Here is a 57671-nt window from a genome sequence, read left to right on the forward strand (position 1 = left end):
GCGGCGATGATGTCGGCGGTGTCGTCCACCGACAGCGTGGTCTGCGACACGTAGGCCAGATGATCGGGGTTGTTGACCGCTAGCCGCGCCACGTCATCGACGGTCTCGACCAGATGCATGCCTTCCTCGGCCTGGCCCATGGTGCCCTCGACTTCGGGGTGGCCGTCGTGGCCGATCATGATGATCTCGCAGCCCTGCTTGCGCATCTTGGCCACTTCGACATGGACCTTGGTTACCAGCGGGCAGGTGGCGTCGAAAATGGTCAGGCCGCGCGCCTCGGCCTCAAGGCGCACGGCCTTCGAGACACCGTGGGCCGAGAACACCAGGGTATTGCCCGGCGGGACGTCTTCGAGTTCCTCGATGAAGATCGCGCCTTTGGTGCGCAGGTCTTCGACCACGTAGGCGTTGTGCACGATCTCGTGGCGCACGTAGATCGGGGCGCCGAACTGGTTCAGGGCGCGCTCGACGATCTCGATGGCGCGGTCCACGCCGGCGCAGAAGCCGCGCGGCTGCGCAAGCAGAATTTCGTTTTCCATGAAGGTTTCCTGTTTACAGAACCGAAATCAGTTTCACTTCGAATTGCAGGGCCTGGCCGGCCAGCGGGTGGTTGAAATCGAACAGCGCGGTGGTCTCGCGCATCTCCAGCAGCACGCCGGCAAAGCGGCCGCCCTTCGGTGCGTTGAACTCGATCAGCTCGCCCACCTTGTAGTCGGCATCGGGCACCGAGTTTTCTTCCAGCGTGGCCTTCGACACCGGCTGGATCAGGTCGGGGTTGCGCTCGCCGAATGCTTCCGCCGCGCTCAACTGGAAGGTTTCGTGCGCGCCTTCCGGCAGGCCGATCAGGCGCGACTCGAGGAAAGGTGCGAGCTGGCCTTGCCCCAGCAGCAAGGTGGCCGGCGTGCCCTTGAAGGTAGTGACGAGATCAGTACCGTCGGCGGTGGCAAGCCGATAATGCAGGGTCAGGTAGGACGATTCGTTGACGACTGGAGCGTTGGACATGTTCTTTGTGGTGGCAGGCAGGCCTGTTGCAGGCAAACCGCTATTGTAAGCCACGCCCGCCTCTTGCGCCTTGGAGCCCCCCCCTTTTTATGGCAAGGATCAGACAATGAGAATCACCGAATGGCCGGAAGAGCAACGCCCGCGCGAACGGCTGCTGCGTGGCGGCCCGCAGGTGCTGTCGGACACCGAACTGCTGGCCATCTTCCTGCGCGTGGGTGTAGCGGGAAAAAGCGCGGTGGCGCTGGCGCGCGACATGCTCGATCACTTCGGCTCGCTGCACCGCCTGCTGCACGCCAGCTCGAGCGAGTTCGGCGCCTTGCACGGGCTTGGTCCGGCCAAGTATGCCCAATTGCAGGCAGCCGTGGAACTGACACGGCGCGCCGTGGCGGAGGAATTCGAACGCGAAGGCATGTGCTCGCCGGACGCCGTGCGCGCCTACCTGCGACACCAGTTCGCGTTGCAGCCGCATGAATCCTTCGTCGTGCTCTTCCTCGACGTCAAGAACCGCCTGATCAACTACGAAGAGATGTTTCGCGGGACGCTGACGCACACCAGCGTCTATCCGCGCGAAGTGGTGAAAGCGGCGCTGCGCCGCAATGCCGCCGCCGTGATCCTGGCGCACAACCACCCGTCCGGTGTCCCGGAACCGAGCGAGGCCGACCTGCGCCTGACATCCAACTTGGTGCAGGCGCTGGGCCTGGTCGACATCCGGGTGCTCGACCATTTTGTCGTGGCCGGCACACAGGTGTATTCCTTCGCGGAGCACGGACAGATGTAATCGCGCAGGCAGGGAAAGCTGGTAAACCGGTGCCGAAACAAGGATCTAGCGAACTCATCACCAATTGTTAAAGAATCCCAATGGACTATGACACAATTGTTTTTCGCAAGTGATTGATTTACTTTCAGTTTTCACGCTATACTCTCGTTTTTCCAATCCTGGATATTCTTAAGGAGTGCACTATGGCACGTGTCTGCCAAGTTACCGGCAAGGGAGTGATGGTTGGCAACAACGTCTCCCACGCTAACAACAAAACCAAGCGTCGTTTCCTGCCGAACCTGCAGAACCGCCGCATCTTCGTGGAATCGGAAAACCGCTGGGTCTCCCTGCGTCTGTCCAACGCCGGTCTGCGCGTGATCGACAAGCTCGGCATCGATGCCGTGCTGGCCGACATGCGTGCCCGTGGCGAAAAAGTTTAATTAGGGAGCTATCATGGCAAAAACTGGCCGCGACAAAATCAAGCTGGAATCGACCGCAGGTACCGGTCACTTCTACACCACCACCAAGAACAAGCGCACCATGCCGGCGAAGATGGAAATCACCAAATTCGACCCGAAGGCACGCAAGCACGTGATCTACAAGGAAACCAAGATCAAGTAATCGATCTTGTTTCGGTAGAAATAGAAAGCCGCCCGTTTCGACGGGCGGCTTTTTTTATTGTTGCGTTGTGCAGACAGTGCGCTAAGCTTGCGCCATGACAGAAGCGCAAGCCTCCCATCCTTCCGCCCGCTCTTCCTTCGCCGGCGACCGTATCGACGCCCTCGACGTGCTGCGCGGCTTCGCGCTGGTCGGCATCTGCATCGTCAACGTGGAATTCTTCAACCGTCCCGTGGCCGAGTCCGGCATGGGCATGGCACCCCGGCTGCAAGGGCTGGACTGGCTCGCCGCGTGGGTGGTCGCTTACTTCTTCACCGGAAAATTCTGGACCATCTTCAGCCTGTTGTTCGGCATGGGCTTCGCACTGATGCTGGAACGCGCCCGCGCCGCCGGGCGTCCCTTCCTGCCCGCCTACCTGCGCCGCATCGGCGCCCTGCTGGCCTTCGGGCTGCTGCACCATTGCCTGCTGTGGAGCGGCGACATCCTGATCAGCTATGCGTTCGGCGCCCTGCTCCTGCTGGTGACCCTGTTCGTGCCGGGCCGCCACCTCCTGGGGGCCATCATGGCCTGCGTGGCGCTGTCGCTGCTGCCGGCGCCCTGGAGCACCTTGGCCGGCCTGGCCCTGCCGCTGGCGTTCGCGGGAATCGTGGCCCTCTACCTGCGCGGCAAGCCAGGCGCGATGGGCTTTGCGCTGACGATGGTCGTGCCGGGCGGCCTGATCCTGCTGGCCGCGCTGGTGCAGGCAGTGGCGGGCGCGGACGATGGGCGCACCCTGGCCGTGGCCGGCATCGTGCTGGTCGGTGCCGGCCTGCTGGCGCGGCGCCATGGCGGCGAAGGATTGGCGCGCCTGTGGCGCGCCGGTATCGCGATCTTCGTGCTGGCCTTCGGGCTGCTGGCCGCGGAAGGCGGCCTGCGTTACTTCTTGCCGGATGCGGGCGCCCTCGGCACAGCGGCCTCGACCAGCACCGAGGGGCGCGAGGTCGACGAGGATACTGCACGCGGCCTGCGCCACGGTGAACTCCTGCAGCGCAGCCTGGAAGAGCGCCGGGTGCTCACGGCAGGCAGCTACGCGGACGCGGTCGCCATGCGCGTCGACCACCTCGGCACGCGCCTGCGCGACGAACCCGGCTTCAGTATCGTGCTGGTCGGCGTGTTCCTGCTCGGCGCCTGGTGCGTGCAGGGCGGCATGGCGGCCAAGGTCCAGGCCCACCGCCCCTTGTTGCGGCGCCTGGCCTGGGTTGGCCTGCCGCTGGGTGTGGGACTCGGCCTGGCGAGCAGCCTGGTCGCCACCAGCCGGCCGCCAGGCATCGACGACCAGGGCTTCGATTTTGCCTACGGCTTGCTGATGCTGGGCAGCCTGCCGGCCTCGCTCGGCTACATGGCGGCCCTGCTCCTGCTGCTGCCGCGCTGGCCCTTGCTCGGCCGAGCGTTGGCGCCGCTCGGCCGCATGGCGCTGAGCAATTACCTGATGCAGTCGCTGGTGCTGTCCCTGCTGTTCTACGCCTACGGCGCCGGCCTGTGGGGCATGGGCCGTGCCGCCCAGACCGGGGTGGCGCTCGCCTTGTGCGCCTTGCAGGCTGTCGTCAGCGCCTGGTGGCTGGAGCGCCACCGCTACGGGCCGGCCGAGTGGGTGTGGCGCATGTTCACTTACCTGCGTGTGCCGCCGTGGCGCACGCCGGCACGAAATACAACAGTGCCTTGAGTCGGCTCAGCGGGATGGAGTGCGAAGATTGCAATATCCGCTCGACCGTGAAAGCATAAGGCGTCGCCGACTTCACCACGAGCCAGCATGCTCCCGCTGCTCAAATTTCCTGTGTTGTCCACCCTGGCCGCCTGCGTGCTGTGCGCCGTTCCGGCGCACGCCCAGTCGCCGGCTCCCGAGGGCTTGCCCACGGTCGAAGTCAAGGCCGCCGCGCGCACGCGCCTGCTGCCCTACAAGCCATTGTTTTATCCGATGGCCAAGGCGGTCCAGAAGAGCCTCGCGGGTCGCGCCGCGCTGGCCGTCCAGTTGCGCCCGTCCCGGGTCGGCGTGCGCACCGACGACCTGTCGCTCTGGCTCGAAGGCGGCGGCGAATCGCTGCCGATGCGCGCCGACGAGCATGGGCTGTACATCGTGCCGGTCGCGGACCGGATCGCGCAACAGGATGGAGCACTCTCGATCAACAAGCATCCCTCCGACCTGCGCGCCAATCTGGTGCTCGTCCCTACCCTGGCGCCGGATGCCTGGACCATCGGCGAAATGCGGCGCCTGCTGCGCGACGTGCACGCCACCATCGACCCGCTCGTGCCCTGGCACCACCGCCTCCTCAACTGGGCCGTAACGCGCAAGCTGGGCCTGTCGGTGTGCAGCCTGTCGCCGCGCGCCCATGTCGAGGTCGTCGACGGCAACCGCCTGCTGGCGCGCTACCCCACCAGCGAGCCGGCGCGCAACCACGCGAATTCGCCCGTGTATTGCCACCGCTTTACCGGCAACGAAGACTTCGATCCGCGGGCGCGCCTGGTGCTGCCGGAGGATGCGCAGGTGCTCTTGATCTGACAAAGGCTATCCAGAGACATGCGGTTCGTAGGGTGGCCGGGTCCTCCCGGCCGCGCGCGGTCGGCAAAGCGTGATCTGGTCCACTGGACCGTGATCTAGTCCACCGGACTAGATCACCCCCTACAAAAAAAAGCGGCTCCCGAAGGAGCCGCTCGTTCTTCCCGATAGGACCGCTTATGCGTAGCTGCGCAGGCGCAGCGAAAAGTCCTGCAGCGACTTGATGCCCGAGGCCTCGGCGCGTGCGCACCAATCCTGCAGTTGCTGCAGGAGCTGATCGCGGGTTGCGTGCGAACGTTCCCAGATCGCGCCGAGTTCCACGCGCATCTGGTGCATGGTTTCCAGCGCCTTGCTGTGCTGGAACAGTTCGACCAGTTGCTGCTTCTGCGACAGTTCCAGCTTGGCCGGCTCGCGCTGCATCAGCTTGCGCGAGCTCTTCAGGAAGCGTGCTTCCAGCTCGGCCTTGTGCTTCAGGTGCTCGAATTCCTCACGGAACGCGTGACGCACCGACTTGGCGTACTTGGCCATCACATCGTAGCGGTTGGCGATCACCGACTGCAGGGTATCGAGGTCGGCCACCAGCTTGTCCTTGGCGAACTTCGGCGCCGGCGCGACCTTCTTCACCTTGGCCAGGCGCAGGGTTTCCAGGATGCGGATATAGCCCCAGCCCAGGTCGAACTCGTACCACTTGCTCGACAGCTTGGCCGAGGTGGCGAAGGTGTGGTGGTTGTTGTGCAGTTCCTCGCCGCCGATCAGGATACCCAACGGGAAAATGTTGGTCGCCGCATCGCTGCAATCGTAGTTGCGGTAGCCCCAGTAGTGGCCGATGCCGTTGATGATGCCGGCCGCGGTAATCGGGATCCACATCATCTGCACCGCCCAGACCGAGATACCGACGATGCCGAACAGCGCAATGTCGATGAGCGCCATCAGCACCACGCCCATGGCGCTGTGCTTGGTGTACAGGTTGCGCTCGATCCAGTCGTCCGGCGTGCCATGGCCGTACTTCTCCATGGTCTCTTTATTCTTGCTCTCGGCGCGGTACAGCTCGGCACCTTCGAAGAACACCTTGCGGATGCCGCGGGTCTGCGGGCTGTGCGGGTCTTCTTCAGTATCGCACTTGGCGTGGTGCTTGCGGTGGATCGATGCCCATTCCTTGGTCACCTGGCCGGTGGTCAGCCACAGCCAAAAGCGGAAGAAATGGCTCGGAATCGGGTGCAGGTCGAGGGCACGGTGCGCTTGGTGACGGTGCAGGTAGATCGTCACGGCGGCGATCGTGATGTGCGTCAACACCAGCGTGGCGATGACGATCTGCCAGGCGGTGAAGTCGAGCAGGCCGGTCGACAGGAAAGTCAGCACGGCTTGCACGGGTTCGCTACTAATGAAATTCATTCAGTCTCCATGGATATCGCGTTTGCCATGCCAATACATAGCGCGGCTCGCAACCCGATATTTTACGCGGTTCCAATGATACACGGCACGATTAAAAATCGTAACGCACACCTTATTTCATGGAGCGCTTGGGGTTCGTGCCACAACTGACGTTATATGGGCATCGAGCAGGCGCGTATCAATAGACGGATGACCAAGTTTTATCTCACCTGTCTGTACAAGCGCATAAATCTTTTTATTCACTTCGGAAATCGGCCCGCCCTGCCCGTTCTCCGGATCGCCTAGCCAGAAACCGACCTCCAGCTCGTATCCATCGTGCGTGAAGGCATTGAGCAGCACGTTCGGCGCAGGCGCTTCCAGTACGCGCGGTACGCCGCGCGGCAGCGATTCCAGCAGCGGCATGATCTTCGACAGGTCGCTGTCGTAGGACACGGTCAGCTTGGTCATGGCGCGTACGTTGCGGTTGGTCGAGGACTGGTTCAGCACGACGCCGGTGATCAGCATCTCGTTCGGCAACAGCGTCTGGGTACCGTCCGAGCCGCGCAGGACGGTATAGCGCGTATTGATGCGCGCCACCCTGCCCGAATATTTATCGAGCGTGATCGGGTCGCCGATCGTCAAACTGCGTTCCAGCAGGATGATGAAACCAGACACATAGTTACTCGCGATACGCTGCATGCCGAGACCAAGACCGACACCCAGGGCGCCACCGAACACCGACAATACCGTCAGGTCCAGACCCGCCAGATCCAGGCTGAACAGCACAGCGACGAGGATCAGCACCGCGCGGCTCATGCGCGCCAGCACGACCCGGATCGACGTATGCATGCGCTCGACATGCATCAGGCGCTCTTCCAGCGCCGCGCCGGCCCACAGTGCCAGCATCATCAGGACCACGATCGACACGACGCCCCCGACCAGGTCCGCCAGGTTCAGTCGATACTTGCCGACAGGGAGTGTAATTCCCTCAAAGTAGCGGATGACATCGGGAAGTACCCCCATGATGTGCAGCGCCACGCCGACCCAGACTACCAGCGCGAATATCTTCTCGAAGGTCTGCAGCGCTTCGCCAAGCGGCCCGCGGCGTGCGAACACGCGCCGCAGCAGGTAGAAGGCCGTGCGGATCACCGCGAACGAAGATGCCAATGGCACCGCGATGTTGAGCAGGTGCACGCTCTGGTAATTCGCCATGACGGCGCGCGTCGTCACCAGCAGGCCGAGGATCAGCAGGGGCGGCAGCACGCGGCTGAAGCTGGCCACGCCCAGGGCGATGAGTCCCTGGTGTTGGTCCTGGTGGCTTGCCAGCCAGGAACGGTGCATCAACCGCGCCAGGCCCCAGCCGGCCGCGATGCACAGGACGATGGCAAGCGCCTGCCACAGGATGGCAGGCTGTCGGATGTCGCCGAGCAGGTCGGCCAGCAGTTGCTGGAGCGGCATGTCCCGGGATTACTCTGCTTCGTCGTCGGCGCTGGCTTCATCGGCCGGCGCAGCCTTGGCTTTGACCTTGCGTTCCATGACGGCAGCAAAGAAGCCATCGGTCTGGTGCTTGTGCGGCAGCATCTTGAGGTACTGGTCCATCTCGAGCGGAATCTTCTGCTCGGCCAGCACCTTGTTCATCGGCACCAGTTCGAAATCCGGATGGGTCGACAGGAACTGTTCGACGATGACGTCGTTCTCTTCGTTCAGCAGGCTGCAGGTGGCGTACACCAGGCGGCCGCCGTTCTTGACCAGGCGCGCGGCGCCGTCCAGGATCGAGGCCTGCTTTTCCTGCATCTCGGCCACGGCTTCCGGTTTCTGGCGCCACTTGACGTCCGGATTGCGGCGCAGCGTACCCAGGCCGCTGCACGGCGCATCGACCAGCACCCGGTCAATCTTGCCGGCCAGGCGCTTGATCTTGGCATCGCGCTCGTGGGCGATCAACTGGGGATGCACATTCGACAGGCCGCTGCGCGCCATGCGCGGTTTCAGTTTTGCCAGGCGCTTCTCCGAGACGTCGAAGGCGTACAGGCGGCCGGTGTTGCGCATGATCGCGCCCAGGGCCAGGGTCTTGCCGCCGGCGCCGGCGCAGAAGTCCACCACCATCTCGCCCCGGCGCGCGCCGAGCAGCTGGGCCAGCACCTGGCTGCCCTCGTCCTGCACCTCGATCGCACCTTCCTTGAACAGCGGCAGGTTCTGTAGAGCAGGCTTCTTCTGGATGCGCAAGCCCAATGGTGCATAGGGCATCGGCTCGGCCACGATCGGCGCCTTGGCCAGCTCCGCGATCACGTCATCGCGGTTGGCCTTGATGGAATTGACGCGCAGGTCGAGCGGCGCCGGGGTGTTCAGCACGGCGGCCAGCTCGAGCGCCTCAGGCTCGCCAAACTGCGCCACCAGTTTGTCGTACAGCCAGCCCGGCAGGTTGGCCTGCATCTGCGGCGGCAGCAGCTTGCGGTCGACTTCCTTGACGCGGGTAAGCAAATGGGTCTCGTCCTCGCTCAGGCCGCCCAGGGCGTCGATGCCGGCCGTCTCGGCCAGGCCCAGCAGGGCCAGCTTGCGCATCGAGGGCGTATTGCCGGAGCCGGCGAAGTCGGTGTAGAAGGACTTGTTGCGCAGGACGGCATACACCGCCTCGGCGATGACGCCGCGCTCGCGGCCGCCGAAACGCGGGTGGTCCTTGAAGTAGCGCGACAGGGTGACGTCGGCGGGCGACGTGAAGCGCAGGATCTCGCGCAATACTTCTTCGGTATTGCCGATGATCGCTGGAGGCAATCTCATGGTATTCCTTAAATTAAATGCTTGTAGGTTCGGCCGGCGCCAGGATGCGCACGTCGCCGTTGTCGATCTCGAGCCTGTCTTCGACGAAGAGGCGCACCGCATACGGGTACAGCTTGTGTTCTTCGACGAGCAACCGGGCGGACAGCGTGTCCTCGGTGTCGCCAGGGAGCACCGGCACGCGCGCCTGCGCCACGATCGGGCCATGGTCCAGCTCGGCCGTCACGAAATGGACGGTCGCGCCGTGTTCCCTGTCACCGGCGTCGATTGCCTGCTGGTGCGTGCCCAGGCCCGGATACAGCGGCAGCAGCGACGGGTGGATGTTCAGCATGCGGCCGGCATAGTGCTCGACGAAAGGCGCCGTCAGGATGCGCATGAAGCCGGCGAGCACGACCAGGTCGGGTTCGAAACGGTCGATCGTTTCCTGCAGTGCCGCGTCAAACTCGGCGCGAGTGGCGTATTCCTTGTTGGCCACGACCGCGGTCGGGATGCCGCGGGCACGGGCGAATTCCAGGCCCTTGGCTTCCGGCTTGTTGCTGATGACGGCCGCGATTCGGGCCGGCCAGCCTTCCGCGTCAAGCGCGCGCACGACCGCTTCCATATTGCTGCCGCGGCCGGAAATGAGGATCACGATATTTTTCATACCCCGCATTGTACCGTATCGCCGGCGGGCAACCGCGGCGGGCGGGGGGATGGCAGACCTTACAGCGTACCCTGGGGCGGGATGGCAAACGAGTAGAATACCCGGAACGGGACCTTCTTTTCGGCCCAGAACTCGGCTGCATCGCGGAAGACGTCGAGGAGGTTTTCGCGCGCTTCCTTGTCGAATTTTTGAGCACTCGGCAATTGCTCGAGCACGACGAGGAAGCCCGGCTGCGGACCGGCCTCAGCTACAGTTTCGGTGAGGCACTTACGCAGCGCGTCGAAGTTCTTGCTGCAGGGCTTAGGAAAATAAAAGTTCTCGCCGATGCGGGCGCATACCTGCTGCTTGGTCAGGGTATTGGCGCAATGCGCATACAGGAAGTGATGACCCATGCGCGCAGCCTCCTGCTGCAGCTCGGCGACGCGGAAGGCGCGGATCGACTGCACAAGATTGGGCGGCACTCTCATCAACGAACTCATTTTTTCCTCAAGTTGACCAGGTCGGTGTGATGTGGCCGCTCGCGCGCCACGCTGCGCGACGGTTGGCATCCGCCGCCTCCTTCTCTCCCGATGTTGTTTCGATGCGCCAATAAAAAGACCCTTAGTGTGTAAGGGTAACGTTTTGTGGTATTGGAAGCAACCCAAATGTGATTACAGGAATTGCATTTGTAAGAATTGGTATGCGCACATCTGTATGAATAACGCTTTTCATGACAGCCCCGCCATTCTTGCGCGAGGCGAAAAATGCTTGCGCTGCTGTTACATTTTGTTGCCACGTGGATCGGGTTGAGTCCGGCGGATCGGATTACCATAGGAGGCATGAAAGTCCGGTCGGTTCCTTCTCCCCCACCAGACTCGTCGATTGCCCACTACGAGGTAGAACATGAACTTTCAAGCCAAACTGATCATTGCCGCCATGGGCCTTGCCGCGCTGCCGCTGGCCCAGGCCCAGGATTTCGAAGATTTCGGCCGCGTGGTGCGCGTCCAGCCGCGCATGGAAGAGATTCGCATGCCGCGCCAGGAATGCCGCACTGAATACGTACAGGTGCCGGTCCAGCAACAACGTGGCGTCGGCGGCGGCATCGTCGGCGGTGTCGTTGGCGGCCTGCTCGGCAACCAGATCGGCAGCGGCAGCGGCCGGGTCGCCGCGACGGCAGCCGGTGCCATTGCCGGGGCCATGGTCGGCGACCGCGCGGAAAACAACCGCCCGCAAGGCCCGGCCGTGCAGGAACAGGCGGTGCGCCAGTGCCGCACCGTCGATGCCATCGAAACGCGTACCAACGGCTACGACGTTACCTACGAGTTCCGCGGCCAGACCTATACCACGCTGATGAACCGCGATCCGGGCAACCGCGTGCGCCTGCGCGTGTCGGTCCAGCCGATCGATTACTGATCCCATGCCGGCCTTGCGCCGGCAACCCGCAGCGCCTGGCTGAAGCGTGCTTGCGCTGCGGGAACCCCTCCCCCGATAATAGGGCGATTCAACCAGGTTGCCCTATGCTCATCAAACGCAAATCCATCGAACAGGCCGAATCTTCGCGCCGTCCCACGCGCAAGCCCAAGTTCGCCCCCGTTACCCTGTCCGAACAGGACGGCGTCCGCTACCTCCATTTCGGCACCGAATGGGTGCAGGGCGCGATGCGCATCCGCAAGCCGGATTGGCCGGAGCTGGAATACGCGCAGCAGATGATGGCGTGGATGCTGTTCATCGAAGCACCGCGCGCCATCGCCCAGCTGGGCCTGGGTGCTGCCACCTTGACCAAGTTCTGCTACCGCCAGTTCCCGGAGGCCAGCGTCACCGCCGTCGAGCTCAATGAGTCGGTGATGAATATCTGCGCCTCGATGTTCAAGCTGCCGCCCAACGACGAGCGCTTGAACGTGGTGGAAATGGATGCGATGGATTTCGTGCTTGACTCCGCCAACCATGGCGCCTTCGACGTGCTGCAGTGCGACTTGTACGATGCCACCGCGCGCGGTCCCGTGCTGGATACGCCCGAGTTCTACCAGGCCTGCAACGATTGCCTGGCCGAGGGTGGCATCATGACCGTGAACCTGTTCGGCGACCATCCGAGCTTTGCCAAGAACCTGAAGGCCATGAAATTCGCCTTCGAGCACGTGATCTGCCTGCCGGAAGTTCATGATGGCAATGTGGTGGCGCTGTGCTTCAGGAACCGTCCGCAACTGGACAAGGATGCGCTGGCCGCGCGTGCGGCGCAGATCGTGGCGAGTACGAAGCTGCCGGCGAAGTCCTGGGTCAAGGGCATCCTCGCCGCCGCCTGAACTACTCCACCGGGAGCCGAACGTGACTACGCATGCCGCCCCCTCTTCCTCTGCCAGGACGCGCTTGCGGGCGCTCGACCTGCAGTCCATCTTCTCCTGGCTGCTGGCGGACGGTATCGTCTCCAAGGAGAACGTCAAGGCGCAATTCGCGCAGGCGCAGGGCATCCTGAAAAACGCGGCCGGGTCGATGCATCCGCTCACGGCCGTAGCCCAATGCAAGCTGGTCTCGAGCCTGCCCCCGCACCGCCTGCTGACGCTCGATGCGCTGACCGAATGGTGCGCGACCAAGGTCGGCCTGCCCTTCATCCGCATTGACCCGCTCAAGATCGACTTCACCAAGGTGGCGGACGTGATGTCGGCCAGCTATGCGGCGCGCTTCAATATCCTGCCGGTGGAAATGAGCGGCTCGACGCTGGTGGTGGCGACGGCCGACCCTGCCAATGTGGAATGGGAAGCGGAGATCGCCAAGGTCTCGCGCCGCAAGATCGAGCTGGTACTGGCCAATCCCCTCGACATCGCGCAGTACATCTCGCAGTTCTTCAGCCTGGCCAAAACGATCCGCGACGCCAACCGCCAGACCGGACAAGACCTGGCGATGCGGAATAATTTCGAGCAACTGGTCGAACTGGGCAGATCGAACAAGCAGTTCGACGCGAACGACCAGCACATCGTCAACATCGTCGACTGGCTGTGGAGTTATGCCTTCGAGCAGCGTGCGTCGGACATCCACCTGGAGCCGAAGCGCGATGTTGCCGTGATTCGCTTCCGCATCGATGGCGTGCTGCACCAGGTGTACCAGGTGCCGGCCGTCGTGATGATCGCAATGACGGCGCGAATCAAGCTGCTGGGGCGGATGGACGTGATCGAGAAGCGGCGACCGCAGGATGGGCGGATCAAGACGCGCACGGCCGGCGGGCAGGAAGTCGAACTGCGTCTGTCGACACTGCCGACGGCCTTTGGCGAGAAGCTGGTGATGCGTATTTTCGACCCGGAAGTGGTGGTGAAGACGCTGCCGGAGCTGGGTTTTCCGCCGGACGATGCGGCGCGTTGGGATGCGCTGACCAACCGGCCGCACGGGATTATCCTTGTGACCGGGCCGACGGGGTCGGGCAAGACCACGACCTTGTACACGACCTTGAAAGCGCTGGCGACCAGTGAAGTCAACGTGTGCACGGTGGAGGATCCGATCGAGATGGTCGAGGCCTCGTTCAACCAGATGCAGGTGCAGCCGGGGATCGATTTGTCGTTCGCAGACGGCGTACGCGCGCTGATGCGGCAGGATCCGGACATCATCATGGTCGGCGAGATTCGCGACCTGCAGACGGCAGAGATGGCGATTCAGGCGGCGCTGACGGGGCATCTGGTGTTCTCTACCCTGCATACGAATGACGCGCCGGCGGCGGTGGTGCGTTTGCTGGAGTTGGGGGTGCCGGATTATTTGCTCGAGGCGACGCTGATTGGTGTGATGGCGCAAAGGCTGGTAAGGACGCTTTGCCCGGATTGCAAGGCGCCTGGGGGCGAGCTCAGTGACGAGCTGTGGCAGGGCATCGGGGGAGCTTGGAATATTCCGAAGCCTGCCGTGGTGTATCGGCCGATCGGGTGTCCGGAGTGCCGGCAGACGGGGTATCGGGGGCGGACGGGCATCTATGAACTGCTGACGGTGAGTGAAGGGTTTGCGCGTGTGGTGCGCGAGTCCGGCGAGATCCAGAAGCTTCGCCAGCAGAGCGTGGCGGATGGAATGAAGCCCTTGCGCATTGCGGGGGCGATGAAGGTGGTCGAGGGCGTGACCACGGCGGACGAGGTGCTGAAGGTGACCGCGGCGCTGGTGTGAGGCCGTCTTGTTCAGGTAGCACTAGCGCAAACCGAAATGCCCGGCTATAATGCTGCCTCTTTCGGGTCGTTAGCTCAGTTGGTAGAGCAGCGGACTTTTAATCCGTTGGTCGCTGGTTCGAGCCCAGCACGGCCTACCAGAATTAGTTGTAGCAAAGAAGGCGTTACGAGTGATCGTAGCGCCTTTTTTGTTTTCACAATCTACCTGGATTTTGACCTAAGCATAGCTTTTTTCGTTCTCGAGACTATTGACAATGTGGGCAATCTGAAGCTTCTGATCCCCGCCCGCAAATACAACCCGAGGATCTGATGGCAAGGTCGCATCTCGGCCAAAACCGGTCAAGGAGTCATGGATATATTGATCGAAGAATTCGATAATCTTCTGATCCTTCAAGCCACTCTTTTTCTCAAACTCGTCCTCATAAGCCTCGACCAGTCCTCGGTAGTGAGGGCGGAGATTCGTACGTCGCGCTATTGATGCATGATCGTCAAAAGCGTCGCGCATCGCGCGACGAATGGAATCCACATCAATCATCAACTGCTTTTCATACATTTCTAGGTTTACAGCAAAGTTATCCATATTCGGGATCGCATCTCTACGAGCTTTCATTCTATATTTCTCACCCCTCAATGCCTCATGGCGACTCCTAGCTGCGTGAAGCTCATTGCTATCTTTGATTGGTCTCACCCCGTAATCCTTTTGCCAACGATTCGTGCCGGATAATACATTCACAGTTGACTCCGCTGCAGCCTCCTGTTTCGAAAGTCGATCGAGCTCAAGATTTGCACGAGTTCTTTGCTCACGAAAGTCTTGACTAGCTGACTCGATCAAAGTTCCGTCTCCCCTATCGCCTTGCTGCTTTCTGCGTATCACATGAAAACGCCACGCATAATAAAGCCTCATATGAGAACGAATATCCCGACCGATACTTCCAGAAGACCCGACCGCGGCAAGATAGTGGTTATAGCGATCCCGTAACCGGTCATCCATCTTGAAGTCATCAATATTGATGCGAGCGATTATTGGCAAAAACGGCACTTTCTGTCGCAGCGCATATTCGTACATATGTCGCAGCGGTATCAGACAAAAATTTTCGGTGGGAAGAGCCGCCCGCCCGCCTTCGGACGGAGCATACCCCCCTCCAACATCAGAATGTGAGCCGGGATAGACTGTCTCGTAAAAATGTTTGGGTTTATAAACTTTCCCGCCCACCATTCTGCTAATGCTATCCACCGGGAAGGAATTACGCAACTCGTGTGCAGCGACGAAATGCCTTACTTCCATCACCGTTTCGTGAATTGCCATACGCTTACCCCAATGGTCATGACCTGCGTGCGTACCTGGAGCAGGATCAGCGCCCGCAGTACCATTTGGTGAAAAAGCCAAAGAACGCGGGCTTGTCTGCGGATATTCGTCAATACGCTCTGAAATCATCGCTACGGCATCAGAAAATGCCGGATTGTAGTAATCGGTATTGTTTCTACTCAGAGGGTTACCAACAGAAGCAACTGTATCAAACAACCCCATAAAACGAAAATATACCGGCCACTTTCCTTGATTTAATTGCCACGAATTCTCAAGCAATGTACACCGGGATTCCATCATCATACTAACAAAGGCTCGAGCTAGTGCAGCGCCGCGACTGAACCCAAAGACAGCAATATTAATCTCTTCGATGGCGTTAGCCGAAGAATTAGCTCGAGCAAGATGAGGTGCAATCGCTTTGTCAAATTTCTCCAACGCATTACGCAACCTTGCTTCTCCCAGCGCACCAAATCCAGAACCTGCAATACTTGCGCCCATATCTCCCACTTCCGGAAAATATGTAGAAATGCCAGGTATATAGAAACGATAGATTCCTTCTTCTGCATTTGAAGACTTATGGATCCGATACAACCTTGCAATATTGCTGTGCTTGAGCAAATTTAGGTCAGCATCAAGATTGTTACCAGTCCCATCAAAGAAATAAGTGAGCCAGATTCGCTGAGTGCATTTTACTGGAGAACTCCGGCGACTCTCAGACGCGACTAATGCGTTGACGACGTTCTCGGCAGCATTCTGCTTTACAGCGACTCTTGCGGGAAATGTCACAATATTGCTTCCCAATTCTGCAGATCGCTGCAATTGACATGACTCCGGCCGAAGGGGAGGCATCTTAGATTCACCAGAACTGTTACTGAGGCGGCCTTTTACCATTTTTGCACCTTGGGAAGGAGGATCTATCTGTACGTGTTGCATCAAGACGCAATATCGGGGAACTCATCTCTGCCGTCAAAAACACCTTAACTGAACCGTTTGGAAATATATGAGTTTCTACAAACTCCGGCACGCCCTTGGTTTTTCGCTCAACCTCTACCATTTTTTCTTGGTAATACAGATGCCGTACATCCGCTGTAGCGTTGGTTACCGGATTTCTTAGAACATAAGTGCACCCGTCCACTTGCCATCTGACCTTGACCAGCAGTTTCTCGCCTAAATCCGGGTAGTACTCAAAACAGCACGAGACCCCTCCCCCTCCACTCGTTACCGAACTCAACTTAATGTCGCCCCCACTAACATAATCAACGGTATAACTTTCAATAACCCGATTTGTATAGTTATACCCCACAAGACTCAATGTTTTGGTATCGCCCCCCCTTTGGAGTCGACCTCGCCGGACCGTGCAACCCCTATAACCAGATTCGAAATTAACAAGTTAATAACAAAAATATTCAGAAAACTAAGAATCAGAGCAAGCGCGACAGTCTGGCGATCAGTTACAAAAAGATTATCTAGCGTTAAATAAAGTGTAGTATCTTCAAAATTTTTCCTTCTTCGGACTCTTATCATTCGATATTCTCCGGAAACGCACTCAATGAACAATCATCACCTATAAAAACAAGCAAGGGGCATATCGCCACATCCAAACACCCTTGAAAATCGAAGGTTAAGCCTGCTTTATTTTCTAAGTTCGCAATGGCATAAGACCACTGTCATCGTTGGAACTGATAACCCCTGAAAAATCGAATTCATCCCTTTTTAGCTTATCCAAGAAATCGAGCCGCAGCGCACTTCCCTGGAATTTTTCACCTTCGAGCAATTGCAGCATAATGTAAAGTGAAAATTTAAGAACAGAGTTCAGCCCCAAACTCCGCGCTTCATCAACTTGTCGTCTCACGAAATCATATTGTAGAGAAAAAGAATGACTGTTCTCCAAGTAAGAAAAATTCGATCTGATTACGTCCAGTACTTGATCTGCCTCCGACAGATCAACTAAACGAAATTCTTGCTCCTGAGTTAGCTCTAAGGGAATAAAACGGCCATCTTCAACAGAGAAATTAGAATCAATCTTCACCATGTTCCCATTCCGATCAGGAAACTGCCATGATTCAGCGACACTCAAAAACGATCTCAATTTCTCAGCCGGTAGAACTTTTATCAACCCTTCTAGTATTCTAGGATCAAAGAAGCGGAGCATCGCATCCAAATCATTCGAAAGTTTTACATCTAGGCGGATGGCAAGTCGTCTCGCCATCACTTCCAAACGCAGCGGCGAGGAAAGCATGATGACGGAAGAGGTATAAGTCCCTTCTTTCCCGATCCAATCAAACAGGTTTCGGGGCATCCGCAATTTCCCATTACTACCCGCCAGGACTAGGAGCGGTGCGACTTCCAGCGCCTGGGACTCTCGCCCACAATCGAACAGACTTACCCATGCTAAAGAACTTCTTGAGAGTTTCGAAACCAGGCCCGGGAGTCCGCCATGATCAATTAAGAAATAAAGATTTGAGGCCGGAAGGTCTGAAAGTGACTCTTCGGCAATAGCACGAAAATCGATTGAAGTGCTCATGCAGACCTCAAGACAAAAGGTGATCCGGCATTGCGAGCTTTAATTAGACATTCAACGCAGATGCTTGTAGGTAGAGCGGGAGCTGGGTAAGAGATTCTTGCTGGTTGAAGGAAAGTCTTTTTCCCAGCATGGATAATGGTCTTGCCAGGGCACTGGACGGTGATGTTTCCGCCATCGACTTTTATTGACGCGCCACCTGCGGTCATCAGCGTGATTGACTTATTGCTGGCGCAGTCAATGTAAGCGCTAATACTATTAAGCGCGACCGTGTCGCGCGCTTGCATAAGAAATTGATTGCCCTGAGCAGAAAGATCGATCATCTTCTTTGCAGCAATCAACTCCAAACCTTTGCCAGTATCTCCGGGCTTAATGGTCCCGCCAAGAAAGCCAATAGCTTGTCTTGTGTGCATTCGCATCTGCCCGCCAGTACTATATTGGCTATCCATCCTGCTTGCCGAAATGAAATTTTCGCCGTTTGACAGCTGCAGGCTTTGCCCGGCATTCATTGCGTAGTCATTCTTCGCTGAGATCGCGATAAGCGGATCGCATGGATGTGGAACCTTGGCTTCGCTGGCCAGGGTATTCTTAGCGTGAACATCGGCCAGAGCACTGTCATGGCTGTTCCTATCCACCATGCCAGATGCTGACGTCAGCATTGCACTCAGCGGGGCTGCCTTATTGTTGAGCACACTTCCGTTCGATTTGATTGTCCCGAGAAGCGTTGCGAAGTTCACTGTTTGATGAGTAGTCGCTGCGAAGCTAAATAGTTTCATAAGCGCTTCTAACTGCTTCAGCAACGCAATACCAGCAGCGTTATCGCCAACTGTGTCACGTATCGATGTGATATTGGCGGTGTTATAGCTCGATAGGAATAAGCCGGACGCGGCCCGTACTGTGCCATAGGCATCAGTCCGCAACTCTCCACCCGTACCCCTGAAACTGCCACGATAGTTATCGGTGGAGTGGATGATGTGTCCGAGATTTAGTTCACTGCCTACATGCCCGCTCTTGAATTGCACCCTGCATTGACTGTCTACATCATCAAACAACAGCTGCGAATAGCCGTGGGTGCCGAATCCCTTGCTGCGAATACCCCATTGAGATGCTGGATTCCGATGTCCAACACTGGCGCTCGAGGCGCCATGCCAAGCCGGGCTATTCCCACAACTAAGGTTTGTCTGTGCCGACGAAGCATGGTCATTTGCAGTTTCAAAACAGGAAAGATCAGCTTCCTTATCGCGCTGACCGCCAGGTGTAGCAACAACTCCCCCTTCACCTCGCCCGTTGTAGAGCGCCCCAACGACTATCGGCCGGTCGATATCGTTCTCCAGGAACTGCACCAACACTTCCTGTCCAATACGCGGCAGAAATTGCTGCCCCATCCCGCCGCCAGCCGAGCGCTGCGCAACACGCACCCAGCAGGTCGCCTGCCCACTATCCTGCCAATGGAAGCGAATACGAATCCGTCCTATCCTGTCGCAGTACAACTCATCCGCACCGCTCGGCTCATCATTGCCATCCGCTCCCACGACAATGGCACTTTGCGCGCCAAAGGCGACCGGCTTTAGATAGGAACCTCCACCCTCCCCCGCCAGACGCGGACGCCAGATGATGTCGCTAGCAACCGCGCTGAAGCAATTGCCATAACCAGTCTCCCGCGCCTGCGCAATCGCCAGCTCCAGGTCTTCAGGCATACCCTCCCGCGTCAGCTCTTCCAGCAACTCCGGAATCGGCCCGAACAACTCCGCCAGCGCATGCTGCGTCGCCGGCGGCATATTGTTGACGCCAATACTGAACACCCGCAGCACAGTGAACGCCGCCGACTCACCCAACTGCTGCAGCGGCGCGCCAAGCACCTGCAATCGCGTCCCGGCCCGCAAGGTCCTTACACTCGAGCGCCCCCGCCAGATCTGCCCCCGCGCCTCCTGCTCCTGCATGCGCAGGTCCGCGTGATGCTGCGCCTGGCGCCAGTCCGCACAGGCATACTGCCCCGGCACCTCGAAGCTCTCCAGCTCCGGCAACTTGCCGTACGTGTAATGCGACGGTGAACTCGCCCCGACCACCTGCTTGGACTTGTAGTCATAGCTGAGCAAAGTCGTCAGGGAAGCATGCAAGCGCCGCTCCGCCGACAAGGCTTGGACACTGTCCGACTCCTCCACCGAACGGGCACCGTGGAAGCGCACGCCGCCCAGCGCAGCGCTGCCGGCATCCTCCGGCACTGCGCACCGTTGGCTGCTATCGGCAAACAGCACAAGCCCCGGGCCCTTCCCAGTCTGCTCGATCCGCCAGCACAGCCCCTCCTCGGCCAGCAGCCGCCGCACGAAGTCGAGATCGGATTCCCGGTACTGGCAGCAGTAACTGCGCGGCGACACCTCCGCCAGGAATGGCCCGGTATCCTCGCTCCAGCGCCAGCGCGCCAGCGGCAGGTAGGCTTCGAACACCGCATCGACGATCTCGGCGACACGCTTGTCCTGCCACACCCGGCTATTACGCACATGTTCGAGACGCCACAGCCAGGACGCAATCCGAATGCGGTAACGCGCCAGCCCGCCATCACTGCCGAGCATGGCTGCCTCGCAAATCTCGCCGGAAAAACGCTCCCGCGTTCCACCTGCGAGACAGATTTCGAACACTGCCGGCTGCCCCAGCAAGGCATCGAGCTCCAGGCAAGCATCGGTCGACAGCGCGATCACATCCCGCGCCCCCACCTCCTGCACGGCGTCGTCCGCAACAAACGCTTCAACCAGTAGCCCGGTTTCCTCGCGATGGCCAATCTTGAGCTCATACAGCCTGCTTGTGCTGCTGAATTCAGCCAGGGCGGCGAAGATATGGTCCGTCAGCGTCGTGCTCATACCGTAAGGATTCCTTGTGGACTCGGCAGCCGAAGCCACCACGATATAGGCAGTCCAACAGGAAATTCTTGCGCAGCATCATCACTTGCAGGGCCGCGCCAAGCAAACGCGTCCATGCCGTACAAAACCTTAAGCTAGTGACAAGCCTTCTCGGTACGTGCTGCTCCGAAACGAAACGCCGACAGTCATCGGCCGAACAGTCCGCGCGTCAGCACGTCGACCACCCCTTTGGTCACGGCTTCCGTCACGCCCGCTTTGGCCGGCGCTTGGGTCTTCTTTTCTTCCGGCGCCCCCTCCTGCTCCACCATGGCGGCTTGCATTGCTGCCCCCATGCCCGGCATCAGCGACGCGACCGACTTCAGCCGCACCTTGACGTTCCATTGCGGTTCCCAGGTGACTTTTGGATCCTTCGGCCGCGGCGGATACGCCATGTTCAGCTCTTCGCCATAGGCAATGACACGCGACATCGCCATCGGGCCGACGGCTTCCTTCGGCGCCATGCATTCGGTTGCCCCGGCAGGCAGCAGCACCTTTTCTTTTTGCCACTTGCTGATGGAGCCGTTCGGCTGGTAGTTCACCAGACCCATGCCCATGTCCGGCAGCTCGCTCGAGGTCCAGTACACCATCTCCATTTCGCCCGCCTCGCCCTTGCCGGCGTCGCGCATGCCCATCGACTGCACGAACCAGCCACTGGCCTGCCGCATCGGCTTCCACTTGAACAGCACAGCCTTGTCGTCCTCATCGCGGCTTGCCTCGACGGCAGGCATCAGGTCGTGCTGGGCGTCGATATTGAACTTGAAGCCGTCCACCACGCCAGCACCGGCAAAGCCGTGCTCCCCCACCAGCGACGCGCCGTCCGGCAGGCGACGGGTGTCGTTCTTGTTCGGCCAGCCCGGGCGTCCGGGCGCTGGTTGCGGCACCCGGGAAGTGGCGCTGCGGTTCTGGAAGAATTTGCCGAACTGTTTAGGATCCATCTTGGCGAGATCGAGCACCAGCGGCTGTCCCTTGCGTACCTCCGCCCCGCAACCCCAGTAGAGATACATTTTCCCTTTCGGCATCTCGAACTTCGTCGGTTCCGGGTCCGTGTCGTCATATGCGGGCACGTCTGCCGGCCCCTGGTCCGGCGCCAGCAGGTTCAGCACGGGCCCCAGCTTCGCGCCGGCCGGCACGCTCTGCGTTGCCGTCGTCAGCTTGCTGTTGTTGCGGGTGAGGAGCGTGACATCCATCCAGCGCCCTGGGCTCTGGGCCTGGGTCATGCCGAAGGTATTGTCACTGGCTTTGGCCCCAAACATGGCCCCCATCAAGCCGCCCGCACCGCCGGGCATCTGCATGCCGCCGGAGAAAGTGGCGAGGTCGATGTAAGCCTGGCTGACAGGCGGCTTGACCTTCTGCACCGGCTGCGCGGCAAGGACGGAAGGCAGGGCAAACAGGCCCGAAACAGCAAGCGCTAGGTGTTTTGGCAAGAACATGGGGCTTCCTATGAAGTGGTATCCGGTAGCGAGCAATTTTGCTGGCATGCCTGTATCCAGCCCATCCCCCCGGGAGGGGGAACTTGGCGCATCGGGCTTGCCGCCCTGTCGCGCCAACAAATTGAAACGAAGCACTTGGATATTCGCGCAAACGCCGCTATAATCTTGGCTTCTTCGGGTCGTTAGCTCAGTTGGTAGAGCAGCGGACTTTTAATCCGTTGGTCGCTGGTTCGAGCCCAGCACGGCCTACCAAAGATTCAGCAAGGAAGGCGTCATGAGAAATCGTGACGCCTTTTTTGTTTTTCGCGCTTGTTTTTCTCGTCATATTGCTGTCATCCCTGCCTCCTATGCTGTCGGTTTTTCAACTCAGGAAATCCGACAATGCCGTTTCTCGACCTCGCCGCTCCTCCGACCACCCTGCGCGTCCTCGGCGCCGCCATGCTTGCCGCCGGCCTCCTTGCCGGTTGCGGTGGCAGCGATGACGACGAAGAACTGACGCCCAGGACGCTGACGATGGAGAAGATCGGCAGCTACAACGGCGGCAAGGCCGGCGCGGCCGAGATCACCGCCTTCGATGCCGCCAGCAAGCGCCTGTTCGTGGTCAACGGCGCCAACGGCACCGTCGACGTCCTGGACCTTTCCACGCCGTCCGCGCCCAGGTTGCTCAGCACCATCAGCGTCGCCGGCCTCGGTGCGGGCGTGAACAGCGTCGCCATCCATGACGGCCTGGTCGCGCTCGCCATCGAATCCTCGCCCAAGACCAATCCCGGCACGGTCGCCTTCTACAATGCCGCCGACCTGAAACTGCTTAACAGCGTGCGCGTCGGCGCCCAACCCGACATGCTCACCTTTACCCCGGACGGCCGCACCGTGCTGGTTGCCAATGAAGGCGAACCGAACAGCTATGGCCAGGCGGACTCCGTCGATCCGGAAGGCTCGATCAGCGTGATCACCGTCAACCGCGGGGGCACGCCGACCGTCGCCACCGCCGACTTCCGCGCCTTCAACGGCCAGGAAGCCGCGCTGCGCAGCCAGGGCATCCGCATCTACGGCCCGGGGGCCAGCGCGGCCCAGGACTTCGAACCGGAATACATCGCCACCAGCGAAGACGGCCGCACCGCATATGTCACCCTGCAGGAAAACAATGCGGTCGCCATCGTCGACGTCGCCACCGCCAAGGTCACCGCGATCAAGCCGCTCGGCACCAAGAACCACAACCTGGCCGGCATGGGCATGGATGTCTCGGACGAAGACGGCGGCACCAATACCAACAGCGGCAGCCCGTCGGTGAAAATCGCTCCGCAGCCGGTGAAAGGCATGTACCTGCCCGACGCGATCGCCCGCTTTACGGTGGACGGCACCTCCTATCTGGTCACCGCCAATGAAGGCGATGCGCGCGCCGACTGGCCAGGCTTCAACGAAGAGACGCGGGTACGTGCTCACTGCACGGCCGGCCTCGACCCGGCCGTGTTCGGCAATGCCGCCAACCAGATCTTCGATTCGAACCTGGGCCGCCTGCGCATCACCACCACGCCGAACGGCGGCAGCACCGGCAAGAACGCGGCCGGCCAATGCACCGAGCTGTACAGCTTCGGCGCCCGCTCCTTCTCGATCTGGGACACCAACCTGAACCGCGTGTACGACTCGGGCGACGAGTTCGAACAGAAGACCGTGTCGCTGCCGAACGCCCGCTTCAATGCCAGCAACGACAACAACGAGCTCGACGGCCGCAGCGCGTCCAAGGGTCCGGAACCGGAAGGCGTGGTGGTCGGCCGTTTCGGCAACAAGACCTATGCCTTCATCGGCCTGGAACGAATCGGCGGCGTGATGGTGTACGACGTGAGCAAGCCTGCGGCAGCGAGCTTCGTCACTTACCTCAACTCTCGTACCAACGACACCGGGGATCGCGGTCCGGAAGGCCTGACTTTGATTCCGGCGAAGCAGTCACCGAACAACAAGCCGCTGCTGGTGGTCGGTAACGAGACGAGCGGCACGACCGCCATCCTGCAAATCAACCTCAGCTACTGATCCCGCAACAGGGTTGAAAGTGGAAATGCCAGCCATGACGGTTGGCATTTCCTCCGGCGCCGCCGATAATCGGCGCCATGCCACACACCATCGCTTCCCCCGTCCACGTCGAACTCGTCATCAAGAAGAGCCGCTTCCTCGCCTGCGTCCAGCCAATGCCAGATAGGGCCGGCGCCCAGCAGGTCGTCGCCAGCCTGCGCGCCGGGCATCCCGGCGCCGCCCACGTCTGCTGGGCCCTGCTGGCCGGTGGCCAGTCGGCCGCGGTCGACGACGGCGAGCCGAGCGGTACCGCCGGCCGTCCGATGCTCGACGTGCTGCGCCACCAGGACCTGGAAGGCGTGCTGGCCACCGTGGTACGCTACTTCGGCGGGGTCAAGCTGGGTGCGGGCGGACTGGTGCGCGCCTACACCGACAGCGTGGCGCAGGCCCTGCTGCAGGCCCAAAAGGTGCCGATCATCAAGCTGCAGGGGCTGCGCTGCACCGCGCCCTATGCGCTCGAAGGGATGGTGCGGCGCGAACTCGATGCCGCCGGCGCCCGCCTGGACGCGGTGGCGCATGGCGACGAGGTGCTGTTCGACTTCAGCCTGCCCGCGCAGCACGCCGCCGCGCTGCGTACCCGGCTCGACAATGCCGGTCACGGCCGTATCGCTTGGCCGAAAGTCGATTAGGAGTAGTCGGTATCTTGCTTGTATTACATATCCGGTCGCTATACCTGACATCACGACACAAAAGCGGACCAAGCGGATATCGCGCGCTATAGTGGCCGGTCCACTTCGCCACTTCCAGCGCATTTTGATCAAGAAAAGTCTTCTTCCCCTCGCCCTGGGCGGCTTCGGCATTGGCATGACCGAATTCGTCATCATGGGCATCCTGCCCGATATCGCCGGCGGCCTGCAGATCAGCATCCCGCAAGCCGGCTACCTCATCACGGCCTATGCGCTCGGCGTCGTGGTCGGTGCGCCGACCCTGGTGAGCCTGATGGCGCACCGCCCGCCGCGCAACGTGCTGATCTGGTTCATGGCGATATTCACACTGTTCAATGCGATGTCGGCCTTCTCCCCGAACTTCGAGGTAATGATGCTGTCGCGCTTCATGGCCGGCCTGCCGCACGGCGCCTTCTTCGGTGTCGGTTCCGTTGTCGCCAGCCGCCTGGCCGACGAGGGCAAGGTAGCCGCGGCCCTGGCGACCATGTTCACCGGCCTGACGCTCGCCAACGTGGTGGGTGTGCCGGCAGGCACCTGGCTCGGCCATAACATGAGTTGGCGCGCCGTGTTCCTGGTGGTGGCGGCGATCGGCCTGGCCACGGTGCTGGCCCTGCGCCAGCTGGTGCCCTATATCGAAGCCAAGGGGCGGACCAGCCTGAAGCAGGACTTGCGCATCTTCCGCAATCCGGCCCTGTGGCTGGCGCTGGCCATCACCTCGATCGGCACCGGCGGCTTCTTCGCCTTCTTCAGCTATATTGCGCCGCTGTTGACCGAAGTCAGCGGTTTCAAGCCGGCGACCATCCCGATCGTGATGACCGTGGTCGGCGTCGGCATGACGGTCGGCGTGAACCTGGGCGGGCGCCTGGCCGACCGCGTGCCGCCGCTGCAAGCCATCCTGATCCTGCTGGGCACCATGACTGCCCTGCTGCTGTGCAATGGCCTGTTCGCGGGCTCGCAGGCTGCCATGCTGGTGCTGGCCTTTGCCACCGGCGCCAATGCGCTGGCGCTGGGTCCGCCGATCCAGATGCTGCTGATGGCGCACTCGCGCCAAGCGGAAATGCTGGGCTCCTCGCTGGGGCAATCGGGCTTCAATATCGGCAATGCCCTAGGTGCCTTCCTCGGCGGCATCCCGCTGACCCTGGGCTATTCCTACGCCTCGCCGCAGTGGGTCGCAGCCGGGCTGGCCCTGTCGGGCGTCCTGCTGGCCATGGCGATGCTGGCACAGGGCCGTGCCCAGGCGCGTCTCGCCGCCTCAGGCAGCTAAGCCTGGCTGCGGCGCAGGTTCCAGCGCCGCAAGCATCTCCAGCACCTGAGCCGACCACACGACGGTCGCGAATTCGCCATGCAGGCTGGCCAGGGCCGTGTCGTGCATCTCCTCGGCCGTGAAGTGGCGGCCGTCCGGCCCCGTACGCTCGAAGGTGGCGGTGGCGTCCGCCACGAAATACGTCTCGAAACCGAAGTTGCCGGCCATGCGCGTCGTCGTCGAAACGCAATGGTCGGTCGTCAAGCCCATGATCACCAGCACCTCGATGCCGGCCGCGCGCAGGCGCGCCTCCAGGTCGGTGCCGATGAAGGAACTGTTGACGCTCTTGAATATCACCGGCTCGCCCGCCAGCGGTTGCCCTTCCGGCTTGTGCAGGTAGCCAGGTGTGCCGGGGCGGAACGATCCCGTCGGCGAGGCCGAGCGGTGCTGGATGTGGAAGATGGGTCGTCCGGTCGCGCGCCAGGCCGCCAGCAGCGCGGCGATCTTTTCCTCGGCGTCGGGATTGTTGCGCCGGCCCCAGCTCGGGTCGTTGAAAGCCTGCTGCACGTCGATGCTGATCAGGGCTGCGTTCAGGGGTAATGCTTTCATGTGCTTCTTCCATGAAGTGGATCGAAGCGCCATCCTGCGCCGCCACCCGCGATGCCACAACCGAAATGGGGGATAATGGCTGGCTTCACATGAAGGATTTCGATGGCATGAAGCTGAGCCAACTGAAGATGCTGGTTGCCGTGGCCGAGCACGGCAGTTTCAGCGCCGCCGCCGCGGAGCTGGGCTGCACGCAGTCGCGCATCAGCCATGCGCTCGCCGAACTCGAGGGCGAGCTGGGTGTCAGCCTGCTGGCGCGCGGCCGCGCCGGCTCGGCGCCCACCGAGGCCGGGCAGCGGGTACTGGAGAAGGCGCGCCAGATGCTGCGCCTGGAGGACAGCCTGCGCGAGGTGGCGCTGCTTGACGATGGCCTGTCCGGCACCGTGCGCATCGCCTGCTTTCGCAGCATCGGCACCCATCTGCTGCCCCATGTGCTCGAAGCGCTGGCGCAGCGCCATCCGCAGCTGCGCGTCGAGATCGACGACAGCTGCGAGCAGCGCGCCGACGTGACGGCCGCGCTGCAGGGCGGCCTGGCCGAGGTCGGCATCGCCCAGCTGCCGCTGGCCGGCACGCTGGCCTCTACCCCCTACCTGCACGACGACTATGTGCTGGTTGTCCCTGCCGCGCTGGCGCCGCCAAGCGGTCCTTCGCCCTGTTGGCCCGAGCTCGGCGCCCTGCCCTTCATCGGCCTGGCCTGTACGGGTGCTGCGGAAATCCTGGCGCGCTGCCGTGCGGCCGGGTTCGGATCCGATCCTGCGCGCACCTTGAGCAATGACACCAGCATTGCCGCCATGGTCGGCCGCGGCATGGGCTATTCGATCCTGCCGCGCCTGGCCAGCTTTCCGGAACCGCCCGACGTGCGCATCCTGCCGCTGCCGATTCCTGCGCGGCGCCAGTTTGCAATCGCGGCGCTGCCGGACGTGATGCGCCTTCCTCGGGTGCGCGCGGTGGTCCGGGCGCTGCGCGAGCGCAAGCTGGCGGCGGCCACGCAGGCCGGCCGTGCGGGCATCATCGGGTGGGATTAGGAATCGAAAGAAACTAGGCCAGCGTGGCGTCGCCGAGCGCCTGCGCCGTCTCGGCCGCTTCGCTGCGCAGCACCTGCAGCGTGGCCGCATCGAGCGGGCCGGGTTCGTGGTCGTCCGCCGCTCCGCCGAGCGGCGAATCGACCAGCACATAATGGTTCGCCAGCAGCAGCGTATCGAGCAGCGTGTGCGGCACCGGGTTCGGCACGCCGTCGCGCAGGCCGCCGACAGCCTCCGCCACGTCTGCGGGAATCGCCAGCTTGCGCATGATTTCCAGGCTGGCCACGTCCTCGACCAGCGCGCTCCAGTTCTCGGTATCGTCCTCGAGCAGGCCGGGGAACTCATCGGCGCGCGACAGCAGGTAGAAACCGCCGACCTCGTGCACGATGCCGGCGAACAGCGCGGTATCCGGATCGATCCTGGTCACATGGCGCGCAATGGCATGGGCCAGCGCCGCCACCTGGGCGCTGTGGGTCCATAGCTGCGCGGCCTTGGCGCGCAGCACGGGGTCGGCAATGCGGTGGCCGAACTGGCGCACCATCAGGGCCGCGACCAGGCCGCGCAGGCGGCGGTAGCCGATGCGCAACACGGCCGCACGCACATTGCTCACCTGGGTGCCGTTGGCAGCGCCGTAGGCGGCAGTATTGGCCAGCGCCACGGTGCGCGCGGCCAGCTGCGGTTCGGACAGCACGAGGCGGATCGCCTCATCCACATGGCAATCCGGATCATCCAGGGCCAGCTGCAGGCGCAGCACGGCATTCACGCTGGTGGGAAAGGTGATGTCCCCACGCGCGGCCTGGGCGGCAATGTATCCGAAGGCTTCGAGTTTGTTCACGAGGGAATTATACCGTTGGTGCGCGCCGGGCCCGGCAGCGCGTGCGGCTGGACAAGAAAAAGCCCGCACGGCGCACGTGCGGGCTTCCTTCGCGATCGACGATTACTTCACCTTGATCGCGCTCTTGACCCTGGTAACGCCTTCGACGCCCTTGGCCACCTTCTCGGCGCGCTCGGCTTCAGCCTTCGAATCGACGAAGCCGCTCAGCATGACGACGCCCTTCTCGGTCTCGACCTTGACGGCCAGCGCACTGGTGTCCTTCTCGGCGGCCAGGCCGGCCTTGACCTTGGCAGTGATTGCCGCATCCGACATGTTGGACGCGGTGCGCGAGCCGGCGCGCTCGGTCGCCTTCTCGGTCTTGTCGGCCGCGTTCGAAGCGGTGTCGCGGGTCTTGTCGCCGACGTTCTCGGCAGCCCGCTCGGTCGTTGCAGCGGCACCGGCGGTCAGTTCCTTGGTCTTGTCGGCAACGTTACGGCCGGCTTCCTTGGTCTTGTCGACTGCGCCGGCGAGGGCGTTGCGGGTTTTTTCACCTGCGCGCTCGAGGGCCGTGTCCGGCTTATCCTTGTTCTCGACCAGGCAGGCGGTCTTGTTGCCCTTTTCATCGCACTTCTCGACGGCCGCCGACTTGACCGGATCCTTGGTGTCGGTGGAGGCAATCAGGCCGGCGCTGCCTGCTGCGCCGGCGGTCGCGGCGGTGCTGCCGCTGCCGCCGGTGGCGCTGGCACCCGTGCCGGCGCCGTTGCCGGTATCACTGCCGCCGGCCTTGGCCAGCGCGGCGGTGCGCACCGACTTGGCATTGTTCATGCAGCTGTCCTTCGCGTTGCCTTGCATGGCATCGCACTTCTCTTCGGCCAGCTCGTACTCGGCCTCGGCCAGCTTGCGGCGGGCTGCATCGCGGTTGGCCTGGGTGTTGTCGTGTTTCTGCACGGCGGCCAGCTCGGCCTTGGCGCGGGCGACGTCGGCCTGCTCTTCGCAGATGTCCTCATTCTTCAGGGCGTCGCACTTCTGCTTGGCGGCCTTGTGGTCGGCCTCGATCTTGTCCATGGCCTTGCGGTAGGCGGCATTATCGGACTGGGCGAAGGCCGGAGCGGCGGCGATGGTGGCGCCGGCAACGGAGGCCAGCAGGGCGGTGAGGAGTCGGTTCATGATGGTGTCCCTTGTAGTCGGTTGTTGTGATGACATCATTAGACGCCCCACACCCGACAACATCTGTGCGACAACGAACACTCATCGCCACGGCAATCATTTGGCAGCCCCGGCTGTTGCTGGGAGGCCGCCGGTACCACGGTTCATTCGGTCGCCAGCAGGCCTTCGCGCCACAGCCCGTCGACGTTATCGAAAGGGGCCTCGGCCTTGCCGAATGCGGCGCCGTCGCTTGCCAGCTTCACCCAGGCACGGGTGTCGTGGCTGCTGCGCGGAACCGCCACCTTGGCGCGCACACCGGACAGCCAGCGGTAGACGCGTGCGTACTCGTCCGGATTGTTGCGCCGGGTCCAGGCCAGCGCGGCCAGGTCGGCGAAGCCTTCCTCGCGCCGGGTCTCGCGCATGGCCTTCGATGCGGCCAGCAGCGAGGCGTCAAGGGCGCGCTCTTCGCCCACCTCGACGAAGCCGGCCGGCAACGCATGCCAGACGCCCTGCACATAGCGCCAGCAGTGCGCGATCTCGTGCGCCGCCATTGCTTCGATCAAGGCGCCCTGCTGCGCTTCCGGAATGTCGGCCAGCACGGCCTCCGCATCGGGATTGTTACGCAGGGACATCACCAGCTTGCAGCGGCCCTTGTCGAAGCCCATGGCCAGCGGCACGTCGCCGGGACGCGGCTGTGGCTGGACGGTGATGTCGAGGGGAAGCTTGAGCTGCTGGGAGTAGGCCAGCACCGGTCCGGCGGCGCTGAGCCAGCGTTTTTCCAGTGCGGTCAGCTCGGCGGCGTGGAGCGTCGGCGCCACCGTGGTGGCGAGGAGCGCGGCGAGGAGCAGGGGCTTGAACACGAAAATTCTCCCAAGGACGATGAAATGCCTATCGGCAATTCTAGCCCGTAGACAAGCACCACTTTTGGGAAAATTTTTCTCTGTGTTTAGAACACTAAACTTGTCAGCTTTGCCTCTCGGGCAGCACCGGGGCGACCATGGCCGTGAGGCGCTGTGCCTCGGCTTCCATCGCGGCTGCGGCAGTGGATGCCTGCAGCAGGGCCGTGGTGCGGCGCGCGCTTTCGGTCTGGCCCCGCGCTTGCCCCTCTTCCAGGCTGATCGCAGAGGTCACGGCCGTCACCCTCGCCACCGCATTCGCGATCGCCTGCAGGGCGCCGGCGTCTTCCATATGGGCCACCGGGCTGCCGACCAGGTCGCGGATATCCTTCACCACGGCGGTCGAACGCAGCGCCAGCGCCTGCAGTTCCTGCACGACGGCGGTCTGCTCTTCGTCGTGCTCGCCGGTACGTAGCGCCTGCACTGCCGCGTCGAGCGCCAGGATATTGGCGCGGAAGGCCAGGCCGTCGATGGCGCCGACGATGTCGTCCACGCGCTTCGGCGCGGTCACGGTGTCGATGGGGGCCGCCGGGACCTCTCCCTCGGCCGCCGTCGCAGCTTCACGCTCATGCGGCAGCCCGCGCACGACATACCAGGTACCCACCACGGCCGCCGCCACCGCGCCGGCGCACAGCAGCACGATCCACCGCGCGAATCCGGATGCCAGCTGGCGGGCCGACGTCATGTCATTGGCCGCGAGTTTCTGCTCGAGTTCGATAAAACGGTTGAGGCTGGCGAGCCAATCCACGAAAGCCGGCGCCACCTGCTGCGACAGCAAGGCCGACGCTTCCCGCGTCTCCCCGAGCGCATGCAGGGCGACCATGCGGTCGACCAGCGGACGGGTGCGGCGCTCCTGTTCCTTGATCGCAGCCAGCGCCTTGCGCTCTTCTGGGAGGATGCCCGGCAATTCGTGGAACAGCGCGTCCAGCGGCGAAGCGGCGCGCGCATAGGCGTCCGCCAGGGTCTTGAGGCGGCCGATCGGGGCCGCGGCGGAGACGGAATCGGGAGCAAGGGCAACGTCGCGCACGGCGATCGCACGGTCGCGCACGCTGCTGCGCAGTTCGACGGCGTAGCGCTGCTTGATGCCGCTGACCTCGTCGATGCGGAACAGCAGCTGCTCGATCTGCCCCGCGCGCCCTGCGGCCAGCACGGAGAGCGCGATCATCAGGAGGATCACGGCGCCGTAGCCGATGGCCAGCCGCGCGCCAGTGGTAAGGGGCTTCGTCGTCATGTCCTTGTCTTTGCCAGCCCGGGACGGCGCCAGTGTGGCGCCAATAATTTCCCCCAAGCAATGCAGTGACTATAACATGGTCCCTGTATGGATTGACGACGCTTTCAGTTTAAGTTAAGCAAAACCGGCGGCAGTGTTGCGTCCATGCCAATCCCGCCGCCGGTTCCGGCGCTGTTGATTACTTGGTCAGTGCCGCCGCGGTCACGAAGCTCGGGCGGATGTCGTTCGGCACCGTCTGCTTGAGGCGGTCGAGCGCCTTCTGCACTTCCGGACGAATCACGACGTACTTCTTCATCAGCTCCTTGGCAGCCTCGTAGTCGCCGGTGGCTTCAATCGTCAGGAAATCACGGTCGAGGTCGGTGACGGCCCCCTTGATCTTCTTGAAGTCGACCGAGAAGGTGCCGTCGCTGTTCGCCACGAAAGCGCCCTTGTCGAGCAGGTAGTTCATCTGGATCGCCATGCCGCGCGCGTGCGAGGAGGTCAGGCCGAAGTGCAGGGTGCGGAACGCGGAGGCCAGGAAGGTGTTGTACAGCTTGCGCTCGGCTTGCGCGCCCTGCCCCAGCGTGTCCTTCAGCAGGCCCTTGTCCATCATGTAGCCCAGCGCCCACAGGCCGGTGATGTCGGCCTTGGCTTCCTCGATGGTCGAGTAGGTCTCCTTCAGGTCCTGGCGCGGGGTCGATTCCTTGCCGTTCTTCCGGGTGGTGTGCGGGCCGAGGCCGTGCATGATCTCGTGCGCCAGGATGTGGGTGAAGAAGGAGTCGAAGTCGAGGTCCTTCTGGTCCTGCGGGCGCAATACCAGCTTGGAGATCGGCTTCAGGGTCGATTCGAACTTCGCTTCCTGCACGTTCTTGAGCATCACACGCTTGGAGCCGCGCTCGCGGATCACGCGCTCGTCGTTCGGCAGGTTGTAGGCGGCGGTCTGCACGCCCATGTTGCCGTCACCCGCGCCGAACACCTGGTTGACCACCACCATCGGGGCGATCGCGCCCACCTTCGGGTTGCGGTACTGCTTGGCGAGCGGCAGGTTGTCTTCCAGCTCCTGCAGGTGCTTGCCGAAGAAGGCCAGCTTCTGGGTTTCCTTCTGGTCGCGGATGCTGACGTAGGCTTCGAAGGCGGCCTTGTAGCCGAACAGCTCGTCGTTATAGGTTTCGTACGGGCCAATGGTGATGTCGACCGGCGAATCGAGGTCCATCCAGGCGAAATCGGAGGCCAGGTAGTCGTTGGACAGGAAAGCGTCGGCGCGCAAAGTCAGGAATTTCTTCAGCGAGGCGTTGTCGGTCAGGCTTGCCGCTTCGCGCAGCAGCTTGGCCAGCCTCTCCAGGTCCGGACGGTACTCGTCCGAGTACTTCACGGTACGGAACTTGCCGTCGGGCCCAGTGCGGACCACGGTGAAGAACCATTGGGCGTCGGCCTTCTGCGCGCCTGGTAAACCGTTCATCCAGCTTTCCAGCGCTTCCTTGCTGGCGTTCTCCGGATAGAAGTTGGCGCCCAGCGGCTTCTTGGCCGGGATCTTGATGCCGGCATACTCGGCGGGCATGAAGGACTTGTTGTCGTCGAGGCTGGACCATGGGCCCTTGTTCAGCCAGAAGGCGTTCTGGCGCGCGCGGCCGAGTTCGGAGTTGTCCTTCTGGAGGGCGGCCCACAGGGCTTCGTTGCCGGACCAGCGCTGGCGCAGCTGCAGGATGTCGATGATGTTGGCGGCTTCGATCAGCTTGGCCATCGCGGCGCGGTCGCCTTTCGAGAGCTTCGAGATATCGGCCTTCAGCTCGGCCGGCGCGAAGCGCTTGGCCATCGTGGTGAGCTGGGCAACGGTGGCGGCTTCGGCGGCATGCGCCACATTGGCAAATGCGGCGCCGATGGCCGCGGCCAGCACGAGAGGAGCGAGGAGTTTCTTCATGGTGTCTCTGGTCAAAATAGTTATAGTCCGGCGATTGTAATCCGTTCCGCGCACTGGTCCATCATTGCCGCGCTTGGTCCAGCGCAGGGCCGGTGTACTTCATCAACAGGCCTTTCGGCCCCACTGCCCAGCCTTGCGCCGGGCCGGCAAAGCCGACCGTGTTCAGCGGCGTCCTGTCGAGTTCGGTCCAGCTACGGCCGGCGTTCAGCGAGTAGCCCGATCCCGCCAGGCCGGCGGCCACGAATGCGCGCGAAGCGCCAGGGACCGACACCACCACCGACATGTAGCCTGCTGGCGCGACCTCGACCGGCGTCCAGCTCGCGCCGCCGTCGCTGGTATAGGCGCCGTTGATGCCGGCCATGCGGGTTTCCTTGTAGTCGCCGCCGGCGGCGAAGCCTTCTTTGGTGTTGAGGAAAGCGACCGAGAACACGCCGCGCGCCGCGGCACCGGCCGGGATCGGCGTCGGGGACGGGCGCCAGGTCTTGCCGCGGTCAACAGAGTGGAAGACGCGCGAGGCGGCGCTGCCGCCGGTGGCGATCCAGGCGTCCTTGGCGCCGGCCACGGTGAGGCAGGTGCCGCTCGCCGCAAAGGCGCCCTCGTTTGGCATGGCTTCGAGCCCCTTGCTTGCGACTTCCTGCCAGGACCTGCCGCCGTCGCCCGTCGTATAGACCTGGAAGCTGCCCTTGACCGGATCGCCGAACAGGATGCCGTTGTCCTTGTCCCAGAAGGCCATCGCGTCCCAGAAGCCCTCGGCCACCCCGTTGGTGACGACCAGGCGCCAGCTGGCGCCGCCGTCATCGGTGCGGTAGATGCGCGAGGCCGCACCGGGCCCTGCCCCCATCACGACGGCCGTGTTCGCGTCAAAGGCCTGGATGTCGCGGAAGTCGATCTTGTCGGCCTCCGGCACCTGCATCGCCTGCCAGTTGCTGCCGTCGACGGTGCGCAGCACGGTGCCCTTGGCGCCGCTGGCCCAGGCGACCTTGTCGCTGACGACGGACAGGCCGCGCAACTCGGCGCTGGTGCCGCTGGGGATGGCTTGCCAGTGCTGGGAAGAGGATGAGGCAGATGCCGCACCGGACACCAGGAGGGCGGCCAGGAAGGTTGCGGTATGCAGGGCACGTGCAGGCAGGAACATGGGTGCGGACCCTCGTATGGTTGAGTGTTCAACCATTGTAGCCTGCTGCCCTTGCCACGCTACCAGTTCATTTCCGGCTCAGGGCTTGGCGATCGTGGCGAGCGCTTCTCCCTGCTGCCACCCGCCGCCCAGCGCACGCGCCACGGCCACGGTGGCCAGCAGGCGCTGGGTACGGATCTGCGCCGCCGCCCGGTCCGCGGCCAGCGCGTTGCGCTGGGCATCGGTGACGTCGAGGTAGGTCGACACGCCGCGCTCGTAGCGCGCCTGCGCCACCTGCAGCGCACGCGCCGCGGCCTGCTGCGACCGGGCCTGCGCCTCGCCCTGCTGCTGGCGCTGTTCGAGGTCCGACAGCGCGTCTTCCACTTCGCGCAGCGCGGCGAGCAGGCGCGTCCGGTGGTTCGCCACCGCTTCGTCGTGACGCGCCTTGGACAAGGCCAGGTTGGCGCGGTTGCGGCCGCCGTCGAAGACCGGCAGCGACAGCGCCAGTGGCCCGATCGAGAACTGGCGCGCGCCGCCGCTGGCAATGTCGCGTAGGTGCTCGGAAGCAAAGCCGAAGTTCGTGGTCAGCGACAAGGACGGGTAAAAGGCACCCTCGGCCACACCCACCTGTGCGTTCGCCGCCTTCAGCTGGGCCACGCTGGCCGCCAGGTCGGGACGCTGCTTCAGCAGGCTGGCCGGCAGGCCGACCGGAATCGCCGGCGGCAGCGGCAGTTGCGCGCTTGCGCCGACCGGCAGCAGCGGCTGGCTCGGCGAGGCGCCCACCAGCGTGGCCAGCGCGTGTTCGACCGTATTGCGCTGGCGCTGCACCTCGTGCAGGTCGGCTTCGGCATTGGCGCGCTCGATGCGGGCGCGCGAGACGTCCAGCTCGTTCGACAGGCCGGCCCTGAAGCGCGCTTCCACCAGCCCCTGGGCTTCGCGGCGTGCGTCCAGCGCACTGCGCAGGATCGCCAGCTCGGCGTCCAGGCCGCGCAGCTGCCAGTAGGACTGGGCCACCTGGCTGGAGAGCATCAGGAGCACGCCATCGCGCTCATCCTGGGCCGCCAGCGCCCCGGCGTCGGCCGCCTCCACCACGCGGCGCACGCGGCCCCACAGGTCGAGCTCGTACGACAGCGCGGCTCCCACGCTGAAGTTGTTGCCCTCGATCGAACGTCCGCCCAGCGCGATGCCCTGCGAAGTCTCGCTCGAAGTACGCGAATTCGACACGCCCGCGCTCACGGCCACGTTCGGCGCCTGGCCCGCGCGCACCACGCCCAGCTGGGCCTGGGCCTGCAGCAGGCGCTGCGCCGCCGCCTGCACGCCCGGATTGTCGCGCAGGGCGCGCTGTTCCAGGCTGTCCAAGGTCGCGTCGCCAAACACTGTCCACCATTGGGCCGGCAGGTGCGCCGCCGCAGTCGTGGCTGCCGCGTGGCGGAATGCCGCATCGGTGGCATTGGCCGGTGCCTTGAAGTCAGGGCCGACGGTGGCGCAGCCACCCAGTGCCGCAGCCAGCGCGGAGACAAGTACAAGCTTCTTTAACATGGTCGTTCTCTTCACTCTCAATCAATGTGCACCCGCGGCTCCGCCCGGCGACTTCACCTTGTCCGCCAGCCAGATCGCGGCGATGCAGCCCACCAGCACCAGGCCGATGATCCAGAAACCGTCGTTGTAGGCCATCACGAAAGACTCGCGCCGCACGATGCGGTCGACCAGGGCCAGCGCCTGGCTGGCGGCGGTTGCAGGGTCCATGCCGTTGGCAATGAAACCCTGGGTCAGCTGCTCCAGGCGCTGCTGGGTGGCCGGCGCATAGCTCGATACCGCCTCGCCCAGCCGCGCCGAATGGAAGTGCTCGCGGTTCGTCAATGCCGTGGCCAGCAGCGCGATGCCGATCGAGCCGCCCAGGTTGCGCGTCATGTTGAACAGGCTCGACGCCGATGGCATGTCCTTCGGCGCCACACCCTGCATGGCGAAATTCGACAGGGTCAGCATCACGAAGGGCTGGCCGATCGCCCGGATCACCTGGGTCACCATCAGCTGGTCGTAGCCGGTGGTGGCATCCATGAAGGCATTCATCAGGCAGGAGCCGCCGAACAGCAATAGGCCGAACGAGCACAGGATGCGGTTGTCCACCTTCGAGGACAACGCCGCCGCGAAGGGCATCACGAGCAGCTGCGGCAGGCCGACCCAGGCGATCACTTCGCCGATCTGCATCGGCGTGTAGCCCGCGATCTGGCCCAGGTAGAGCGGCAGCAGGAACGAAGATCCATATAAACCCATGCCCGTCACTGCCGACAGCACGGTCGCCACCAGGAAGTTGCGCTGCCCGTAGAGGCGCAGGTTCACGAAGGGGTCGGGCTTGGTGAAGCTCACCGCCACCCAGCCGAGGATGCCTACCAGGGACAGCGAAGCGAAGGTGACGATGAAGGTGGACTCGAACCAATCCTTCGAATTGCCCTCTTCCAGGAAGATGGTCAGGCAAGCCAGGCCCATCGCCATCAGGCCGATGCCGAGCCAGTCCGCATTCACCAGGGTGCCGTAGTTCGGCTTTTCGCGGTCCAGGCCGTACGCCAGGCCGGCGATCAGGAGCACGCCCGGCACCCAATTGATGTAGAAGATCGAAGGCCAGCCGTAGATCTCGGACAGGTAGCCGCCCAGGGTCGGACCCATGGCCGGCGCCAGGGTGGCGGTGAGCCCGAAGATCGCCATGCCGACCGCGCGCTTGGATGCCGGCAGGCGCGTCATGACAAGGGTCATCGCCATCGGGATCAGGGCGCCGCCGGTAAAGCCCTGCAGCATGCGGAACACGATCATGCTTTCCAGGTTCCAGGCGGCCCCGCACAGCGTCGAGAACACCAGGAACAGGGCCGTGGTCCCGATCATGTAGGCGCGCGCACCCAGCGCCCGTGTGAACAGCGCGGTCATCGGGATCACGACGATCTCGGCGCACAGGTAGGCGGTCGAGATCCACGAGCCCTCTTCCTGCGTGGCCGAGAGCGAGCCGAGGATGTCGCGCAGCGAGGAATTGGTGATCTGGATGTCGAGCACCGCCATGAAGGCCCCCAGCATGCCGGCGGCCACCGCGATCCAGGTGCGCGCATCGATGCGGGCGCCGTTGGCGGGCGCCCCCGGGACAGCACCGGGGGCAGCGGCCTTGGCGAGGCTAGTCATTGCTGGTCCTTCATAGGCAACGGCGGGGCAAGGGCGGCGGTCTGGCGATCGGAACTGCGCGCCGCTTTCTGGCCGAGCTCCACTTCGGCCACGACCGACATGCCCGGCACCAGGCGGCCGGCATACTTCTTCACGTCCTGCGGGTCGAGCACGATCTTGACCGGCACGCGCTGCACGATCTTGGTGAAGTTGCCGGTCGCGTTATCGGCCGGCAGCAGCGCGAACTGGTTGCCCGAGGCCGGCGAGAAGCTGTGCACGCGGCCCACCAGGTGCTTGCCCGGCAGCGCGTCGACTTCGAGCGAGACCTGCTGGCCCGGCTCCAGGCCGGCCAGCTGGGTTTCCTTGAAGTTGGCGGTGACCCAGACCTCGTCCTCGACCACGGCCAGCAGCTGCTGGCCCGGCTGCACGCGGGCGCCGACTTCGATGCTGCGCTTGCCGACACGCCCCGCCACCGGCGCGACAATCCGGTTATAGGCCAGCTGCTGGCGCGCGTCTTTCAGTTGCGCCTGCAGCACCTTGACCTGGGCCTTCAGGACATCGCGGCCGGCATCGGCGGCGGCCACCTGGGCCTGGGCGGCGGCGGCACTGTCGCGTCGTGCCGCCACGTCGGCGGTAGCGGCAGCACGCGCGGCGGTCGCGGCATCGACCTCCGCCTTCGACACCGCTTTCATGGTCTCGTTGTACAACTGGCTGAAGCGCTCGGCGTCCTGGCGCGCGCGCACCAGCTGGGCCTCGGCCTGCCTGACCTGGGCGGCGGCGGCGGCGGCCTGGGCGCGCACCTGCGCCACCTGGGCGCCGGCCTGGGCGATCTGCTGCTCCACGCTCGCGATCTGCGCCTCGATCTGCTCGACGCGCACATGGTGGTCGGCCGGGTCCAGCTCGGCGATCACGTCGCCGGCCTGGACCAGCTGGTTGTCGTCCACCAGCACGCGCGTGACCACGCCGGCCACGCGGCTGGACACGGGGTGGACGCGGCCGGTGACGTAGGCGTTCTCGGTTTCCACGTAATGATGGCTGCGGTACCACATGCGCCCGCCGGCCCCGATGGCAAGCACGGCAATCAGCGCTACCGCACCCAGCACACGCTTGTTGGGCGGCGCCTTGCCCGGCGCTGCCGGTGGGGTCTGAACGGCCTGTTGCATAGCCGGGGCCGGGGTGTGCGATTCTGCCATGGGTCAAACTCCGAAGAAAAATGAAATGGGTCGTGCGCATTATTTGCCAGTCGCCGCTTGAAGTCAAGAAATGAAACGGTTGCATTTCATTTTTATTGGATTAGAATGGCCGCATGACGAAAGCCCCTGCTACTTCCACTACCGCACCCAAGCCCGCCGGCCGTCCCAAGGCCTCGGAGGTCGAAGCACGTATCCAGGAACTGATCGACGCTGCAGGCTGCCTGTTCCTGAAGCACGGCTATGCCGGCGTGAGCCTGGAAGCCATCGCACGTGAAGCGCGGGTAGCGGTACGGACCATCTACGTGAAGTTCGGCGGCAAGGCCGGCCTGCTCAAGGCCGTGCTGCAGGCGCGGCGCGAGCGTTTCTTCCCGGTGGGGAAGATGGATGTCGACCAGCGCCCGATCCGCGAGGTCATCGACGAGTTCGCCGGCTATTTCTACGACATGCTGTGCGAGCCGGACGCGATGACCCTGCAGCGGGTGGTGATGGCGGAAGCCGGCAGCAGTCCCGAACTGGCGGAAGCGTTTTATGAGGCGGGGCCGCGCATGACGCGCGAGATGCTCGAGCGTTACTTCGCGCGGCCTGACGTTCGGGCCCAACTGCGCTCCGATGTCCCGGTCGCCCTGCTGCCTTCGCACCTGATCGCCTGCGTCAATGGCGACCCGGTGGTGCGCTACCTGTTTCCGGACCGCGAGCCTCCGCGCGAAGAAGCACGCCGCATGCTTGCCGAACGTCTAGAGTTGTTTTATCGCAGCATTTTTTGACCATATGGTCAACGCCGGGTCTGTGCGTCATCGCACCGACCTGTGCGGCAGTTTGTGACAATCTGACATCCTTATTTAGGAGGATGTCATGGACAATAAAACGACAGCGGCCGTTCGCCGCGAGGAGGAAGCATGAGCAAGTCTTCCCGTTACGAATGGCGCGACCAACAGGCGGCGCTGCAGGAGCGCATGAAGCTTTTCTTGCAGAATCCGAACAACGAACAGCTGGAAGCGGTCGTTGCAGAAATGCGTGCCTATGCCGCTGCTGCGCAGTCCGGCAGCATTGATATTCCGCAACGCTTCATCGCGTTTACCTGACCAACCCGACAAGCAACAGCCGCCCCGCGCAAGCCGGGCGGCTTTTTTTCGTCCAGGTGTCCCGCTGTCAGCCGGCCATCGCGGGCGCCGGCGTGCCTTGTGCGTGGGTGTCGAAGTCGAACAGCCGGCTCAGGCAGTACACCTTGCGCGGGGCGCGGTGGCGTTCGTGGATCTCGCGGGTCATTACTTCGACCCGGCGCGGCTGGAGCGCCAGCTGGCGCGGATCGATATGGTCGGGGGCGCCTTCGGCAAAGCGCGCCGCGAGCTGCTGGGAAACCGTGCCGTGGATAAGATGCGGCTCCCCATGGACCGTTGCCCTGAGCTCGAAGCTGCGCGTTTCGGGCAGCACAAATACTGTCCCGATATATTCATTGCCGTATTCGTACATGGCAGTCTCCCTGTAGCTTGACATGCGACCGGCGACAAGCGGCTTGCCGCCACACGTTCCCATCATAGCAAGTCAATACAGCGTGGAGAGGCTGTCACGATTGAAATTCTCAGCGCCCAGGCGAGCTTGTCGCTTTACTCGGACCGGCGTATTCCATCCGACTGGAAGAGTGCCAGTCGTCGCCCAGCAACAGGACCAAGCCGCCATAGGCCAGCACTGCCGCGAGAAGCAGCAGCACGACGCCCAGTAATGGGTAGTAACTGAATTTCCAGCCCTTCTGATGCGCTTCCGCCGGCTGATGGGCTGCTTCTACTGGAGGTACTGCGGTCATACCTGTATTGTTACTAAAAATTAAAGGGAAGCGAGTATCGGCAATAATGTATACGTTGAAAATAATTGTTATAAGTTGCAACCAATGTTGCAACAATAATGCTCGTTCAGTATCTGCGGATGCCAAAAAAAACGGGACCGTCAACGGTCCCGTCATTGCTGCCTGCGCAGGCCGCGCTTACTTCTTGCGTGCCGGCGGCAGGTCGGTGCAGACGCCCTTGTAGGCTTCCGCCGCCATGCCGATCGATTCGCCCAGGGTCGGGTGCGGGTGGATGGTCTTGCCGATGTCCACGCCGTCCGCGCCCATCTCGATGGCCAGCGCCACTTCGCCGATCATGTCGCCGGCATTGGTGCCGACGATGGTGCCGCCGATGATGCGCTTGGTCTCGGCGTCGAACAGCAGCTTGGTGAAGCCCTCTTCGCGGCCGTTGGCGACCGCGCGGCCGCTGGCGTTCCACGGGAAGTGGCCCTTCTCGACCGCGATGCCCTTCTGCTTGGCTTCTTCCTCGGTCAGGCCGACCCATGCGACTTCCGGATCGGTGTAGGCCACCGACGGGATTACCTTGGCGTCGAAGAAGGCCTTCTCGCCGTGCGCCGCCTCGGCTGCCACGTGCGCCTCGTGCACCGCCTTGTGCGCCAGCATCGGCTGGCCCACCAGGTCGCCGATGGCGAAGATGTGCGGCACGTTGGTGCGCATCTGGCCGTCGACGCCGATGAAGCCGCGGTCCGTCACCGCCACGCCGGCCTTCTCGGCGGCGATCTTCTTGCCGTTCGGGCTGCGGCCCACGGCCACCAGCACCATGTCGTAGGTTTGCGGGCTAGGCGCGGCCACGCCGGCCTCGGCCGACTCGAACGTCACCTTGATGCCTTCCGGCAGCGCTTCCACGCCGACGGTCTTGGTCTTCAACATGATGTTGTCGAAGCGGTGGGCGTTGAACTTCTGCCAGACCTTGACGGCCTCGCGGTCCGCGCCCTGCATCAGGCCGTCCATCATCTCGACCACGTCGATGCGCGCACCCAGGGTCGAGTAGACGGTCGCCATCTCCAGGCCGATGATGCCGCCGCCGATCACCAGCATGCGCTTGGGGACCTGGCGCAGTTCCAGCGCGCCGGTCGAGTCGACGATGCGCGGGTCTTCCGGCACGAAGGGCAGCTTCACCACCGAGGAACCGGCGGCGATGATCGCTTTTGCGAACTTCACGACCTTCTTGCTGCCATCGGCGGCGGTGACTTCGATGTGGTTCGGGGAGAGAAAACTGCCCACGCCCTGCACCACATTGACCTTGCGCGCCTTGGCCATGAAGTTCAGGCCCCCGGTCATCTTCTTGATCACGCCGTCCTTATAGGCGCGCAGCTTGTCGATGTCCACGCTCGGCGGTGCAAAGCTCACGCCCAGGTCGGCCATGTGCGCGGTCTCGTCCATGATGTGCGCCACGTGCAGCAGCGCCTTGGACGGGATGCAGCCCACGTTCAGGCAGACGCCGCCGAGGGTCGCATACTTTTCGACCAGCACGGTGTTCATGCCCAGGTCGGCCGCGCGGAAGGCGGCCGAGTAGCCGCCCGGGCCGGCGCCCAGCACCATCATCTCGCATTCGATGTCGACCGGGCCGCCGTAGCTGGCCGCGCTTGGCGCCGGAGCCGGCGCCGCGCCTGCAGCCGGACCTGCTGCCGGCGCCGGGTGGGCCGGTGCGTAGGAGTCGGTCGGGCCGGCGGCCGCGGTCGGGGCAGCAGCCTGCGCGCCGATCTGGGCCGCTGGCTTGTCGCTCGCGCCGCCAGGTGCAGCAGCCGGTGCGGGAGCCGCGCCGGCACCAGATTCCTCGACGGTCAGCAGCAGCGAACCTTCGTTCACCTTGTCGCCGACCTTGACCTTCACTTCCTTGACCACGCCGGCATTCGTCGACGGGATCTCCATGCTCGCCTTGTCCGACTCGACGGTCACCAGTGACTGGTCGACCTTGATGGTGTCGCCCGGCTTCACCAAGAGTTCGATGATCTCGACGTCCTTGAAGTCGCCGATGTTCGGGACCTTCACTTCAACAGTGCTCATTCCCTGGCTCCTTACAGAAGGATCTTGCGCATATCGGCCAGGACGTCGGCCAGGTAGGCGGCGAAGCGCGCGGCGCCGGCGCCGTCGATCACGCGGTGGTCGTAGGACAGCGACAGCGGCAGCATCAGGCGCGGCTGGAAGGTGGAACCGTCCCACACCGGCTTCATCGCCGACTTCGACAGGCCCAGGATCGCGACTTCGGGCGCATTGATGATCGGCGTGAAGGCCGTGCCGCCGATGCCGCCCAGCGAAGAGATGGTGAAGGTCGCGCCCTGCATCGCGGCCGGCGACAGCTTGCCGTCGCGTGCCGCGCTTGAGAGCTCGCCCATTTCCACGGCGATCTGCGAGATCGTCTTCTTGTCGGCATCCTTCACGACCGGGACCACCAGGCCGTTCGGGGTGTCGGCAGCGAAGCCGATGTTGTAGTACTGCTTGACGATCAGGCTGGCGCCGTCTTCCGACAGCGACGAGTTAAATTGCGGGAACTTCTTCAGTGCCGCAACCGAGGCCTTGATCACGAAGGCCAGCATGGTCAGCTTGACGGTCGACTTCTGCTTGGCCAGCGCGGCGTTCGAATCGACGCGGAACTGTTCCAGGTCGGTGACGTCGGCTTCCTCGAAGTGGGTCACGTGCGGGATCATGACCCAGTTGCGGTGCAGGTTCGGGCCCGAGATCTTCTTGATGCGCGGCAGGGCCACGGTTTCGGTCGGACCGAACTTCGAGAAGTCCAGCGACGGCCATGGCAGCACGTCCAGGCCGACGCCCGAACCGCCCGCCTTCGCAGGCGCGCTTGCTGCCGGCGGCGCGGCCATCACGCCCTTGACGAAGTTCTGCACGTCCTGCTGGGTGATGCGGCCTTTCGGGCCGGTGCCCGGCACACGCGCCAGGTCCACGCCCAGTTCGCGGGCGAACTTGCGGATCGACGGCGAGGCGTGGGCCTTGGAGCCGGTGACGCCCTGTGCAGGGGCGGCCGCTGCAGGTGCAGGTGCAGGCGCTGCGGCGGCAGGTGCAGGCGCGGCCGCCGGGGCAGCAGCGGCTGGTGCCGGGGCAGCTGCGGCAGGCGCTGCAGCCGGCGCGCCGCCGGTGGCTTCGACCAGCAGCACCAGCGAGCCCTTGGCGACCTTGTCGCCGACTTTCACTTTGACATCCTTGACGGTGCCGGCGTGGCTGGACGGGATCTCCATGCTCGCCTTGTCCGACTCGACCGTGATCAGCGACTGGTCGACCTTGATCTGGTCGCCCGGCTTGACCATCAGTTCGATGACTGCGACTTCCTTGAAGTCGCCGATGTCCGGCACGGTGACTTCGACGATGCCGCCCGATGCTGCCGGGGCAGCGGCGGGTGCAGCAGCAGGTGCCGGTGCAGTTTCAGCGGCGGGCGCTGTAGCGGCAGCAGCAGCTGGTGCAGGCGCAGGAGCGGCAGCGCCGCCCGCTTCCTCGACCAGCAGCACGAGCGAACCTTCGGCGACCTTGTCGCCGACCTTTACTTTGATTTCTTTTACCACGCCGGCGTGACTGGATGGGATTTCCATGCTCGCCTTGTCCGACTCGACGGTCACCAGCGACTGGTCGACCTTGATCGTGTCGCCCGGCTTGACCAGCAGCTCGATGACCTCGACTTCCTTGAAGTCACCGATGTCCGGGACTTTGACTTCCACAATGCTCATAGTGTCAGCTCCAATTATTCTTTGAGTTCGCGCTTAAGCCCGCCATCCCTCCCCTGAGGATCACGGCGGGCTTCGAGCATTTATACGTCTACCGGGTTCGGCTTGTTCTGGTCGATGCCGTACTTCTGGATCGCCTGGGTCACGATGGCGCGGTCGATCTTGCCTTCGTCGGCCAGGGCGCGCAGCGATGCCACGGTGATGTAGTAGCGGTTCACCTCGAAGAACTCGCGCAGCTTGACGCGCGAATCCGAGCGGCCGAAGCCGTCGGTGCCCAGCACTTTATAGGTGCGGTCCTTTGGCATGAAGCCGCGGATCTGCTCGGCGAACAGGCGCATGTAGTCGGTGGTCGCGACGATCGGGCCGGCGGTGTTTTGCAGCAGCGAGGTCACGTACGGCACGCGCTGCTGGGCATCCGGGTTCACCATGTTCCAGCGCTCGCAATCCTGGCCGTCGCGCGCCAGCAGCGTGAGCGACGGCGCCGACCACACGTCCGCATCGACGCCCCAGTCGTTCTTCAGCAGTTCGCTTGCTGCGATCGACTCGCGCAGGATGGTGCCGCAACCGATCAGCTGGACGCGCTTGGCGCCGGCGGCGTCGCCCTGGAGCGGCGCGCCTTCCTGCAGCAGGTACATGCCCTTCAGGATGCCCTCTTCCTGGCCCGGTTTCAGGCCCGGGTGGGCATAGTTCTCGTTCATGATGGTGATGTAGTAGAACACATCCTCCTGCTCCTGCACCATGCGGCGCAGGCCATCCTGGATGATCACCGCCACCTCGTGGCCGAAGGTCGGGTCGTAAGGAATGCAGTTCGGGACCGTGGCCGCGATGATGTGGCTGTGGCCATCCTCGTGCTGCAGGCCTTCGCCGTTCAGCGTGGTGCGGCCGGCAGTGCCGCCCATCAGGAAGCCGCGCGCACGGATGTCGCCCGCCAGCCAGACCAGGTCGCCCACACGCTGCATGCCGAACATCGAGTAGAAGGTGTAGAACGGGATCATGGTGCGGTTGTTCGACGAGTACGAGGTCGCCGCGGCGATCCACGAGCTCATGCCGCCCGCTTCGTTGATACCTTCCTGCAGGATCTGGCCGGCCTTGTCTTCACGGTAGTACATCACCTGGTCGCGGTCGACCGGCTCGTACAGCTGGCCTTGCTGGTTGAAGATACCGATCTGGCGGAACAGGCCTTCCATGCCGAAGGTACGCGATTCGTCGACCAGGATCGGCACGATGCGCTGGCCGATGCTCTGGTCCTTCAGCAGGCTGGTGATCACGCGCACGTAGGCCTGGGTGGTCGAGATCTCGCGCCCTTCCGCGGTCGGATCGAGCACGGCCTTGAACGATTCCAGCGGCGGCACGGTCAGCTGCTCGTCGGCTTTCGAACGGCGCTGCGGCAGGTAGCCGCCCAGGGCCTTGCGGCGCTCGTGCAGGTACTGCATTTCCGGCGCGTCGTCGGAGGGCTTGAAGAACGGGATCTCGGCCAGCTTGTCGTCCGGGATAGGGATGTTGAAGCGGTCGCGCATCTCGCGGATCGCGGCGTCGTCCAGCTTCTTGGTCTGGTGCGCGGTGTTGCGCGCCTCGCCCGACTTGCCCATGCCGAAGCCCTTGACGGTCTTCACCAGCAGCACGGTCGGCGAGCCCTTGTTCTCCTGGGCGTTCTTGAACGCGGCGTAGATCTTGTGCGGGTCGTGGCCGCCGCGGGTCAGGCGCCAGATGTCGTCGTCGCTCATGTTGGCGACCATCTTGAGCAGCTCGGGATGCTTGCCGAAGAAGTGCTTGCGCACGTAGGCGCCGTCCTTGGCCTTGTAGTTCTGGTATTCGCCGTCGACGGTTTCCATCATCACGCGCTGCAGGATGCCGTCCTTGTCCTTCGACAGCAGCGCATCCCACTGCGAGCCCCAGATGACCTTGACCACGTTCCAGCCGGCGCCGCGGAAGTCGGCTTCGAGTTCCTGGATGATCTTGCCGTTGCCGCGCACCGGGCCGTCCAGGCGCTGCAGGTTGCAGTTGACGACCATGACCAGGTTGTCGAGGCGTTCGCGCGCGGCCATGCCGATCGCGCCCATCGATTCCGGCTCGTCCATCTCGCCGTCGCCGCAGAAGACCCAGACCTTGCGGTTCTCGGTGTTGGCGATGCCGCGCGCGTGCAGGTACTTCAGGAAGCGCGCCTGGTAGATCGCCATCAGCGGGCCCAGGCCCATCGACACGGTCGGGAACTGCCAGAAGTCCGGCATCAGTTTCGGGTGCGGGTAGGAAGACAGGCCCTTGCCGTCGACTTCGCGGCGGAAGTTCAGCATCTGTTCTTCGGTGATGCGGCCTTCCAGGTAGGCGCGGGCGTAGATGCCCGGCGAGGAGTGGCCCTGGATGTACAGCAGGTCGCCGCCGTGCTCTTCGGTCGGGGCGTGCCAGAAGTGGTTGAAACCGATGCCCAGCATGTTCGCCAGCGAGGCGAACGAGGAAATGTGGCCGCCCAGGTCGCCGTCGGCGCGGTTGGCCTTGACCACCATCGCCATCGCGTTCCAGCGCATCCACGAGCGCAGGCGCTCTTCGTATTCCAGGTTGCCCGGGCAGTTCACGTTCAGGTGGGCCGGGATGGTGTTGACGTAGGCCGTGTTGCTGGAGAACGGGATGTGGGCGCCGCGGCGACGCGCCAGGTCCACCATGCGTTCCATCAGGTAGTGCGCGCGCTCGGTGCCTTCATGTTCGATCACCGCCTCCAGCGCATCCAGCCATTCCTGGGTTTCGATGGTGTCGGGGTCGTTGGCAGCTTGTGCCGTCAACTGGTCGAGTTGAGCTGACATTAATGCGTCTCCTAAGATGTGCGCCCCGACCGATCCCTGTGAAATGGCTGGTGGCGTTGGTGAAATTTCAAATACCTGAAAATAAACTCTTCGATTCTACCAGCGGAATTTGGCTTTTTCAAACTATGATATGTCGTTTCACATAGTGAAATCCAATGCTGCGACCGCACATTTTCACGATGGATAGGGGTGTCCTCAGGGTGGCCGGCTTTGCCGGCCGCGCGTCCAACTTCCCCATGAAATGAGGCGACGGCTGTTCTCCGTCTGCTTGAACGCGCGCTTGGCAGGGCCGACCACCCGACGGCCATCGTATAACGAAGCGTTTGGCGCCCTACTCTCACCTTTGGCACAGTCATCAGGTAAATATGACAATGCTTCGGCCGCCGCGGCGCGCGATTCGGAGTGCAATGCGGGCGCCGGCCTTATAATTTCATTTTTGCCTAGCCGTGAGCCTACCCATGCCAGCCCAGAACATCGACGGAGTCCTCCTTTCCCAACAACTGCGCGGCGAAATCGCCCAGCGCGCCGCCAAACTGACAGCAAGCGGCCGCCAGCCCGGCTTGGCGGTGATCCTGGTCGGCGAGGACCCGGCGAGCCACGTCTACGTGCGCAACAAGGTCAAGGCCTGCGGCGACGTGGGCTTCCACTCGGTGCTGGAAAAGTACGACGCCGACCTGAGCGAGCAGGCCCTGCTCGACCGTATCGCCGCCCTGAACGCCGACCCGAGCATCCACGGCATCCTGGTGCAGATGCCGCTGCCCAAGCACATCAACCCGAGCCGGGTCATCGAAGCGATCGCCACCAGCAAGGACGTCGACGGCTACTCGGTGCTGTCGGCCGGCGAACTGGTCGCCAACCTGCCGGGTTTCCGCCCCTGCACGCCGTACGGCTGCATGAAGCTGATCGAGACCACCGGCATCGACCTGCGCGGCAAGCACGCCGTGGTCATCGGCCGCTCGAACACCGTCGGTAAGCCGATGGCCCTGCTGCTCTTGCAAGCCAACGCTACCGTCACCATCTGCCATAGCGCGACGCCGGACCTGGGCGTGTACACCCGCCAGGCCGATGTCGTGGTCGCCGCTGTCGGCCGCCGCAATACCTTGACCGCCGACATGGTCAAGCCGGGTGCGGTCGTGATCGACGTCGGCATGAACCGCGACGACGCCGGCAAGCTGTGCGGCGACGTCGATTACGTCGGCGTGCGCGAAGTCGCTTCGCACATCACCCCGGTGCCGGGCGGCGTCGGTCCGATGACGATTACCATGCTGTTGATGAACACGGTGGAGTCCGCAGAACGTGTGCACTCCAGTAGCCAGAACTGCCCCACTGAGGCAACGGGAATGGAACCGAAGCCTGGGGTGGCCTGAACCCTTAAAAGGAATCCCAGGAAGGAAGACAATGAGCATCGACACCAGCAATCCCCTCCTCGATTTCTCGGGCCTGACCCGGTTCGACCTGGTCAAGCCGGAGCACGTTACGCCGGCCATCGAGCAACTCATCAAGGAAGCGGCCGAAGTGGTGGCCGAACTCGAAGCACCGAGCGACCAGGTGACCTGGGACAGCTTCGTGGTCCCGCTCGAGGAAGCCACCGAGCGCCTGGGTCGCGCCTGGGGCGTGGTCAACCACCTGAACCATGTGGCGGATACGCCCGAGCTGCGCGCCACCTACAACGAGAACCAGCCGAAGGTCACCGAGTTCTGGACCTCGCTGGGCCAGAACGAGGCGCTGTTCGCCAAGTACAAGCTGCTGCGCGCCGGCAGCGGGTACGACAGCCTCAGCCCGGCCCGCAAGCGCATCGTCGAGAACGCGCTGCGCGACTTCCGCCTGGGCGGCGCCGAGCTGCCGGAAGATAAGAAAGAACGCTTCGCCGAGATCCAGGAACAGCAGGCCGCCACGTCCACCCGCTTCTCGCAGAACGTGCTCGATGCAACCAACGACTACAAGCTGCTGGTCGAGAACGAAGACGAACTGTCGGGCATCCCGGACGACGTCAAGGCAGCCGCCCGCGCCGCGGCCGAGAGGGACGGCAAGGCCGGCTGGCAGTTCAGCCTGCACTTCCCGTCCTACTACCCGGTACTGCAGTTCTGCGACAACCGCTCCTTGCGCGAAACCATCTACCGCGCGAGCAGCACCAAGGCCTCGGACGCCGGCACCATGTTCAGCAAGGCCGAGGAATGGGACAACACCGCCAACATCGTCAAGCTCTTGCTGCTGCGCCATGAAGAAGCCCAGCTGCTGGAATACGCCAACTTCGCCGAAGTCTCGCTGGTGCCGAAGATGGCGGAAAGTCCACAGCACGTGGTCGAATTCCTCGAAGACCTGGCGCGCCGCGCCCGCCCCTTCGCCGAGAAGGACCTGGAAGAGCTGCGCAGCTTCGCTAGAAGCGAGCTGGGCATCGATGAGCTGCAGTCCTGGGACGTCGCCTATGCCTCCGAAAAACTGCGCGAGCAGCGCTATGCCTTCTCCGAGAAGGAAGTGAAGGAATACTTCCCCGAGCCGAGGGTGGTGGCCGGCCTGTTCACGGTCATCCAGGACCTGTTCGGCGGGCAGATCAGGCAGGACGAGGCGCCGGTCTGGCATCCGGACGTGCGTTTCTTCCGCATCGAGCGCAACGGCCAACTGGTCGGCCAGTTCTACCTGGACCTGTATGCACGGGAAGGCAAGAACCAGGGCGCCTGGATGGACGACGCGCGCGGCCGCCGCCTGACCACGGGCGGCATCGTGCAGACCCCGATCGCTTATCTCACCTGCAACTTCACCCCGCCGGCCATCGTGGACGGCAAGCAGCAGCCTTCGCTGTTCACGCACGACGAAGTCATCACCCTGTTCCACGAATTCGGCCACGGCCTGCATCACATGCTGACCGAAGTCGAGGAGCTGTCGGTGTCGGGCATCTCGGGCGTGGAATGGGATGCGGTGGAGCTGCCGTCCCAGTTCATGGAGAACTTCTGCTGGGAGTGGGACAAGCTGCAGCAGATGACCGCCCACGTGAAGACGGGCGAGCCGCTGCCGCGCCAGCTCTACGACAAGATGCTGGCGGCGAAGAACTTCCAGTCCGGGATGATGACGCTGCGGCAGGTCGAGTTCTCGCTGATCGACATGCACCTGCACTACGACTTCGATCCGCAGAGCGAACGTACCGTGCAGGAGCTGATCGACGACATCCGCAAGCAGTTCGCGGTGATGATCCCGCCGTCCTTCAACCGCTTCCAGCACTCGTTCGGCCACATCTTCTCGGGCGGCTACGCGGCCGGCTACTACAGCTACAAGTGGGCCGAGGTGCTGTCCGCCGACGCCTATGCGGCTTTCGAGGAGGCGCTGGATTCCGGGCAGCTGCAGGAGACCGGCAAGCGCTTCCAGCAGGAGATCCTGGCGGTGGGGGGGTCGCGCCCGGCGCTGGAATCGTTCAGGGCCTTCCGCGGCCGCGAGCCCTCGATCGACGCGCTGCTGCGCCATAGCGGCATGATTCCGAGCACAGTGCACCAGGGCGGCGCGAGCGCCTGACGGTCCGAGGGGCGGCTTTCCTGCCGCCCCATTCTTTTACAAGCACCATGACCCGTATCGACTTCCATACCAACATCCCCGACAAGCTGGCCTACGCCTGCCGCCTGGCCCGCAAGGCCTATGCATCGAAGGCCAGGGTGGTGGTGCTGGCCGAGGACGCCGCCCAGGCCGAGGCCCTGAACGCGGCGCTGTGGACGGTATCGGAGTCCGATTTCATCCCGCACGTGCTCGCCGGCGACCCGCTGGCGAATGAGACGCCGATCATCATCACCGCCGATGAAGGGGTGCCGCTGCCCCATCATGAGATGCTGGTCAACCTCACCCGCCGCACGCCTGCGCTACTATCGAAGTTCGCGCGCGTGTTCGAGATCATCTCGATCGACGAAGACGACGCCGCGGCCGGGCGCCAGCGCTACGTCGCCTACAAGAAGCAGAACTATCCCCTGACCCACTTCGTCGCAGGACAGTCATGAGCCAGAATCCGCCATTCGATCCGAGCATTCCTGTTCTTACCGAAGTCGTCAGCGAGCCGGTACTGACGGATGTCGCCGGCGAACCGGTGGCGCCGGCTTCACTGCCCGCCCAGGAACCGTTCGCCGAGCAACTGGAACGCCGCGCCACCGAACGCTGGACCGGCGAGGAATGGAGCGTGCTGGAACGCCGCGTCACCGAGCGCGTGCTGCAGCAGTTGCAGGGCCGGGTCGACTTCGTGCTCGGGCAGCGCGTGCGCGACGCCATGGCCGATGCCATGCAGCGCACCCTGGAGAACTTCACCGCCGACCTGCGCGAAGGCCTGCACGAGGCGCTGGGCGAGATCGTCAGCCGCGCTGTCACCGAAGAGATCGAATATCTGCGAAAGTAGGGTGGCCGGCTTTGCCGATTTTGAACGGCATGTCGACTATATCCATTTCAATCCAGTAAAGCATGGGTTCGTTGCGGCCGCGTCGGAATGGCCGTATTCGACGTTCGGACGGTTTGTGCGTGCAGGCGTGTATCCGTTTGGTTGGGGCGGCAATCCAGCATGTGACGGGATGGAGTTCGAACAGGCGCCGCGACGGCGCATCCGTGAGTCGAACGCGCGGCCGGGAGACCCGGCCACCCTATGTGCAACACGGTTCATACGTATCCGCTAAGATTGCAGACTCTGCAATCATTCACTCCCCCTTTTGTGAACCGAAAGATCCTGATCGCGGCGCTAGCCGGCGCAGGCGTGGCCATCGCCGGCGCCGTCCTTTATTTCACCGACACCATCGAGCGCCAGCCGGGCGCCCTGGCCGTGTTCACGCCCAAGGCGGCGAAGACCGTGCCCTTCTGGCCCGCCCGCGTGAGCACCCTGGCCGGCGACGGCATCCCGGGTGCGGTCGACGGCCCGGCCGCCGCGAGCCGCTTCGACGATCCTTTCGGCGTTGCCCTCGACAACAAGGGCAAGGTCTACGTTGCCGACGCCGGCGACAGCAACCGCATCCGCACCATCGCACCGGACGGCACGGTGGCCACCCTGGCCGGCGGCAAGGAAGGCTTCGCCGACGGCGCAGGCAACGCAGCCGCCTTCCATACCCCGTCCGCGCTGGCCTTCGACCACGAGGGCAACCTCTACGTGGCGGACACCGGCAACCATGCCATCCGGAGAATCGCAAAGGACGGCACCGTGACCACGCTGGCCGGCAACGGCACGCCGGGCGATACGGACGGCATCGGGCGCGCGGCCCGGTTCAACGGCCCGGTGGGCCTGGCGGTGGACGACGCCGGCATCGTCTACGTGGCCGATACCTACAACGACCGCATCCGCCGTATCGGCCACGACGGCAAGGTGACCACCGTCGCCGGCGGCGGCAAGCCCGGCTTCGCGGATGGCATTGCGGCGGCCGCCAGCTTCGACACCCCGAGCGCCATTGCCGTGACGACCAACGGCACCCTCTACGTGGCCGACACCGGCAACAATGCGATTCGCCGCATCGCCCTCGATGGGACGGTCACGACCATCGCGGCGCCCGTCGAGGGTGAACCGCGCCCTTCACTGCGCCGCCCGGTCGGCCTGGCGCTGACGCGCGACGGCTACCTGTACATCGCCGCCGGCGCCGGGGGGCGCATCCTGCAGCTCACGCCGGACGGCGCATTCCGGCCCTTGCCGGACGCCGACGTGCCGGCGTCGAACGACGGCTTCGGCCCCGACGGCACGGTGCAGTTCTACGGCCCGCGCGGCATCGCCGTCGAACGCGACGGCAGCCTGGTGGTGGCCGATGCCCAGGCCCACCGCCTGCACCGTCTATCGAGCCCGCGCGCCGGCGAAGCTGCGCCCGCCCGCCCGCAACCGGTAGCAGTCACACGCAAGGCACCGATGCCCTGGCCGGTCGGCCCGCAGCACAGCGTGCACGAGGTGGTCGGGGTGATGGGCGAGGTGCGCGGCAGCTACAACGGCGACAGCCGCCACCACTTCCACGCCGGCCTCGACGTGCGCGCCGACGTAGGCGCGAAGGTGCTGGCGGTGTTCCCGTCCAAGGTGTCGGACCCGTACGCCAACTGGGGCTTCGATACGCTCAGCGAAGGCATCAGCGTGGGGCCGCTCTCGTACATCCACATGCGGGTCGGCCGCGATGTCCGCGGCAGGCCGCTCGACCCGCGCTTCCAGGTGCTCACCGGCGCACATGGCAAGGCCGAGCGCGTGCGCGTGCCGCGCGGCATCCGCTTCGCCGTGGGCGACCCGCTCGGCACCATCAATGCGATGGCCCACGTCCACCTCGACTACTACCAGGGCGGCGCCGTCGTCAATCCGCTCAGCCTGCCGTTCATCGGCTTCTCGGACACCGTGGCGCCGCGCATCAACAGCATCGCCCTGTTCGACAAGAGCGGGAAACGCCTGCATCCGCCGACGGGAACGCGCAAGCGCCCAGTGATGGACAAGCGGCTGCGCGTGCCGCGTTCGCTGGGCGAGGTCGACGTCGTGGTGGACGCCTACGACCAGGTGGACGGCAACCTGGCGCGCCGCCGCCTCGGCCTGTACAAGCTCGGCTACCAGCTGCTGCGCGCCGACGGCACGCCCCTGCCCGGCCATGAGCGTCCCTCCATCACCCAGGTGTACGACCGCTTGCCGCGCAATCCGGATGCGGTCAAGGCCGTCTATGCGCCCAACAGCGGCATCACCGTGTACGGCAGCAAGGCAACCCGGTTCGCCTACGCGCTGCACAGCCGCCTGGGGGATGGCGAAGTGCAGACCGGCAGCTGGCAGGTCGGCGGCCTGGCGCCGGGCGAGTACATCCTGCGCATCCATGCGGCGGACTATGCGGGACAGGTGGCGCTGGAAGGACGGGATCTGCCGCTGGTCATCGAATAAGAGCGGAGCAAGACACCTGACGCATCGCATCAGCGGAGCGTGATCGCCCCGGCTCGAAGCGTCGGGCTGCTATAGTTGGCGCACCCCGACAGTCACGAAGGAGCATCGCATGAACGAATCGATGTTGCTGATGGCCTCTTCCGGCGCTTTCGTCGGGTCGCATTTTGTCCTGTCGCATCCCTTGCGCCGCCCCTTGGTCGCGGTGATGGGCGAAAAAGGCTTCCTGGCCCTGTATTCCCTGGTGGCCTTCGCCACCCTGGGCGCGATGGCCCACTTCTACCCGAAGACCCCGGTCGGCGCGCCGCTCTGGCACGTCGGCGACGGCATGTGGGCGCTGGCGACTGGCCTGATGCTGCTCGCTTCCGTCATGCTGCTCGGATCGCTGGTCCGCAACCCGGCCATGCCCGGCGCCACCAATGCGGCCAGCGCGCAGGCACGCGGCGTGTACGGCATCACCCGGCATCCGATGCTGTGGGCATTCGCCATCTGGGGCATGGTGCACATCCTGGTGTACCCGGTAACGAGGAATATCATCGTCGCGCTTGCCATCATCGTGCTGTCCCTGCTTGGTGCAGCGCTGCAGGACCGCAAGAAGGCGGCGCTCGATCCGCAGGGCTGGCCAGCCTGGGAAGGACGCACCAGCTACTGGCCCTTCGCGGCCATCCTCCAGGGCCGGGCGCGCTTCGGTGGTTTCGGCGCGCACGCGCTCGGCGGTGGCCTGCTGGTCTGGCTGTTGGCGACCTGGGCGCATATACCGCTGGCCGGCCGGGCGGCGGGCATCTGGCACTGGCTGGTCTAGATTTTCCGGATGCGTCTGCACCGGCACGGAACATTTCGGCCGCGCCGGCGTCTGTGCAAGTGGTGGTTGGCTTGCATCGAGGCTTGTTACAGGAGGCCATCATGGACCGATATGACGTACTCATCGCCGGTGCCGGCCCCACCGGCATGGTGCTGGCGCTGGCGCTGGCGAAACAGGGCATCCGGGTCTGCATCGTCGACAAGGCGGACGGCCCCGGCACCACCTCGCGCGCGATGGCCGTACAGGCGCGCACGCTGGAGCTGTACCGGCCGCTCGGACTGGCCGACGAAGTGGCCGCTAGCGGCCGTCCGAACCCTTGCATCAACCTGTGGGTCAGGGGCAAACGCCGCGCCCAGCTGTCGCTGCGCGACGCCGGTGCACGCCTGACGCCCTACCCCTATGTGCTGATCTACCCCCAGGACGCGCACGAGCAGCTGTTGGTGCGCCACCTCGAGGCCGCGGGGGTCAGCGTCTGGCGCCGCACCAAGCTGGCCGAGTTCGAAGAAAAGGACGACCATGTGCTGGCCCACCTGCGCCGCGCCAGCGGCGAAGACCTGCAGGTCGAGGCGCGCTACCTGGCCGGCTGCGACGGTGCCCGCTCGCTGGTCCGGCGCAAGCTCGGCACCGGTTTCGGCGGCGGCACTTACGACCACATCTTCTATGTCGCCGACGTGCAGTCGCGCGGCCAGGCCGCGAACGGAGAAATCCACCTGTCGCTCGAGACCTCGGACTTCGTCATCTTCCTGGGCTACGACGACCACGGACGCGGCCGCCTGGTCGGCACGATTCGGGATAGAAGCGGCGACGAACGCAGGACCGTGACCGATGCGGCCGGCGCCCTCGGCTTCAACGACGTCAGCCACCGTGCCATGGCCAGCCTGGGACTCGAAGTCGAACAGGTGCACTGGTTCTCGACCTACCGCGTGCACCACCGGGTGACCGACCATTACCGCAAAGGACGCGCCTTCCTGCTGGGCGACGCCGCCCACGTGCACAGCCCGGCGGGCGGCCAGGGCATGAACACCGGCATCGGCGACGCCATCAACCTGGCCTGGAAACTGGCCGCCGTCGCGCGCGGCGACGCGCCCGACAGCCTGCTCGACACCTACGAGCGGGAACGCATCGCGTTCGCCCGCAAGCTGGTGGACACCACCGACCGCCTGTTCAGCTTCGTGACGGCGGAGAGCGGCTTCGCCGACTTCGTGCGCACGCGGATCGCGCCGATGTTCGCCAGCGCCGCCTATGGCATCGGGCCGGTGCGAGAAACGATATTCCGGATCCTGTCGCAGACCACCATCAGCTACCACGACAGCCCGCTGTCGCGTGGCGTGGCCGGCCGCGTGCATGGCGGTGACCGGCTGCCCTGGGTGGTGCGCGGGGGGGTCGACAAGGAGCAGGACAACTACGCGCCGTCGGCCCGGATCGACTGGCAGGTGCACGTGTACGGCCAGGCCTACCCGGACCTGCGCGCCTGGTGCGACCGCCACGGGATGATCCTGCGCGAGTTCGAATGGGGCGTGGAGCACGACGAAGCCGGCTTCGCGCGCAATGCGGGCTACCTGCTGCGGCCGGACGGCTACGTGGCGCTGTGCGCTGCGGGCGCGTCGGCGCAGGCGCTGGAGGATTATTTCTGCGAGCTCGACTACCAGCGCTTCCGCGTCTGCCAGACTAGACCGGCTGTTCTATGAAACAAGCATACACTTTCATTTCCATCGATGAAATATCTAGACATACTTGTCTAGTTAATCTATTGTCGAGGCATTCCTTGCTGACCACGGACTGCCCGTATGCTGAAACGATTCGCCGCCGCCCTGCTGCTGGCCGCCACTGCCCTTCCCGGCCTGGCGGCCGACCTGCCCGCCCACCACTTCATCCACGTGAGCGCCGCAGCCGACGTCCACCTGATGCCCGACATCGGCGAAATCGATATCGACATCGTGTCGCTCGAGCCGGATGCCGATGCCGCCTGGAAGCTCGTCACCGAACGGCTCGAGGCCAGCCGCGCCCTGTTTGTCCAGCACGGCGTCGTGGCAGAGGATATCTTCGTGCAGGACATCGTGCGCCGCCCGCGCAAGGTCGATGCCCTGCCCGCGGGCGAGCCGATGCCGATGGAGACCCGGGTTGCCGTCCACGTCACCGTGCGCGAACTGGGACAGTGGACGCCGCTGCTGCGCACCCTGCTCGTCATGAAGGACATCGAATCGCTGGCGGTCTCGTTCAACCGCACCGACCGCGACAAGGTCGAGACCGACCTCGTCACCCAGGCACTTGCCATGACCAAATCCAAGGCGGTAAACATCGCGCGCGGCATCGGCGCCAGGCTGGGACCGGTAACCGGGGTATCGCTCGCGCCGCTGAAGAACCTGTCCAACGCGATGGGCATGGCAAGCGATCCGAACGGACGCTATACCGGCGACAGGCGCAGCCCGCCACGGGAGGATATGGCACTGGTCCAGGCGATGCGGCTGGTGCAGGCGGCCGACGTGATCTACAGAATTGGTGGCAAATGAGCGGCGGCAAATAAGAACGCCTAACAAAACCCTCTCGTTGCTCTACAGGTAACAGCCGGGTACACTGAGCCTTGCCGGACGTCCGCAATCGGCCAGAAGCGGACCCATCAACACTTGAGCGTGGAGGCGAGGGATGCAGTTGCTTGAAGAGGTTCGAAGCGCTTGGGGATGGGTCGGCATTGAGCCAGTCGACCTTATAGATGAAAACGACTTCGGCAACCTGATTCTCA

At 63.7% G+C, this 57671-nt stretch carries 50 protein-coding genes and 2 tRNA genes (2 of these 52 cut by a window edge); 25 read left to right on the top strand and 27 right to left on the bottom strand.

The features are described 5' to 3' along the window. Positions 1 to 536 carry the 5' portion of a 4-hydroxy-3-methylbut-2-enyl diphosphate reductase gene (gene ispH / locus MA09_RS01400; protein ID WP_036244608.1) on the bottom strand. It extends 406 nt beyond the left edge of the window, so 536 of the gene's 942 nt are visible here — the first part of the coding sequence; the start codon lies at positions 534 to 536; its stop codon lies off the left edge, out of view. Between the two features lie 13 nt (positions 537 to 549). Next, positions 550 to 999, bottom strand: a complete 450-nt coding sequence (locus MA09_RS01405; protein ID WP_036244611.1) for a peptidylprolyl isomerase — start codon at positions 997 to 999, stop codon at positions 550 to 552. 106 nt (positions 1000 to 1105) lie between these two features. Here MA09_RS01405 and radC point away from each other — a divergent pair, with 106 nt between their 5' ends. The 5 genes from radC (at position 1106) to MA09_RS01430 (ending at position 4910) form a co-directional block, all read left to right on the top strand. Further along, positions 1106 to 1777, top strand: coding sequence for a DNA repair protein RadC (gene radC / locus MA09_RS01410; RefSeq protein ID WP_036244614.1), 672 nt, complete (start codon positions 1106 to 1108; stop codon positions 1775 to 1777). A gap of 182 nt (positions 1778 to 1959) precedes the next feature. Beyond that, the gene (gene rpmB / locus MA09_RS01415) at positions 1960 to 2196 is read left to right on the top strand and encodes a 50S ribosomal protein L28 (RefSeq protein ID WP_026354825.1); all 237 of its coding nucleotides are present in this window, start codon (positions 1960 to 1962) and stop codon (positions 2194 to 2196) included. 13 nt (positions 2197 to 2209) lie between these two features. After that, entirely contained in the window at positions 2210 to 2377 is a 168-nt protein-coding gene (gene rpmG, locus MA09_RS01420) for a 50S ribosomal protein L33 (protein ID WP_005665735.1), read from the top strand. Between the two features lie 94 nt (positions 2378 to 2471). After that, positions 2472 to 4076 carry a DUF418 domain-containing protein gene (locus MA09_RS01425; RefSeq protein ID WP_036244620.1) on the top strand — a complete coding sequence of 535 codons (1605 nt, stop codon included), beginning with the start codon at positions 2472 to 2474 and terminating at the stop codon, positions 4074 to 4076. 87 nt (positions 4077 to 4163) lie between these two features. After that, positions 4164 to 4910, top strand: a complete 747-nt coding sequence (locus MA09_RS01430; protein WP_036244622.1) for a hypothetical protein — start codon at positions 4164 to 4166, stop codon at positions 4908 to 4910. A gap of 174 nt (positions 4911 to 5084) precedes the next feature. Here MA09_RS01430 and MA09_RS01435 read toward each other — a convergent pair whose 3' ends face one another. The 5 genes from MA09_RS01435 to MA09_RS01455 form a co-directional block, all read right to left on the bottom strand. Then, positions 5085 to 6299: an acyl-CoA desaturase gene (locus MA09_RS01435; RefSeq protein ID WP_036244625.1), complete on the bottom strand. Its 1215-nt coding sequence runs from the start codon at positions 6297 to 6299 to the stop codon at positions 5085 to 5087. A gap of 117 nt (positions 6300 to 6416) precedes the next feature. Further along, positions 6417 to 7736: a mechanosensitive ion channel family protein gene (locus MA09_RS01440; protein WP_036244628.1), complete on the bottom strand. Its 1320-nt coding sequence runs from the start codon at positions 7734 to 7736 to the stop codon at positions 6417 to 6419. Positions 7737 to 7745: 9 nt separating this feature from the next. Next, positions 7746 to 9053 carry an RsmB/NOP family class I SAM-dependent RNA methyltransferase gene (locus MA09_RS01445; RefSeq protein WP_036244630.1) on the bottom strand — a complete coding sequence of 436 codons (1308 nt, stop codon included), beginning with the start codon at positions 9051 to 9053 and terminating at the stop codon, positions 7746 to 7748. A gap of 13 nt (positions 9054 to 9066) precedes the next feature. Beyond that, complete coding sequence (purN, locus tag MA09_RS01450) at positions 9067 to 9693, bottom strand: phosphoribosylglycinamide formyltransferase (protein ID WP_036244632.1); 627 nt, start codon at positions 9691 to 9693, stop codon at positions 9067 to 9069. Positions 9694 to 9752: 59 nt separating this feature from the next. Further along, a complete protein-coding gene (locus MA09_RS01455) occupies positions 9753 to 10172 on the bottom strand; it encodes a barstar family protein (RefSeq protein WP_036244634.1) in 420 nt (139 codons plus the stop codon). A 403-nt stretch (positions 10173 to 10575) separates the two neighbouring features. Between MA09_RS01455 and MA09_RS01460 the strand changes: the two genes are divergently transcribed. From MA09_RS01460 to MA09_RS01475, 4 genes are all read left to right on the top strand, one after another. After that, on the top strand, positions 10576 to 11085 hold the full coding sequence (locus MA09_RS01460; RefSeq protein ID WP_036244637.1) for a glycine zipper 2TM domain-containing protein: 510 nt from the start codon (positions 10576 to 10578) through the stop codon (positions 11083 to 11085). A gap of 104 nt (positions 11086 to 11189) precedes the next feature. Further along, complete coding sequence (locus MA09_RS01465) at positions 11190 to 11972, top strand: spermidine synthase (RefSeq protein WP_036244639.1); 783 nt, start codon at positions 11190 to 11192, stop codon at positions 11970 to 11972. A gap of 64 nt (positions 11973 to 12036) precedes the next feature. Next, on the top strand, positions 12037 to 13803 hold the full coding sequence (locus MA09_RS01470) for a GspE/PulE family protein (RefSeq protein WP_036244642.1): 1767 nt from the start codon (positions 12037 to 12039) through the stop codon (positions 13801 to 13803). Positions 13804 to 13866: 63 nt separating this feature from the next. Next, positions 13867 to 13942, top strand: a tRNA-Lys gene (locus tag MA09_RS01475). Positions 13943 to 14019: 77 nt separating this feature from the next. Here MA09_RS01475 and MA09_RS23935 read toward each other — a convergent pair. The 5 genes from MA09_RS23935 to MA09_RS01495 all read right to left on the bottom strand — a co-directional run bounded on the left by MA09_RS23935 (position 14020) and on the right by MA09_RS01495 (position 21953). After that, complete coding sequence (locus MA09_RS23935) at positions 14020 to 16041, bottom strand: DUF2235 domain-containing protein (protein ID WP_152594520.1); 2022 nt, start codon at positions 16039 to 16041, stop codon at positions 14020 to 14022. Further along, the gene (locus tag MA09_RS25560; protein WP_161783184.1) at positions 15977 to 16411 is read right to left on the bottom strand and encodes a DUF3304 domain-containing protein; all 435 of its coding nucleotides are present in this window, start codon (positions 16409 to 16411) and stop codon (positions 15977 to 15979) included. The genes MA09_RS23935 and MA09_RS25560 overlap by 65 nt, the downstream gene beginning before the upstream one ends. Before the next feature lie 336 nt (positions 16412 to 16747). Continuing rightward, the gene (locus MA09_RS23945; protein WP_081897363.1) at positions 16748 to 17632 is read right to left on the bottom strand and encodes a DUF4123 domain-containing protein; all 885 of its coding nucleotides are present in this window, start codon (positions 17630 to 17632) and stop codon (positions 16748 to 16750) included. Next, entirely contained in the window at positions 17629 to 20484 is a 2856-nt protein-coding gene (locus MA09_RS01490) for a type VI secretion system Vgr family protein (RefSeq protein ID WP_051933071.1), read from the bottom strand. Before MA09_RS01490 ends, MA09_RS23945 begins: the two co-directional genes overlap by 4 nt. A 185-nt stretch (positions 20485 to 20669) precedes the next feature. After that, positions 20670 to 21953, bottom strand: coding sequence for a hypothetical protein (locus MA09_RS01495; protein ID WP_036244647.1), 1284 nt, complete (start codon positions 21951 to 21953; stop codon positions 20670 to 20672). A 176-nt stretch (positions 21954 to 22129) separates the two neighbouring features. On the opposite strand from MA09_RS01495, the gene MA09_RS01500 reads away from it, so the two are divergent. The 4 genes from MA09_RS01500 to MA09_RS01515 all read left to right on the top strand — a co-directional run bounded on the left by MA09_RS01500 (position 22130) and on the right by MA09_RS01515 (position 25949). Next, positions 22130 to 22205, top strand: a tRNA-Lys gene (locus MA09_RS01500). A gap of 129 nt (positions 22206 to 22334) precedes the next feature. Further along, on the top strand, positions 22335 to 23981 hold the full coding sequence (locus MA09_RS01505) for a choice-of-anchor I family protein (RefSeq protein WP_051933072.1): 1647 nt from the start codon (positions 22335 to 22337) through the stop codon (positions 23979 to 23981). Between the two features lie 77 nt (positions 23982 to 24058). After that, positions 24059 to 24649 carry a YigZ family protein gene (locus MA09_RS01510; protein ID WP_036244648.1) on the top strand — a complete coding sequence of 197 codons (591 nt, stop codon included), beginning with the start codon at positions 24059 to 24061 and terminating at the stop codon, positions 24647 to 24649. Positions 24650 to 24740: 91 nt separating this feature from the next. Beyond that, a complete protein-coding gene (locus MA09_RS01515; RefSeq protein ID WP_267872568.1) occupies positions 24741 to 25949 on the top strand; it encodes an MFS transporter in 1209 nt (402 codons plus the stop codon). Here MA09_RS01515 and MA09_RS01520 read toward each other — a convergent pair. Then, complete coding sequence (locus MA09_RS01520; protein ID WP_036244650.1) at positions 25938 to 26537, bottom strand: cysteine hydrolase family protein; 600 nt, start codon at positions 26535 to 26537, stop codon at positions 25938 to 25940. The genes MA09_RS01515 and MA09_RS01520 overlap by 12 nt on opposite strands. Before the next feature lie 11 nt (positions 26538 to 26548). On the opposite strand from MA09_RS01520, the gene MA09_RS01525 reads away from it, so the two are divergent. Next, positions 26549 to 27559: a LysR family transcriptional regulator gene (locus MA09_RS01525; protein WP_229440517.1), complete on the top strand. Its 1011-nt coding sequence runs from the start codon at positions 26549 to 26551 to the stop codon at positions 27557 to 27559. A 13-nt stretch (positions 27560 to 27572) separates the two neighbouring features. On the opposite strand, the gene MA09_RS01530 is transcribed toward MA09_RS01525, so the two are convergent. The 9 genes from MA09_RS01530 to MA09_RS01575 form a co-directional block, all read right to left on the bottom strand. After that, positions 27573 to 28391 (bottom strand): HDOD domain-containing protein, encoded by an 819-nt coding sequence (locus MA09_RS01530; protein ID WP_036244651.1) that lies wholly within the window; start codon positions 28389 to 28391, stop codon positions 27573 to 27575. Positions 28392 to 28493: 102 nt separating this feature from the next. Then, complete coding sequence (locus MA09_RS23525) at positions 28494 to 29537, bottom strand: BON domain-containing protein (RefSeq protein WP_051933073.1); 1044 nt, start codon at positions 29535 to 29537, stop codon at positions 28494 to 28496. Positions 29538 to 29680: 143 nt separating this feature from the next. Beyond that, complete coding sequence (locus MA09_RS01545) at positions 29681 to 30376, bottom strand: hypothetical protein (protein WP_036244653.1); 696 nt, start codon at positions 30374 to 30376, stop codon at positions 29681 to 29683. 103 nt (positions 30377 to 30479) lie between these two features. Continuing rightward, positions 30480 to 31643 (bottom strand): MCP four helix bundle domain-containing protein, encoded by a 1164-nt coding sequence (locus MA09_RS01550; protein WP_036244654.1) that lies wholly within the window; start codon positions 31641 to 31643, stop codon positions 30480 to 30482. A 178-nt stretch (positions 31644 to 31821) separates the two neighbouring features. After that, entirely contained in the window at positions 31822 to 33540 is a 1719-nt protein-coding gene (locus MA09_RS01555) for a DNA mismatch repair protein MutT (protein ID WP_036244656.1), read from the bottom strand. Positions 33541 to 33601: 61 nt separating this feature from the next. Then, positions 33602 to 34675, bottom strand: a complete 1074-nt coding sequence (locus tag MA09_RS01560; RefSeq protein ID WP_051933074.1) for a hypothetical protein — start codon at positions 34673 to 34675, stop codon at positions 33602 to 33604. 78 nt (positions 34676 to 34753) lie between these two features. Then, a complete protein-coding gene (locus MA09_RS01565; RefSeq protein WP_036244657.1) occupies positions 34754 to 36193 on the bottom strand; it encodes an efflux transporter outer membrane subunit in 1440 nt (479 codons plus the stop codon). A gap of 21 nt (positions 36194 to 36214) precedes the next feature. Continuing rightward, positions 36215 to 37819 (bottom strand): DHA2 family efflux MFS transporter permease subunit, encoded by a 1605-nt coding sequence (locus tag MA09_RS01570; protein ID WP_036244659.1) that lies wholly within the window; start codon positions 37817 to 37819, stop codon positions 36215 to 36217. Beyond that, the gene (locus tag MA09_RS01575; protein ID WP_036244660.1) at positions 37816 to 38991 is read right to left on the bottom strand and encodes an HlyD family secretion protein; all 1176 of its coding nucleotides are present in this window, start codon (positions 38989 to 38991) and stop codon (positions 37816 to 37818) included. The genes MA09_RS01570 and MA09_RS01575 overlap by 4 nt, the downstream gene beginning before the upstream one ends. A 113-nt stretch (positions 38992 to 39104) precedes the next feature. On the opposite strand from MA09_RS01575, the gene MA09_RS01580 reads away from it, so the two are divergent. Together MA09_RS01580 and MA09_RS24985 are read left to right on the top strand one after the other, a co-directional pair. After that, positions 39105 to 39755 (top strand): TetR/AcrR family transcriptional regulator, encoded by a 651-nt coding sequence (locus MA09_RS01580; RefSeq protein WP_036244661.1) that lies wholly within the window; start codon positions 39105 to 39107, stop codon positions 39753 to 39755. Between the two features lie 132 nt (positions 39756 to 39887). After that, positions 39888 to 40073 carry a hypothetical protein gene (locus tag MA09_RS24985; protein ID WP_036244663.1) on the top strand — a complete coding sequence of 62 codons (186 nt, stop codon included), beginning with the start codon at positions 39888 to 39890 and terminating at the stop codon, positions 40071 to 40073. Positions 40074 to 40140: 67 nt separating this feature from the next. Here MA09_RS24985 and MA09_RS01590 read toward each other — a convergent pair whose 3' ends face one another. From MA09_RS01590 to aceE, 5 genes are all read right to left on the bottom strand, one after another. After that, positions 40141 to 40461: a hypothetical protein gene (locus tag MA09_RS01590; RefSeq protein WP_036244666.1), complete on the bottom strand. Its 321-nt coding sequence runs from the start codon at positions 40459 to 40461 to the stop codon at positions 40141 to 40143. Positions 40462 to 40570: 109 nt separating this feature from the next. Next, on the bottom strand, positions 40571 to 40948 hold the full coding sequence (locus tag MA09_RS24425; protein WP_152594521.1) for a hypothetical protein: 378 nt from the start codon (positions 40946 to 40948) through the stop codon (positions 40571 to 40573). Between the two features lie 21 nt (positions 40949 to 40969). Then, positions 40970 to 42838, bottom strand: coding sequence for a dihydrolipoyl dehydrogenase (lpdA, locus tag MA09_RS01595; RefSeq protein WP_036244669.1), 1869 nt, complete (start codon positions 42836 to 42838; stop codon positions 40970 to 40972). 11 nt (positions 42839 to 42849) lie between these two features. Beyond that, on the bottom strand, positions 42850 to 44505 hold the full coding sequence (gene aceF / locus MA09_RS01600; RefSeq protein ID WP_036244671.1) for a dihydrolipoyllysine-residue acetyltransferase: 1656 nt from the start codon (positions 44503 to 44505) through the stop codon (positions 42850 to 42852). Positions 44506 to 44585: 80 nt separating this feature from the next. Continuing rightward, entirely contained in the window at positions 44586 to 47297 is a 2712-nt protein-coding gene (gene aceE / locus MA09_RS01605; protein WP_036244672.1) for a pyruvate dehydrogenase (acetyl-transferring), homodimeric type, read from the bottom strand. A 458-nt stretch (positions 47298 to 47755) separates the two neighbouring features. Between aceE and folD the strand changes: the two genes are divergently transcribed. The 9 genes from folD to MA09_RS01650 form a co-directional block, all read left to right on the top strand. Next, positions 47756 to 48664, top strand: a complete 909-nt coding sequence (folD, locus tag MA09_RS01610) for a bifunctional methylenetetrahydrofolate dehydrogenase/methenyltetrahydrofolate cyclohydrolase FolD (protein ID WP_051933075.1) — start codon at positions 47756 to 47758, stop codon at positions 48662 to 48664. Positions 48665 to 48695: 31 nt separating this feature from the next. Then, entirely contained in the window at positions 48696 to 50801 is a 2106-nt protein-coding gene (locus MA09_RS01615; RefSeq protein WP_200883019.1) for a M3 family metallopeptidase, read from the top strand. Positions 50802 to 50848: 47 nt separating this feature from the next. Continuing rightward, positions 50849 to 51274, top strand: coding sequence for a DNA polymerase III subunit chi (locus tag MA09_RS01620; RefSeq protein WP_036244673.1), 426 nt, complete (start codon positions 50849 to 50851; stop codon positions 51272 to 51274). Further along, positions 51271 to 51663 carry a hypothetical protein gene (locus MA09_RS01625; RefSeq protein WP_036244675.1) on the top strand — a complete coding sequence of 131 codons (393 nt, stop codon included), beginning with the start codon at positions 51271 to 51273 and terminating at the stop codon, positions 51661 to 51663. The genes MA09_RS01620 and MA09_RS01625 overlap by 4 nt, the downstream gene beginning before the upstream one ends. Positions 51664 to 51969: 306 nt before the next feature. Continuing rightward, the gene (locus MA09_RS01630) at positions 51970 to 54132 is read left to right on the top strand and encodes an NHL repeat-containing protein (protein WP_036244676.1); all 2163 of its coding nucleotides are present in this window, start codon (positions 51970 to 51972) and stop codon (positions 54130 to 54132) included. A 109-nt stretch (positions 54133 to 54241) separates the two neighbouring features. Continuing rightward, on the top strand, positions 54242 to 54931 hold the full coding sequence (locus MA09_RS01635; RefSeq protein WP_036244679.1) for an NnrU family protein: 690 nt from the start codon (positions 54242 to 54244) through the stop codon (positions 54929 to 54931). 101 nt (positions 54932 to 55032) lie between these two features. Then, positions 55033 to 56619 carry an FAD-dependent oxidoreductase gene (locus MA09_RS01640; protein WP_036244682.1) on the top strand — a complete coding sequence of 529 codons (1587 nt, stop codon included), beginning with the start codon at positions 55033 to 55035 and terminating at the stop codon, positions 56617 to 56619. Between the two features lie 99 nt (positions 56620 to 56718). Then, positions 56719 to 57441 (top strand): SIMPL domain-containing protein, encoded by a 723-nt coding sequence (locus MA09_RS01645; RefSeq protein WP_036244684.1) that lies wholly within the window; start codon positions 56719 to 56721, stop codon positions 57439 to 57441. A 133-nt stretch (positions 57442 to 57574) separates the two neighbouring features. After that, positions 57575 to 57671, top strand: the start of a protein-coding gene (locus tag MA09_RS01650; protein WP_036244686.1) for a T6SS immunity protein Tdi1 domain-containing protein. Its footprint extends 341 nt past the window's final position; only the first 97 of its 438 coding nucleotides appear in the window; the start codon lies at positions 57575 to 57577; the stop codon falls past the right edge of the window.

It is taken from the genome of Massilia sp. BSC265, from assembly GCF_000740675.1.
Lineage (GTDB): Bacteria > Pseudomonadota > Gammaproteobacteria > Burkholderiales > Burkholderiaceae_D > Telluria.

Bases quoted from the DNA above. Each gene is read 5' to 3' on its own strand.
- MA09_RS01405 (WP_036244611.1), bottom strand. From the start codon at position 999: ATGTCCAACGCTCCAGTCGTCAACGAATCGTCCTACCTGACCCTGCAT.
- radC (WP_036244614.1), top strand. From the start codon at position 1,106: ATGAGAATCACCGAATGGCCGGAAGAGCAACGCCCGCGCGAACGGCTG.
- rpmB (WP_026354825.1), top strand. From the start codon at position 1,960: ATGGCACGTGTCTGCCAAGTTACCGGCAAGGGAGTGATGGTTGGCAAC.
- rpmG (WP_005665735.1), top strand. From the start codon at position 2,210: ATGGCAAAAACTGGCCGCGACAAAATCAAGCTGGAATCGACCGCAGGT.
- MA09_RS01425 (WP_036244620.1), top strand. From the start codon at position 2,472: ATGACAGAAGCGCAAGCCTCCCATCCTTCCGCCCGCTCTTCCTTCGCC.
- MA09_RS01430 (WP_036244622.1), top strand. From the start codon at position 4,164: ATGCTCCCGCTGCTCAAATTTCCTGTGTTGTCCACCCTGGCCGCCTGC.
- MA09_RS01435 (WP_036244625.1), bottom strand. From the start codon at position 6,299: ATGAATTTCATTAGTAGCGAACCCGTGCAAGCCGTGCTGACTTTCCTG.
- MA09_RS01440 (WP_036244628.1), bottom strand. From the start codon at position 7,736: ATGCCGCTCCAGCAACTGCTGGCCGACCTGCTCGGCGACATCCGACAG.
- MA09_RS01445 (WP_036244630.1), bottom strand. From the start codon at position 9,053: ATGAGATTGCCTCCAGCGATCATCGGCAATACCGAAGAAGTATTGCGC.
- purN (WP_036244632.1), bottom strand. From the start codon at position 9,693: ATGAAAAATATCGTGATCCTCATTTCCGGCCGCGGCAGCAATATGGAA.
- MA09_RS01455 (WP_036244634.1), bottom strand. From the start codon at position 10,172: ATGAGTTCGTTGATGAGAGTGCCGCCCAATCTTGTGCAGTCGATCCGC.
- MA09_RS01460 (WP_036244637.1), top strand. From the start codon at position 10,576: ATGAACTTTCAAGCCAAACTGATCATTGCCGCCATGGGCCTTGCCGCG.
- MA09_RS01465 (WP_036244639.1), top strand. From the start codon at position 11,190: ATGCTCATCAAACGCAAATCCATCGAACAGGCCGAATCTTCGCGCCGT.
- MA09_RS23935 (WP_152594520.1), bottom strand. From the start codon at position 16,041: ATGCAACACGTACAGATAGATCCTCCTTCCCAAGGTGCAAAAATGGTA.
- MA09_RS23945 (WP_081897363.1), bottom strand. From the start codon at position 17,632: ATGAGCACTTCAATCGATTTTCGTGCTATTGCCGAAGAGTCACTTTCA.
- MA09_RS01490 (WP_051933071.1), bottom strand. From the start codon at position 20,484: ATGAGCACGACGCTGACGGACCATATCTTCGCCGCCCTGGCTGAATTC.
- MA09_RS01495 (WP_036244647.1), bottom strand. From the start codon at position 21,953: ATGTTCTTGCCAAAACACCTAGCGCTTGCTGTTTCGGGCCTGTTTGCC.
- MA09_RS01505 (WP_051933072.1), top strand. From the start codon at position 22,335: ATGCCGTTTCTCGACCTCGCCGCTCCTCCGACCACCCTGCGCGTCCTC.
- MA09_RS01510 (WP_036244648.1), top strand. From the start codon at position 24,059: ATGCCACACACCATCGCTTCCCCCGTCCACGTCGAACTCGTCATCAAG.
- MA09_RS01520 (WP_036244650.1), bottom strand. From the start codon at position 26,537: ATGAAAGCATTACCCCTGAACGCAGCCCTGATCAGCATCGACGTGCAG.
- MA09_RS01525 (WP_229440517.1), top strand. From the start codon at position 26,549: ATGAAGTGGATCGAAGCGCCATCCTGCGCCGCCACCCGCGATGCCACA.
- MA09_RS23525 (WP_051933073.1), bottom strand. From the start codon at position 29,537: ATGAACCGACTCCTCACCGCCCTGCTGGCCTCCGTTGCCGGCGCCACC.
- MA09_RS01550 (WP_036244654.1), bottom strand. From the start codon at position 31,643: ATGACGACGAAGCCCCTTACCACTGGCGCGCGGCTGGCCATCGGCTAC.
- MA09_RS01555 (WP_036244656.1), bottom strand. From the start codon at position 33,540: ATGAAGAAACTCCTCGCTCCTCTCGTGCTGGCCGCGGCCATCGGCGCC.
- MA09_RS01560 (WP_051933074.1), bottom strand. From the start codon at position 34,675: ATGTTCCTGCCTGCACGTGCCCTGCATACCGCAACCTTCCTGGCCGCC.
- MA09_RS01565 (WP_036244657.1), bottom strand. From the start codon at position 36,193: ATGTTAAAGAAGCTTGTACTTGTCTCCGCGCTGGCTGCGGCACTGGGT.
- MA09_RS01570 (WP_036244659.1), bottom strand. From the start codon at position 37,819: ATGACTAGCCTCGCCAAGGCCGCTGCCCCCGGTGCTGTCCCGGGGGCG.
- MA09_RS01575 (WP_036244660.1), bottom strand. From the start codon at position 38,991: ATGGCAGAATCGCACACCCCGGCCCCGGCTATGCAACAGGCCGTTCAG.
- MA09_RS01580 (WP_036244661.1), top strand. From the start codon at position 39,105: ATGACGAAAGCCCCTGCTACTTCCACTACCGCACCCAAGCCCGCCGGC.
- MA09_RS24985 (WP_036244663.1), top strand. From the start codon at position 39,888: ATGAGCAAGTCTTCCCGTTACGAATGGCGCGACCAACAGGCGGCGCTG.
- MA09_RS01590 (WP_036244666.1), bottom strand. From the start codon at position 40,461: ATGTACGAATACGGCAATGAATATATCGGGACAGTATTTGTGCTGCCC.
- MA09_RS24425 (WP_152594521.1), bottom strand. From the start codon at position 40,948: ATGACGGGACCGTTGACGGTCCCGTTTTTTTTGGCATCCGCAGATACT.
- lpdA (WP_036244669.1), bottom strand. From the start codon at position 42,838: ATGAGCACTGTTGAAGTGAAGGTCCCGAACATCGGCGACTTCAAGGAC.
- aceF (WP_036244671.1), bottom strand. From the start codon at position 44,505: ATGAGCATTGTGGAAGTCAAAGTCCCGGACATCGGTGACTTCAAGGAA.
- aceE (WP_036244672.1), bottom strand. From the start codon at position 47,297: ATGTCAGCTCAACTCGACCAGTTGACGGCACAAGCTGCCAACGACCCC.
- folD (WP_051933075.1), top strand. From the start codon at position 47,756: ATGCCAGCCCAGAACATCGACGGAGTCCTCCTTTCCCAACAACTGCGC.
- MA09_RS01615 (WP_200883019.1), top strand. From the start codon at position 48,696: ATGAGCATCGACACCAGCAATCCCCTCCTCGATTTCTCGGGCCTGACC.
- MA09_RS01620 (WP_036244673.1), top strand. From the start codon at position 50,849: ATGACCCGTATCGACTTCCATACCAACATCCCCGACAAGCTGGCCTAC.
- MA09_RS01625 (WP_036244675.1), top strand. From the start codon at position 51,271: ATGAGCCAGAATCCGCCATTCGATCCGAGCATTCCTGTTCTTACCGAA.
- MA09_RS01635 (WP_036244679.1), top strand. From the start codon at position 54,242: ATGAACGAATCGATGTTGCTGATGGCCTCTTCCGGCGCTTTCGTCGGG.
- MA09_RS01640 (WP_036244682.1), top strand. From the start codon at position 55,033: ATGGACCGATATGACGTACTCATCGCCGGTGCCGGCCCCACCGGCATG.
- MA09_RS01645 (WP_036244684.1), top strand. From the start codon at position 56,719: ATGCTGAAACGATTCGCCGCCGCCCTGCTGCTGGCCGCCACTGCCCTT.